Below are 57,671 nucleotides of genomic sequence, written 5' to 3'. Positions count from 1 at the left end.
AATGGCAGATATTACAGAAATGATGAGTAGGGACATAGATTGGGTACCAGGGTTACCCCTTAGAGGGGATACTTATCAAACGAAGTTTTATAAGAAAGATTAACCGATTTGAAATCAGAAAAAAGAAGGGGGACAAAACATGGAATTAATTAAAATAGATGTAAATGCTGGGCAAGAAGCAATTGTAAGCGGAAGAGAGCTACACAAAGTTTTAGAGATAGGAACAGAGTATGCAAAGTGGTTCTCACGGATGGTAGAATACGGATTTGTTGAAGATCAAGACTTTGCGGAAGTTATCGTCAAAAATGACGAAAACTCTCGAGGCGGTAGACCAAGTACGGATCATGCCATCAAGCTTGATATGGCAAAAGAAATTGCTATGATTCAGAGAACAGAAAAAGGCAAGCAAGTAAGACAATATTTCATTGAGTGTGAGAAGAAGTTAAAACTCAATACTGCACAACTTAGTCCACACTTACAAGCGTTCAATCAGCTCTTCCAGGCAATGGCTAACATGGAATTAGGTCAGAAAAAGCTAGAAGGTGAATTGCAAGGCATCAGAGATGCTATTGTCTTAGATCCGGCGGCATGGCGTGTAGAAACCACTAACCTTATTAATAAGATAGCTATGAAGCTAGGTGGTTATGAAAATATCAAGGCAGTTAGAAAAGAAAGCTATGAAATTTTAGATAGTCGTGCAAAGTCAAAGTTAGGCATTAGACAAATTAATATGAAACGCAAGGTGCTTGAAGAAACGGGTAGTCGCTCAAAGGCTGATAAGATTACAAAATTAGATGTGATTGCAGCAGATGTAAGACTAAGAGAAGTGTATATTGCAATCATTAAAGAGATGTCAGTGAAGTATGGGGTGGCGTAATGAGAAAATATGACATTGTATATGTAAGAGATTGGGGACGAGGGATTGGTAGTATGCAGAACTTTGGAAGACCAGCAGTGGTCCTTCAAAACGATAAAGGTAATACCTTTTCTAACACAACTATCGTAGCTTTTATTACGAGTAAGCTTAAACGCCTGGATATTCCAACACATGTAGTATTGGAAGGCTATAACTTATGGAAGCCAAGTATGCTACTACTTGAGCAGATTGCTACTGTACCTAAAGAGTTGATTGACAAGAAGCTAGACCACTTAAGAGAAGAAGATATCAAACGTGTTAATGAAGCCTTAGATGTAAGTTTAGATAGGGGGAATACAGGTGGATATTTCAGTTGCAAGAAGTAGAAAGTCAACACAGTGGAAACCTAAACAGGTAACATGGGAAGAACTTATTGCAAAACTTAGTAAACCTATTGTTACAGAAGAAACATATACGGAATACATGAAAATGCCAAAAAACAAGCAAGATGCTATTAAAGATAGAGGTGGTTTTGTAGGAGGCAAGTTGAAGGATGGTAGTCGCAGGAAAGGACATGTTCAGCACAGGCAACTTCTGTGCTTGGACATGGACTATGGTACAGCAGACTTTTGGGAAGAATTCAAACTACTTTTTAATTACACCTGCTGCATCCATACCACACATAAACACAGCATAGAGACACCAAGGTATAGACTCATCTTTCCTCTTGTAAGACCCGTTACAGAAGAGGAATATGAAGCAGTCGCAAGAAAGCTTGCAGAAGAGATAGGCATAGACCTTTTTGATGACACTACCTATGAACCTACAAGGCTTATGTATTGGCCTACGGTGAGTAAGGAAGGCGCATTCTTTTGTAAGCACATGAGTGGTGAGTCTATTGATCCAGATAAGCTCCTTGCAACCTATGAGAATTGGAAAGATTGTAGCCAGTGGCCCAAGTCATCCCGTGTAAAGAAGCTCATTAAGCATGACTTAAAGATCTTAGGTGACCCAACACAGAAAGAAGGAATTATTGGTGACTTCTGTAAAACCTATACCATTAGTGAAGCAATTGATAAGTTTCTAAGTCATGTGTATGAACCATGCACAGAGCTTGGACCTAATCGCTATACCTATATAGGTGGTTCAACATCAGGTGGAGCCATTGTTTATAATGATGCCTATCTCTATTCCTATCACTCAACGGATCCAGCACAAGGTGGAAGTCATAATAGTTTTGATCTTGTACGTATTCATCTCTTTGGGGAAATGGATGAAGGAAGTGTAGCAAAAACACCACCTTCTATGAAAGAGATGTTAGCTTTTGCAAGTAATGATGACAAAGTCAAACAAGAACTTGTAGAGGCGTTTGGTGATGAGCAAGAAGGTGTTGAAAGTGCTATCTACTACAATGCTAAAGGGGTTAAATGCCTAGACATTCGTCTCTTTGCAAAGTTTGTAAGGGAGCACAGCCACTATATGATTGTAAGGAAGCAGGGGCAAGATAGTGAATTCTTATATTGGTATGAGAATGGTGTTTATAAATGGGTAGGTAGCAATGAGTTTAAAGGTAAAATTAAACAACTGCTCCCGGATGAGTTCTGTACACCAAGAATATGGGAAGAAGTTTATAAACACTTATTAACTGATACAACCAGTATTCGATTTGAAGACTTAGATCAGAATGAAGATTATATCAACTTCAAAAATGGATTATACAACATTAACACAAAACAGCTTGAACCTCATAGGAGTGATATCTTATCAACCATACAACTACAGATTGATTACAATCCTGAAGCCAAGGAACCCAGAACATGGATAAGCTTTATCAACTCGCTAAGTAATGAGGATCCGGAGCTGGTAGCTATTCTACAAGAGTGGGTTGGTCTAGTTATTTCTAATGTAGACGGAACGAAAGCTAAAAAATGTCTTGTGCTTGTAAGTGAAATAGGGAATACAGGTAAAACTCAGTTTAACAAGCTTCTAGTTAAGATCCTAGGAAGTGATAAAGTATGTAGCACACCTATTCAGAAAATGGATAAGACATTTGGGCTTGGAAGTTTATATGGCTCAAAAGCAATTATCATTGATGATCAAACTGATGCAGTGATTGAAGATATCACTAATTTCAAACAGGTAACAGGATCAGGGCCGGTAAGTTGTGAAATGAAGGGAAAACAAGCTTTTACGTATAACTTCAGAGGGACGCTTACCTTTACCTGTAATGATCTCCCTTACTTCAAAGGGGATAAAGGAGATCACGTCTTTGAACGCTTTCTTATCATACCGTGTAGGCAGGTTATCCCTAAAGAAAAGCGTAATAAACACATTCAAGAGGCATTTGAAAAGGAGATAGAAGGGATTATCTTATGGGCTTTAGAGGGCCTCACTAGATTGAAAGCAAATGACTTAACATTCACACCAAGCATAGTTTGTGAGGAAGCAGTTCAGGAATATAGAAGTAAAAGCGATAGCTTGTATTGGTTCATCAAGGAGCATTACCTCGTAACAACTGATCAAGCAGACCGTGTCTTAAAGTCTAAGTTAGATAAAGAGTATGAGACGTGGTGTAATGCCAATGACATAAATCCTATCAAGAAGAAAAATATTGCAGATAGAGCTAAGAAGCAAGGTATCTACACGAAAAGAAGTAATGGCACGTACTATACAAACCTTAAGCCTTTGTGAATCAATGGATTGGACAGGTTTTGGATTGGAATGGACAAAAATATAAGAGTCCAAACAGTCCATAGATAATTAAAAAATAGTCCACTTTAAGCCTTTGAGTATAAAGGGTTTTAATAAAATATGGACGTAATGGACAGGTTAAACTTCTTTATATATAGGAGTAATTTTTAGTTTTAAAATAAAAAAGAAAATTTTTCTTTTTATATAAAAGAATATATCTTATATATTTATATACTTATAAGTCCATAGCTTATAGCTTATGGATCAAGGGCTAGAGTAGTGGATGAAAAATGGAGGAGTTGTGGACAATGTTAGAAAAGCAGATAGAGGAGTACCTCACCAAGAAAGTTAGAAGTCTTGGGGGAATGAGTATTAAGCTCACATCCCTAATAGGTATTCCAGATAGATTAGTACTTTTACCATATGGTAGATGTGTCTTTGTGGAGCTTAAAGCGCCTGGAGAGAGTCCAAGGAAGATACAGCTTAAACGTATGCAACAACTAAGGGGACTTGGGTTTAAGGTATATGTAGCAGATAGCTATGAAAGAGTAGATGAGGTGATAGGTAATGCACTTCAAACCACATAGTTACCAGGAGTATGCCATTGATAAGATTATAGAACTACCAGCAGTGGGACTCTTTATGGATATGGGAATGGGTAAGACCGTGTCAACTCTGACAGCAGTATTAGAGCTACTCTTTGATTACTTCGAGGTGAGTAAAGTCTTAGTCATAGCACCCCTGAGAGTAGCCGATACCACTTGGACGGATGAAGTAGATAAGTGGGAGCATCTAAGTGAGTTGAAAGTAGCTAAGGTGCTAGGAACACAAGATGAGAGAATAAAAGCATTGGGTGCTAAAGCAGATATCTACGTAATCAATCGGGAGAATGTATCCTGGCTGGTTGAAAGATACAAAGCACGTTGGCCCTTCGACATGGTAGTGGTAGACGAGCTAAGTAGCTTCAAGTCACCCAAGTCGAAACGATTTAAAGATCTCAAGAAGGTATTACCCTACATCAAACGTATTGTAGGACTTACTGGAACCCCAGCACCTAATAGTTTATTGGATTTATGGCCACAGCTCTATTTACTGGATCGAGGTGAAAGGCTAGGTAAAACTTTGACCAGCTACAGGGAGAAGTACTTCTTGCCAGATAAACGTAATCAGCACATCGTGTATACCTACAAGCTAAAACCTTTTGCAGATGAGGATATCCATAAGCAGATAGGTGATATCTGTATTAGCTTATCAGCCGATGATTACTTGGAACTACCTGAGCGCATAGACAATATTATTAAGGTCAAGTTACCTGAAAAGGTAATGAAGCAATATAAAGAGTTTGAAAAAGAACAACTCTTAGAGCTACAAGGTACAGACATTACTGCTGCAACAGCGGGTGTTGTAGTCGGTAAGCTCCTACAAATGGCAAACGGTCAGATTTATGACGATGAGGGAGAAGTACACAAGATTCATGAAGCAAAGTTAGAAGCACTAAGTGAGTTAGTTGATACAGGTCAACCCTTACTGGTGTTTTACAACTTCAAACATGACTACGAGTGCCTAATGAGCGCATTTAAAAATCCACGAACACTTAAAACAAGCCAAGATATCAAAGACTGGAACGAAGGGAAAATACAGCTACTACTTGCACATCCAGCAAGTGTTGGTCATGGTCTTAATCTTCAAGCAGGTGGTAACATTATCATTTGGTATGGACTTACTTGGAGTCTGGAACTCTACCAACAAGCTAATGCAAGACTGTATAGACAGGGGCAAAAAAACAACGTAATTATTCATCACTTGGTAGCGGAAGGTACAGTGGATGAGCATGTGATGGAAGTATTACAAACAAAAGATAAAGGGCAACAGGGGTTATTACAAGCAGTTAAAGCGATGATTTGAAAGGGGAATAGCAATGAAAAATTGTTTTGCAATAAAGAGAGGTAAGTGTACAGCACTAAAATATAAAGTGTGCGAGGGGTGTAGTTTTTATAAGACAAAGGCACAGCTCAAGAAAGAACAGGAGAAAACAAGAAGGCGTATTGCTCAATTAGATAATCATACACAGGCTTATATTACAGACAAATATGATTGCAAGTAATTAGGGGGTGAAGCAATGACTAAACAAGAACTATCACAGCTTTATTATCTTAACCGAGAAATTGAAGAATTACAAAATCGTATAGCAGAACTAGAAGCAAAAGCTTTATCCATGGCAAAGCCAATCACAGGTATGCCTAGCGTACCAGGTGTTGTGGATAAACTAGGCAAATATGTAGCAGAGATATCAGATCTAAAAAGTTTACTTGACCTCAACATCAAGAAATGCTTCTATGAGCTGAACCGGTTAAATAGATACATCCAAGGCATAGAAGATAGTGAGATACGAATGATTCTATCGCTTAGGTATATCAATGGCCTAAGTTGGCAGCAAGTAGCTTTTAGTATCGGGAAAAAAGATGAGCAATATCCAAGAAGAAAACACAACCAATTTTTAAAAATGACGAATATGACGAACTGAAAAGCATATAATTATAGTGTACAAGTGTATCCAAAAGCCTGTGAAGATTAATCCATAAGCTTTTTTAAAAAATTAATTTAAGAAATGACGAATATGACGAACGTAAAAACATATAATTATAGTGTACAAGTGCACCCAAAAGCCCAAGGAATAAAATCCAGGGCTTTTTTAATGTCCATTTTTAGGAGGTGGTCTAGTGCCAAGTAAACCTTTAAAACCATGTAAGCATCTTTATTGTCCAGAGCTTACTGCAGATAGATTTTGTCAAAGACACAGGCACCAACATGAACGCACATCAGCAGCACAACGTGGCTATAACAGAAGGTGGGTCAAAGCGAGAAAGCTGTTCCTACAAGAGCACCCATTGTGTATAAGGTGTCAAGAGCAAGGGAAGTTGACTCAGGCTACAGTAGTTGACCATATCACACCGCATCGAGGAGACAACAAGCTGTTTTGGGATAAGAGTAACTGGCAGCCACTGTGCAAGAGGTGTCATGACAAGAAGACCATGACTGAGGATAGGCATCAAGAGTATAAATATTAAAAACAGCATGGGGTAGGGCCATCAAAATCTCTACAACTCTTGATGCTCAAGACCGCCGCCCCCCTTCGTGTGGATTTTCGCATAATTAAAAGGGTGGGGTACTAAAAAATCGCATAATAAAAGTCGCAAATCAAGCAACTACAAGGCATTGTGGTTGCTTTTTTAATGCGTAAAAGTTTAAGAAGGGAGGAAGATGTAGATGACAGAAGAACAGAAGAAAAAAATAAAAGAGCTGAGGCTAGAAGGCTTGGGATATAAGGCAATAGCTAACATTCTTGGACTTTCAAGAGATGCTGTAAGAGGGTTTTGTAAGCGCTATGAACTTACAGGTAATGCAACTGTTGTTGCACTCAATATGCAGGTAAAAAAGCAAAAAAATGTAGTATGTTTACATTGTGAGAAGCCACTCAAGCATAAGGCAAAGGGGCGGACGCGTAAATTCTGCTCTGCCCCCTGCAGAAGAAAGTGGTGGGTAGAGCACCAAGAAATGCGTAATAAAAATGAGAAGGCCATTTACAAGTATACATGTTCGTATTGCGGCAAGGAGTTTAGTGTGTATGGCAATAAGAACAGAAAATATTGCAGCCATAGCTGTTATATCAAACATAGATTTTGGGAGGATTGAAAGTGGAGTTTAAAAAATTAGAAGTAGATGTACTCATACCGGCAACATACAACCCAAGGAAAGATCTAAAGCCCGGGGATAAGGAATATGAAAAGATAAAAAACAGTATCAATGAGTTTGGGTATGTTGAACCTATCATTGTGAATAAAGATATGACCATCATTGGTGGGCACCAGCGCTTAAAGGTTTTAAAACACTTAGGCTACACAGAAGTAGACTGTGTGGTTGTAGAAGTTGATAAGACCAAAGAGAAAGCATTAAACGTAGCACTTAACAAAGTAACTGGTTCATGGAACGAAGCATTACTAGCAGAGCTGATTAAAGATTTGCAAGAAGTAGACTTTGACGTGGCCCTTACAGGTTTTGAACCACCAGAGATTGATGAGCTCTTTAGTAAATTAAATGAAGGAGAAGTTCAGGAAGACAACTTTGATGTGGAGGATGCGCTTACAGAAAATCCTATTACTAAACAAGGTGATGTGTGGTTACTAGGAAGACATCGCTTAATCTGTGGAGATAGTACAGAGGCTTCTGTTTATGAACTACTCATGGATGGCCAAAAGGCAAATCTTATAGTAACGGATCCACCGTACGGAGTCGCATATGAGGGAAAAGCAGGTAACATAAAAAATGATGCACTAGCAGATGCAGAATTTGAGGAGTTTTTGTTGAAGGCATTTAAGAACATGGAGGCAAACTTATCTGATGATGGTTCAATCTATGTTTTTCATGCGGATACGAAAGGGCATATCTTTAGAAAAGCTTTCTTAGATGCCGGCTTTTATTTATCAGGTGTTTGCCAGTGGGTCAAGCAATCATTAGTACTTGGAAGAAGCCCGTACCAGTGGAAGCATGAGCCTGTGCTTTATGGATGGAAGAAGTCAGGTAAGCATAGATGGTACGCTGGGCGTAAAGAAACAACTGTGTGGAACTTTGATCGACCAACGAAAAGTGAACTTCATCCAACAACAAAGCCAATAGCACTTGTTGCTTACCCTATACAAAATAGTAGTATGAGCAATTGTATTGTACTGGACCCATTTGGTGGTAGCGGCTCCACACTCATTGCTTGTGAACAGACAGGGCGTATTTGCCACACCATTGAACTGGATGAAAAATACGCTGATGTTATCGTTAAACGATTTAAAGACCAAGCTGGCTCAGATGGAGAGGTGTACTTGTTAAGAGATGGGCAAAAGCTTACTTATGAAGAGGCGGTGAAAGCTCATGACCAAGCAACAGGCGCTTAAGTTTTTAAAAGCTAACCGGCATACACTTTCCAAGCAGCAATACAAGACAATTAAAGGCCAAATGATTTGTGGAGATGTGACAGGAGCACTTAAGGGATTAGCAAAAGTCCTTTCGAGATAGCTCCTTTCTTTGTGTAGTAAGCACAATTAATTCCTGTATTTCTTGTGTAGTCAGCGTCTACAACTAAAAGCACAGCTACGGTAACATGTGTACTACCCGGAAGGGAATACACAAATGAAAGGGAAGCACAAATGAGAACACAAAGATTTGGAATTGAAATCGAAATGACAGGTCTTACAAGAGCTGAGGCAGCAGAGGTTGTTGCTAAAGAGTTATGGACTGAAAGTTTAGTCCATATGGGAGGAAGCTACGACGCCTACCACATACTAGATCCAGAAGGTCGAACATGGAAGATTGTTTCAGACTCAAGCATTGAAGCACAAAAGATGTATGATAAGACAAGACTTTTCGCAAATACAGAGTACAGAGTTGAACTCGTAAGCCCAATACTAACCTACAAAGATATCGAACCTTTGCAAGAAATTATAAGAGAGCTTAGAGAGGCAGGAGCCATAACAAATAGCACTTGCGGCATACACATTCACATTGATGCAGCACCTCATACACCAAACACCTTAAAGAACCTAGTTAACTTGGTTGCAAGCAAAGAGGATTTACTTTACAAAGCATTACAAATTGACTACGACAGAATAAAGTATTGCAAAAAGCTAAATGAACAACTCATTCAAACCATTAACAAAAAGAAACCCAAAACACTGGATGAGCTAGCAAACATTTGGTACCAAGGCTATGGAGCACAGGATCGAACAAGGCATTACCACCAAAGTAGATACCATGGACTTAACCTACACAGCATGTTTACCAAAGGCACAATCGAATTTAGACTTTTCAATAGCACCACACACGCAGGCAAGATTAAAGCTTACATCCAATTTTGTTTAGCACTTAGCCATCAAGCCTTAATCCAAAAGAAAGCTAGTGCGAGAAGAACCTACACTGATAACGAGAAGTACACCTTCAGATGCTGGATGCTAAGACTTGGCTTAAACGGTGACGAGTTTAAAACTTGCAGATACCATTTCCTGGGAAATTTATCTGGTAACAGCGCATGGAGAAATGCAGCGTGAAATAGTGAAGAATAGGGAGGGCCAAGTGCCTTCCCATAATACAAAGGAGTACATGAAATGAATAAGAAACTTTATGCTGCCTACGGTAGCAATATGAATTTAGAGCAGATGAGCTTTAGATGCCCAGCAGCTAAAGTGGTAGGCACAGGTATTGTAAAAGACTATAGACTTACCTTTAGGGGCAATAGCCGTGGAGTAGCCAATATTGAACATTGCCCCGACAGAATCGTTCCAGTAGTGCTATGGGAAATTACAGAGGCTTGTGAAGAAGCGCTTGATGTATATGAGGGCTATCCAAACTTATATGGGAAACAGATTGTAGAAGTACAAGCTGATGGTAGGGTAGAAGAAGCTATGGTATATGTTATGGCAAAAAGGTACAGAAGCATGCCAGCACTTCCTACAAGTTATTACCTTGGGACCATAGCTAGGGGCTATGCAAACAACGGGATTGACCTAGAGATCTTAAAGACGGCGCACCTTGAATGCATTAAGGAGTTGAAGTGATGGAGAAGTTTTTTACCCAAAGCACATGTGATAGATGTGGGGGTGCACTTAATGGCGGAAGAATTATGAGTATGTTTAATACCGACTGCATTTGCTTAAAGTGCAAAGATAAGGAACAACTAGAACCAGAATATAATAAGGCACTAGAGGCAGATAGGGGGGAAATTCAAAAAGGTAACTATAATTACAAAGGTATAAGAGGTAAATAAAGTGCTTAGTGATAAAGTTGTAGAACAGATATTACTCATTAGAGATACAGGTCAGTACAACATGTTTGATATCCCTAATATTCAAGTAGAAGCCTATGTTAGAGGTTATCACGAACTGACTATATTTTTAGAAGATAATCTAAAGGAGTACACAGAGTTTATTATGACAGGAAAAAGATAAATAAACCAAGAGCTTACAGAAATATAGGCTCTTTTATCATGGGAGGAGGTGAACCTATGGCTACACCAGGAAGAAAGCCAAAACCAACAGCACTTAAAGTATTAGAAGGTAATCCAGGAAAACGTGCACTCAATGATGCAGAACCTAAACCAGAAAAGAAGGCACCCAAATGTCCAACATGGTTGGATAAAGAAGCGAAGAAAGAATGGAAGCGAATTGCAACGGAACTAGAGGCATTAGGTATTTTAACAGAAGTAGATATGGCAGCCTTTGCTGGGTACTGCCAAGCCTATGCAAGGTGGAAAGAAGCAGAAGAGTTCATCGCCAAACATGGAACAATTATTAAAAGTCCAAGCGGCTACTGGCAACAGGTGCCTCAAGTTAACATTGCTCAGTCTTATTTGAAGATCATGAATAAATTTTGTGAGCAGTTTGGTCTTACACCTTCTTCACGAAGTAGAATATCCGTAGAAAGTAGCTCATCAGAAGTTGATCCAATGGAGATGATGCTGATGTCAGGAGGTAAGAAGTGATGTACGATGAAGCAAAAGCACAGCATGCGGTTAATTTTATTAACTGCCTTAAACATACAAAGGGTCAATGGCGAGGTGTAAACTTTGATCTTTTAGATTGGCAAGATAAAATCATACGTGATATCTTTGGGACAGTAAAAGATAATGGCTATAGGCAATATAACACAGCATATATTGAAATTCCTAAGAAACAAGGCAAAAGTGAGCTTGCAGCAGCAGTGGCATTATTACTTACTTGTGGGGATAATGAATGGGGAGCTGAGGTTTATGGTGCAGCAGCAGACAGACAGCAAGCGTCCATTGTATTTGACGTAGCTGTAGAAATGGTAGAGCAGTGCCCAGCGCTTAAGAAGCGAATTAAACCTATTATGTCAGTTAAACGGTTAGTTTATAAACCTACAGGTAGTTTTTATCAAGTGTTATCAGCGGAAGCTTTCACGAAACATGGTCTTAACGTACATGGGGTTATATTTGATGAGCTACATGCCCAGCCGAATCGTGAACTCTATGATGTACTTACTAAGGGGTCAGGAGATGCTAGGACTCAACCTCTCTTTTTCCTTATTACTACAGCAGGAAATGATAGAAACTCTATTTGTTATGAAGTACATCAAAAGGCTCAAGACATACTAGATGGAAGGAAGATTGATCCTACATTCTACCCTGTCATTTATGGAATAGATGATAATGATGACTGGACAGATGAGCGCAATTGGTACAAGGCTAACCCCTCACTAGGTCATACAGTTGATATAGAAAAAGTAAGAGCTGCTTTTCAAAGTGCTAAAGAGAACCTGGCAGAAGAAAATATCTTTAGACAACTGAGACTCAATCAATGGGTGAAGCAATCTATAAGATGGATGCAAATGGATAAATGGGATGAGTGTGCTTTTAGTGTATCTCCAAAAGAGCTTATAGGAAGAGAGTGTTTTGGAGGACTTGACTTATCTAGCACAACAGACATCACAGCATTTGTACTAGTATTCCCACCAAGATATGATGACGATAAGTATGTGGTAATGCCATTTTTCTGGATTCCAGAAGATAACCTTGCTTTACGTGTAAGACGCGATCACGTACCTTATGATGCATGGGAAAAACAAGGGTATATTAAAACCACAGAAGGGAACGTTGTACATTACGGTTTTATCGAATCTTTTATTGAAGACCTAGGTGTCAAATATAACATCAAAGAAATAGCTTTTGACCGCTGGGGAGCCATACAGATGACTCAGAACCTAGAAGGCATGGGATTTACAGTGGTACCATTTGGTCAAGGTTATAAGGATATGAGCCCACCCTCTAAAGAGTTGATGAAGCTTACTTTGGAAAAGAAACTAGCCCATGGTGGAAACCCAGTTCTAAGGTGGATGATGGACAATATCTTTATTAAAACCGACCCAGCAGGTAACATCAAACCCGATAAAGAGAAAAGCACAGAGAAGATAGATGGTGCAGTAGCTACTATTATGGCGCTTGATAGAGCAATAAGACATCAGGATGATGGTGGAAGTGTGTATGATAGCCGGGGGATATTGATCTTATAGAAATGATTAAGGAACTATATATAAGAAGAGTAAATGCTAATAAATAGAAAAGTTATGTGTTTTATGCATTTAGCATATTGTTTTTTAAAAAAGTTTATACTATAATGAGTATGCACCGTCGGAAGGCATGGGTAATGCCCGAAACCAAATATTCCATTTGCGGGATTAAGAATGGTATACCATTCTTTTTTTTTATCATGGAGGATTTAGTATGCTTGATTTTGATAAGCCTTTTGATATAGAAAACCAAATTGAATTTATGAAAAAATACGTTGTGTTTTCTAGGAAAGAAAGAATGAGAAGACTGCTAACTTATACTGGATATTTTAGACTTAGCAGATATGGAAAGTATTTGCTATCATATACAAGTGTTTTAAAAACTAAACCTAAGCAGGACTTACTTTTTGCAGTATATGATTTCGACGCTGAATTAAGAAAGTTGCTTTTTTCATACTGTAAAAAAGCTGAGATTCAATTTAAGAGTCACTTATCTAATGCGATTTCTTTGAAAGTAGGTGATTCACTGTTCTATTTAGATTGTACATCTTATACACCTTCTCGTAGTGAAAAAGACAGTACTAAAAGAACTAGTAATGTAAAATACTTTGATAAGTTTATTAAGACTATTAGTGAAAATGAAAAACAATTAAGAAGGAATGTACATAAATACCCAGAGTTAAAAGAGTATAGAACAGGTGGAAAAAGGGCTAAAAAGAAGATACCTTCTTGGGCGGCATTTTCCTATTTTGAATTTGGGACGATAACAAAATTGTACTCATATCTTCGGGGTGATTTAAGAAAAGTAGTTCTTATATATGGATATTCTAAGAAAAACTATGGGAAAGAAGTTACTAAACAAATGGATACATGGCTAGATGCTATAAGAAATCTAAGGAATGTTTGTGCACATCATAACAAGCTAGTAGGAAGAACCTCTTCAGTAGTATTGATGGATAAAACAGATGATTCAGCTATTCTTGTAAGTAATACTGATTTGTTTTCTAGAATATATGCCATGAAAAAAGTATTAAAAGCTGAAGATGGGGAACAATTAAAAAAAGATCTAAGGAAGATTGTTAATAAGGCAAAGTTTGATATATATATATTTAATATTCTTCCTAGGGATTGGGAAGAATTATATGATAGAATAAATTTTTTATAATAGCATAAGATATATAAGACCATAGGAAGGCAAGGGTAGTGCCTGAAACCAAATATTCCATTTGTGGGAAGAGTACGACTAAAAGTCTTACTCTTTTATTCTATAAATAATGCATCTACAGTTGAGTAGGTGCTTTTTTTATACCCATTTTTAGGAGGATAATTATGGAGATGTCAGTTCTATCAAAGTTATTTAAATCAAGAGATAAACCAACCAATTCACTTAGTGGTGCTTACACTTTTTTCTTTGGAGGTACCACTAGTGGCAAAACAGTTAATGAAAGAACAGCGATGCAAACCACTGCTGTTTATGCTTGTGTTAGAATTTTAGCTGAGGCCATCGCTTCTCTACCATTACACACTTATCGGAGTACATCCAATGGTAAAGAGAAAGCAAAGGACCATTATTTATACTATCTGCTGCATAATGAACCCAATTCAGAGATGACTTCCTTTGTCTTTAGAGAGACATTGATGAGTCATCTTTTATTATGGGGAAATGCATATGCCCAGATTATTCGTGATGGAACAGGTAAGGTTATGGCTCTTTATCCACTTATGCCAGACAAAATGACTGTAGACAGAACTAGTAAAGGTGAAATTTACTATTTATATAACAAAGAAGGGCAAGATTATCCCTTAAGAAAAGAAGAGGTACTTCATATTCCAGGATTAGGATTTGATGGATTGATCGGTTATTCACCCATAGCAATGGCTAAAAATGCTATCGGAATGGCCATCGCCACAGAGGAATACGGGGCCTCTTTTTTTGCTAACGGGGCAAACCCAGGAGGTGTACTTGAACACCCTGGGATTGTAAAAGATCCAGCACGTATTCGTGAAAGTTGGAATGCTGTATATGGTGGAAGTAACAAAGCACATAAGGTAGCAGTATTGGAAGAAGGTATGTCTTTTAAAACAATTACTATACCACCAGATCAAGCACAGTTCTTAGAAACACGTAAATTCCAAATCAATGAGATAGCACGTATCTTTAGAATCCCACCTCACATGATAGGAGACTTGGAACGGGCTACCTTTTCAAATATAGAGAATCAATCCTTAGAGTTTGTAAAGTACACCTTGGACCCTTGGGTAGTTAGGTTAGAGATGAGTATGCAACGTGCCTTACTACTAGAAAGCGAGAAGAAGGATTACTTCATCAAACTCAATGTAGATGGATTACTTAGAGGAGATTATGCCTCTAGAATGCAAGGTTACGCTACAGGTATTCAAAATGGCTTCTTAAGTCCTAATGATGTGAGAAGGTTAGAAGACATGAATACCATCGAGCATGGTGATATCTATGCCATGAATGGTAACATGCTCAAGCTTGAAGATGTAGGTGCTTATGCAAAAACATTAGATAAAAAGGAAGGTGAAAACAATGAGGAAGTTCTGGAATTGGGTAAAGAATGAGGAAGGTAGAACACTTTACTTTGATGGCTATATTGCTCAGGATAGCTGGTTTGATGATGAGATTTCACCTAAGCAATTTAAAGCAGAGCTTACAGCCTCAAAAGGTGATGTAGCTGTATGGATTAATAGTCCAGGTGGCGATGTGTTCGCTGCCAGCCAAATCTACAATATGCTTAAAGAGTATCCAGGCAAAGTCACAGTTAAGATAGATGGAATAGCTGCAAGTGCTGCTTCCGTTATTGCAATGGCAGGAGATGAAGTATACATGTCACCTACGGGGATGCTGATGATTCACAACCCATCAACAGCAATCTTTGGTGAAGCTTCTGATTTAGAATCTGGAATTGCCATGTTAAATGAAGTCAAAGAAGGCATTATCAATGCTTATGAGCATAAGACAAGATTAAGTCGGGTGAAGCTTGCACACATGATGGATGCAGAGACTTGGTTCAGTGCCAAGAAGGCTGTGGAACTGGGATTTGCAGACAAAGTATTATATGAACCAGAGCAAGAGCAGTCAGATGAAGGGTTCATTTTTGATAAGGTAACAGTCACCAATGCGCTGAGGAATAAACTACCCCGTGCAAAGAAGGAGCCACCTGAAGATAAAGGTATACCTTATGATCAGTTAGTAAAACGATTAGAACTATTAAAACATTAATTGGAGGTATTTGTATATGAGTAAAGCATTAGAATTAAGAGAAAAAAGAGCCAACCTATGGGAGAGTACCAAAGCTTTCTTAGATAGTAGAAGAAATGATAAGGGATTACTTTCCGCAGAAGATACACAGACCTATGAACGTATGGAAGAAGATGTTATTAATCTCGGTAAAGAGATTGACCGATTAGAGCGCCAAGCAGCACTTGATTTAGAGCTGTCCAAGCCACTTAATGCACCACTCACAAATAAACCTTCTCAGTATCAAGGTGATGTTAAGACCGGGCGTGCAACTGATGAATATCGTAATGCCTTTTGGAATGCTATGAGAAATAAAAATAGTTTTGATCTACAAAATGCTTTACAGATCGGGACAGATAGTGAAGGTGGTTACTTAGCACCAGATGAGTTTGAACGTACACTTATTGAAAGTTTACAAGAAGAAAATATCTTTAGAAGTTTAGCAAAAATTATTAACACCTCTTCAGGAGATAAAAAGATCCCAGTATCTGCTACAAAAGGTACAGCATCTTGGGTAGATGAAGAAGGATTAATTCCTGAAAGTGATGATAGCTTTGGACTTACTTCTATTGGAGCATACAAATTAGCAACTATGATTAAGGTTTCAGAAGAACTTCTTAATGATAGTTTTTTTAATATACAAGACTATATTGCTAAAGAGTTTGCAAGAAGAATAGGTGCTAAAGAAGAGGAGGCTTTTTTCATTGGAGATGGAACAGGTAAACCGACAGGTATTTTCCATACAACTGGAGGAGCAGAAGTGGGAGTAACGAGTACAAGTACAACAGCTATTACATTAGATGAAGTAATGGATTTATTTTATTCGCTTAAATCCCCCTACCGTAAAAAAGCTGTCTTTGTGATGAATGATTCGACTGTAAAAGCTATTCGTAAGTTAAAAGACAGTACAGGTCAATACTTATGGCAACCATCCGTTACGGCAGGAGAGCCAGATAGAATCCTAAATAGACCTGTTAAAACTTCTGCTTATGTTCCAGCTATTACTACAGGTAATAAGGTTATAGCCTTTGGAGATTTCAATTACTACTGGATTGCAGATCGCCAAGGACGTAGCTTCCAAAGACTCAATGAGCTTTATGCAGCTACAGGACAAGTCGGATTTAAAGCTACTCAAAGGGTAGATGGTAAACTCATTTTACCTGAAGCCATTAAAGTATTACAGATGAAATAATGGGGAGGTGATGAGCTGATGGTCATTACTTTAAAAGAAGTTAAAACTTACCTTCGAGTAGATGGTGATGAAGAGGATATGCTCATCACCTCTTTTATCATAGCAGCAGAAGAAATGTGTGAAGGGATACTTAGATATGCGCTAGATGAATTAACCTTGGTCCCCGAAACAGTTAAACAAGCCATTTTCTATATAGTAGGGCAGCTTTACGAGAATAGGGAGCAAGTTCCAATAGATGAGATTTTAGAAGTTGTAAAGTGTTTACTCTTTAACTACCGAAAGGAAAGTTGGTGAGAGGATGATCGGTGAGTTAAAGCACAGAATCAAGTTAGAACAGCTGCTTGTTGAAAAAGATAGCCTAGAACAAGAGATCGAAACTTGGCAACTAGCCTATGAGGTATGGGCAGATATTAAACCACTTTCAGGCAAGGAGTACTTTAAAGCAAGACAAACAAAAAGTGATATTATGGTTCAGGTCACTATTAGGTACAGGCCACAGATTTATAATCATATGAGAATGCTATTTAATAATCAAATCTATGAGATTGTATCGGTTATTAATGTTAACCAGGAGAATAGATATTTACAATTACTTTGTAAAGAAGGTGTAGAGCTTGTTTGATTTAGATATAGAAATAGCCAAAACACTTGCACAATATACTCAAGAAATTCAGGAAGCCTTAGAAGAAGCAACAGATAAAATTACCCTTGAAACAGTAAAATACTTGAAAGCTACAAGTCCAACTCGTACACATAAGTACAGTAAAGCTTGGATCAGAAAGAAAACAGACAACGGGTATATCATTCATAATAAAAGATACTACCTGACACACCTTCTAGAACATGGTCATGCTAAACGTGGTGGTGGAAGAGTATTAGGTATCAAACATATAGAACCGGCAGAACAAAAGGCAATCGATGCATTTGAACAGGAATTAAGGAGGGCTATTGATGACATTAGATAAGGTATGTAAGATGTTAAAGCAAATAGAATTACCATTAGCTTATAATCATTTTAAAAGTGAACAAAAGCCACCCTACCTTGTGTACATGATAAGTGAAACAGAAAGTTTTGCAGCAGATAATAAGGTTTACCATAAAGAAGATCGATTTGCTATAGAACTGTATACGGCTAAAAAAGATGCACTACTAGAGACTAGATTAGAAGTCCTATTAGAAGATCATGAAGTATATTATGAAAAGTATGAGGCTTATATTGATACAGAAAAGATGTATCAAATTAGATATGAAATTTAAGGAGGGATAACAATGAGTAATAAGATAAAATATGGACTTAAGAATGTTCATTATGCAAGTATTACTGAGACGAATACAGAAGGTGTCATTGATGTTACTTTTGGAACACCTACACCTGTTCCAGGTGCAGTTAACCTAGTATTATCTCCAGTAGGAGAAAGTACGCCTTTCTATGCGGATAACACAGAGTATTTTACGACTATTGCTAACAATGGTTATGATGGGACATTAGAGATGGCACTTATCCCAGATACTTTTAAAGTAGAAATTTTAAAAGAAGTACTTGATAGTAAGAAGGTTCAGTTTGAAGAAAATGATAAACAACCAGCGCCATTTGCTTTACTCTTTGAGTTTGAAGGTGATGTCAAAGCTATACGTCATGTTATGTATTACTGTAAAGCAGCTAGGCCTAATATCGAGAGTTTAACAAAAGGCCAAACCATTGAACCTAAGTCAGAAACCCTCAACTTGACCTGTAGAAGTATTCCGGGAACAACCATTATCAAGGCTAAAACTACTAGTGAAACAGACACAGCAACTTATGATAACTGGTATAAAACAGTATATGAAAAAACAGAAGAAATTGGATAATTATCTATAAAATATAAATGCATAATATTTACATTTTATAGCACAAGTGTTATACTATTTAAGTAACAACAATTTAATATGAGTAAACTCATTTATCAAGAGTTAGGGTAGAGATTTAGCTCTATGACCCTATACCAACCTGCATACTGCAAGGTGGTCCTGCTAAAATATCGATAAGGAGGTGATGCAATCATTGTCTAGTATCTTCTTATTCTGTATAAGAGGATTTTTTTGTTTTATAAAATTATATTGAGGAGTGATTGCATGAATACTTTAGGAATGTTAAGAGGTTATATGGCAAAAAATATGGACGCCACTAGATTTATTGATGAGGTTACAAAAACATTATCAAAAGAATTTAATGAATTAGTACGTGTAAAGATGATCAAACCAGGAGTATATAGAATAGAATTAAAGGACTATAAGATTACTATGAGTGAAGACCTCATCAATAAGTTAAAGAGCCCTTATAGAGTAGATAGATATATACTTTTAAAGTTCGAAGAACAGGGATTTAAATTTGATAGGAATAGAAGTCAATACATTATGTATTGTTTTGGAAACTATATTGGAGCTACAATAAGCTCTAAGTAGTTTCACAAGGGGGTGCTAGAATTATAGACATTCTAGGACCTCTTTTTATTTATAAAATCTATTTTAGGAGAAACGTATATGGAAAAGACCTTTTGACCGAGCTCATTAAGTTAGAAAAAGTTTATAAAGAAGGAGAATTACAGTTAGAAAACTTAGACTTTGAAGTATTCTATAATATGCTTTGGGTTATGGCTAAAACAGCCAATTATGAAATTAAGCCTCCTTTAGAATGGTTAGATGAATTTGAAGAATTACCTATTCTAGAAATTCTACCAGAAGTGATGGAGCTGTTAACAGGTCTAATGAAAACAACTAAAAAAAAGTAGAAAATACAACTAAGGATATAGTGGGTGAAGTAACAACAGAGATGATAATGGTCTATGCTATAAAAAGAGGGCTACTTCTAACAGATTTTAATGTGATGAGTATAGGAATGATTTTAGACTACATAGATCATTATGATAGGCTACATGGCATAAAGGAAGAAGATGGAAAACAAGCTAATCAACTAGATTTTAATGCATTCTAACGCCTAACAAGGTAGTTCGGCCACATATTTTCCTATATCCTAAAATGAGCACTTACTTAAGTAGTAGGTGCTTTTCTTATGCTCAAATTGAAGGAGGTGATGAGAGATGGCAAGTAAAATTAAAGGTATTGTAATTGAAATTGGTGGGAATGTAAAACCACTTGAAAGAGCATTAAATGATGTCAATAAAACAAGCCGAAACCTACAGTCAGAGCTTAGAGAAATTGAGAGTCTATTAAAACTAGATCCGGGGAATACAGAGCTACTCAGTCAAAAGATGAAACTTTTAGCTTCGCAGACAGAAAACACATCTGACAAATTGAAACAATTAGAAGATGCACAGGACCAGGTTAATAAACAGTTTGCTTCAGGTAAAATTAATGCTTCTCAATATAGAGCCTTTAACCGTGAGATTGAAAAAACAGCTATTGAACTAAGGAAGTTAGAGGAAACAGCTGAAGAAACACAGGAAGAAATTAATGATTTAGGTGTTGAAGCAGATCAATCCGAAGGTAAACTAAAGAAATTAGGGGCATCTGCTGGAAGTGTTGCTAAAAGTATTGGCAGCATGGCTGTTAAAGGAACAGCTACTGCTTTAGTAGGTATAAGTAGTGCAGTGGTAGGTATTGGTGTTATGGCTACAAAAGGAGCAGATGAAGCTAAACGTGCTCTCAACAGTTTACAAGTTCAAACTGGTGCAACTGCTGAAGAAATGAAAGGTCTAGAAGAAGGTTTGATGAACCTTTATGCGGATAATATGGGGGAAGACTTTCAGGACATTGCCGATAGTATGGCCCTCATTGTTCAGCAAACCAATATGACAGGTAAAGAACTAGAACTTGCGACGTCTCATGCTCTTCTTTTAAGAGATAGCTTTAATTTTGATGTATCAGAAAGTACACGAGCTGTGAATCAGATGATGAAGTCATTTGGAGTAACGGCAGAAGAAGCTTATACACTTATTGCCCAAGGTGCTCAAAAGGGACTGAATGCTAATGATGACTTGCTAGATACAATTAATGAATATAGTGTACATTTCCAGCAGTTAGGACTTGATGCTGAAGATATGTTTAACATGCTAGAAAATGGTTCAGAAACTGGAGCTTTTAGCATTGATAAATTAGGGGATGCTATTAAAGAGTTTGGTATAAGAGTAAAAGATAACAGTGATGGTACATTAGGAGCTTTTACAGAACTGGGACTTAATGCTACAGAGCTTACAAAGCACTTTAATGAAGGTGGAAGTGCAGCAGAAAGAGCATTTAAGCAAGTGGTTACTGCTCTTGAATCTTGTGATGATCAGGTATTACAAAATCAAGTAGGTGTGGCCCTGTTTGGTACTATGTGGGAGGATTTAGGTGTTGAAGCAATCGGAGCCTTAAGCTCTATAGAAGGGGAGTTTAGTCAGACAGCCAACACTTTACAAGAGATTAACAAGATTAAGTACAATGATTTAGGTAGTGCTATTCAAGGTATAGGAAGATTGCTTCAAATAAACTTACTTATTCCATTAGGAAATGACATTCTCCCAGTACTTAATGAATTTGCCAATGCTTTAAAGGTAGATTTTAATGATGAAGGCTTACAAAATTTTACTCAGTCATTAGATAAGTTTTTAAAGGATATGACACTAAAGCTTGCTAATAGTTTGCCTCAGGTAGTCACAATCATTAATAATGTTTTAAGTGGCCTACTTACTTCCTTAACGAAAGTAATACCAACAGCGTTACCTATTTTAATGGAAGGTGTTTATACCTTAATCAGTTCATTAATGACGATTATCCAAGAGAATATCCCAATGATTGCAGAAGTAGCAGGACAACTTATTACGAGTCTTGCTACTTTTATTTGTGAGTCATTACCTCAGTTAGCGACAGCAATGATTCAAATTGTAAGTACGCTGGCAACTACTCTAGCAGAGGAGCTACCAATACTTATACCAATTATGGTAGAGGGCATTCTTGGATTAGTCATGGGTATACTAGACAATCTTGATCAATTTATTGAAGCTGCTGTAGCTATTATTCTGGCATTAGTAGAAGGTGTATTAAACGCCTTACCTAAGTTGCTAGAACAGGCACCTATTATTGTAAGTAAATTAGCAGATGGATTGATTACAGCTATTCCTCTATTAGTAGATACAGCAGCACAGCTTATTGTAGGATTGATTACTTTCTTAATGAATAATTACCCCATTGTGATTCAATCAGCCATTGAAATAGTTGGTGCACTTGCAGGAGGGTTAATCCAAGCTATACCTCAGCTTCATCAGTCTGTTTTGGAGCTTATTGCAGCAATTAGGAATACTATCCTTAATACCAACTGGTTAGAAGTAGGAGGTAATCTTGTATCCGGTATTGCCAAAGGAATTCGTAATGGTGTAGGCATGGTAGTTAGTGCTGCAAAAAATATGGCTAAGAGTGTATGGAAGAGTATTACAAGTGTGTTTGATATGCATTCTCCGTCAAGGTTAGCCATTAGAGTGTTTCAGAAGGACTTTGTTGAAAATGGTATAGGTCAAGGGATTTTAAAAGGGATACCACAGGTGGTTAGAGATACTAAAAAGATGGGGCAAAGTATTACGCAAGCTATGGAGGTTGCACCACATTTAGAGATTTCTAATGAGCTCAGTCAGTTAGCCAGCCAATCCATAACAAATCATACACTTTCTACAACGTCTAACCAATTTACAGATGGAGATATTGTCATCCAAAACATGAACATTAATTCTCAAGAAAATGCCCAATACTTTGCAGAGTATCTTTATAGTTTAAAGAAAAATAGAAATCGAAGGATAGGAGTGATCACATGATAGAACTTTACAGAAAAACAGATTTACAAGTTCCATATGCTAAAGTTCCTATTAATCAAGGCCATATACAGGGTGAAAGAAATGGTTACTATACACTTTCATTCTCTGTACTAAAGAGTTACTTAAAAAGTAGGACAATAACTATTGATCACAATACTATCTTTAAAGTAGGTAATTTATACTATGGACAAGTAAGTGCAGGAAGTAAGGATCATCAAAAGATTGTCTCAGAGTTTACAGCTGAGCTTCTTCAAACACAGGTACTGATGTTCAAGTACCTAAAAGAACTTAAACTTCAAGATACAACACTAGAACATGTTTTAAGAACTCTTTTAGAAGGGACTATTTTCACAGTAGGAGTATGTGAGGATATAGGCCCTTTTAATTTTGAGATTAAAAATACCAATGCCCAAAATGCACTTACTAAGTTAATAGAACAAACAGGAACAGAGATAAAGTATGAAGGATTAAAGATGAGCATCAAGAAAAACCAGTGGGGACAGTCAGCTACAGTATTAACAAAAGGATTTGACTTTACTATGTTAAATGAAGACACAGATACTTCAGATGTTATTACAAAGCTTTATTTTCAGAATAGCAAAGGTGATTTATCTGGAACGATAACAAGTAAAAAGGCTAGCGACTATAATTTTATTAGAGAAGCCTATAAAGAATTTCAAGCAGAAACATTAGAGGATCTAACGGTTTTAGCAACAGATTACCTTCAAACAGTAGATAGCCCAAGAGTAAGTTTAAGTATTAGTATACCTAAAAGTAAAAATCTTGATTTACAACTATGTCAATTAGTCAGGATTCATAACACTGTACTAAATAAGCAACTGGATTATAAAGTGGTGACGTATACTAAGAGTCTAACAACTGGAGAAGATACTTATCAACTAGGAGAACGTAAAAGAGACTTTGCTGATATACAAGAGGTTATTACACAAGAAGTACAGAATGTTGCACCTGATATTATTGTAGAAGTAATAGAAAAAGAAGTCATTAGTGCTAAAACAGCCCATATTCTAAATGCATGGATAAGAGATCTTAATGTTGAATACTTAGAAACAAACTTTGATGCATTAGATATTAGAAAGCCAGCGCCATTAGAAAATATAAGAAATTGTATTCGAATACAGAATGAATGTATCGATTACGTAACTCAGGAACTAAGTCCTACTGAAGTAATAGATTACAAAAATAAAGATGGACAGCAAATTTACTACACAGCTATAAAGGAAAATCCTCAAGCTTATCAATTTTTTACACTTACTACACCTAAAAGTATTTATCCTGACTTAACTGACATACAAGTAGATGAATTTAAAGTCAAAGTGAGAAAGGTGCTAAATGAACAAGTTAAAGCTTCTTTTAAGTTTGATAGTACACTAGGGAATACGCTTTATCCTTCTATGGTATGGGGGGCTGGAACAGATGTCTCTGGTTCTACTCAAAATGGCAAAGGGTTTATTTATAAGGATTTAGATGGATTAGTTCTTAAGTATATTACAAGTATAGGTAAAAGTCATGAAATTAAGCTAGGTGAAAAAGGCATAGAAGGTTTACCTACTTTTGATTTTGGAAACATAGAATTACCAGCGGTGCCTGTTACTGGTATGGACTTCTTTAGTAATGGGTTTGTTGTTTATTACGGAAATCTACAGAAAGAATTTATATGGGTTAAGGATAGTGTAGGTAGGATTTTAAGTCTAACCGATAAAAATACAAATCAATCTATCAGTATTGGCTGGTACAATACTGAGGTTCCAGGAGAGATATAAAGATGCCAAATATAGATTTTCAAAATGGATTATTATGTGGACTATTTATAAATGGGTTATCCCTTGGAGGAAGCTCTGATGGCGAAGGGCTCCCAGATGGTAAGATTTTAACAGTAGTGAATTGTGACTACTATCGTGGAGACTGGGGGCATTGTGTAGCTTATCTTAATACGCATACTTTTGAAAGCGTGCTTAGTAGCGGTGTCTATTATGTACCTGACTCAGGTATTGTGGTTATAGGATCTTTTCAATTACAAGACTGGGATGATTGGTCAGATACACGACCTGAGGCTATATTGAAAATAACTGCAGATGGTGCAGTGATTTACGAAGGGGATATTTATGAATACTTTAAGGTGAGTCATTCTCAAACATTAGAAATTTCAAAAGCCTTTAGTTATAAAAGCTCTTTTTCAATAGAAGCCAAACGAACTAATCTAACAGACTCCATGGCACTAGAACTTTATCAGACATGTATTATTGGATTAAATGAAGGGGTGAAATAATGAAAGGGTTACTAGAAAATATTCAGATGATGTTTGCTACAGTGGGTTGTTTTTTAGGATGGTTCCTGGGAGGGGTGGATGGCTTTATGTATGCTTTAATTACCTTTATTGTATTAGACTACTTAACAGGATTAATGGTAGCAGTTCTAGAACAAAGACTTTCGAGTGAAGTAGGATTTAAGGGAATTTTTAAAAAGATACTCATCTTCATCTTAGTAGGCGCAGGACATATGATCGACTATCAAGTCATAGGCAATGGGAGTGCAATTCGCACGGCTGTTGTCTTTTTTTATATTGCTAATGAAGGGATTAGTATTATAGAAAATGCGGCAATTATAGGTGTTCCTATTCCACAGAAACTTCGAGATGTGTTAGAACAACTTAGAAATGAAGGTGATTCAGGTGGAAACGACCAGTAATATAGAAAAATATTTACAGTACTTACTATCAAATGAGGGTGAATTGCCTAAGCCAAGTAGTCGAGTAGATGAGTATTTACATTACTTAGCTTTAGGTGGTAATAAAGATGAATTACCTCTACCACAGTCACGACTCGATCTATACTTGTACTATTTATGTGAAAAAGGCTTAGGGGCGGAAGGTAACACACAAGTTGGGCCTATAGGCATAACTGTTAGTGAGATTAAGACTAAATTTCATTGGGAACCACCTGTACACTACTATTTGACTTCTATTATAGAAAAGAAAATTCCAAAAGTAGAAGGGATAATCCTTTCTACTATAATACAAAAAGAGAAGGAAGGGATTTAAAATGGCCTACCAATATGTATCTATGATTATTACGAGTACAGAAGCTTCCTATGCAATTGATCAGTTTGTAGAAAAAATAAAAGAAATAGTTCCTAATCTTACTGCTGAAGGCCCCTTTTACTATCAAGACGAACCTGAAACTTATCCTGAAGCAAAAACTTACATCCTCACCCACTCAGCAGATACTTCTTTTAAATTGGTTCTTTATAACTCATCTAGTACTGATACAGCAGGTAAGCCTTCATCAGGAACAGGATATTATAATAAAATAGCCGCAAGAGTCATAGCTGGAGAGGTATGTACTTCACTAGGTGAAATACATGTAGGAACAGATTTAAAAACAACATCATCAGTAGGTGCAACGAATAACATTATTTATATTACACTCTTAGCAGGAGTTGATTATTTATTATGGTATATAAGTTCAACTCCTCCATCTATTAATGTTCCATTGTATGTAGGTTATATACCTCTTTATGATGTAGATGGAAGTATTTATGCTTTATCCTATCCAGGCCTATATGGCTATTACAAAGGAAATTCTTCTGGAAGTTATTTTAATACCTTTAAGGATACCTTGTTAACATCCGGTGGTATATCACCAGGTAAGGCCGCTTATGGACTAAGTATAAAAAGACTCAATAGATATGTTTATCCTCAGATGGATATTACTCAAAATGGAACTCCAGAAAATTATAAGCCTACACTAACAAAAAATGTACAAATGTATATTGAGACGATATATGGTTCAAGTAGTAGTATGGCTAGTACTGATACAAACAGAGTAATCAGTACACATCTCAGAGGCAGAGAATGTATTTTAGCCATGGCTAAAGAACAGTCACCTACTTATCCGGAAGGTGGAATACTTACATTAGACGGAAAAGATTATTACATTTGTGATACTAGAAGCGTAGATTCATCTAAGGGTTTCTGTACCTATATATTATTTGAACTTTAAAGGGGGATAGAAATTATGCAAATCATAAAAAAATACTTAACGATCAACTCTTATTCAAGACCGGGAAACAAACTAAAATGTGTTAAGGGAATAGTCATTCATTGGGTAGGTAATGCTGCTTCTACAGCAGAAGCTAATCGTAATTATTTTGAAGGATTAAAATCAGGACAGAAAATGAGTAATGGGAGGTATAGATATGCCAGTTCACACTATATTGTGGGGCTGGAAGGAGAAATTATTTCATGTGTTCCAGAAGATGAGATAGCTTACCATGCAAGTCAAGTGAATGAAGATCATATAGGAATAGAGGTTTGTCATCCAGATTGGAATGGTAAGTTTAGCCCTGTAACATATCAAGCACTTATCACACTTATTATTGATATTTGTAATAGGTACAATCTTAATCCACTTAGAGATGTGATCAGACATTATGATGTAACAGGCAAGGATTGTCCCAGGTACTATGTCAAAAATATAGAGGCTTGGGAGCAGCTTAAGCAAGATGCAAATAAGAAACTTGTAAGTACTATTAAGATTATACTTAATAACGTTGAAAAGGAAGTAGAGACAGTCAATATAGATGGTTTTAACTTTGTAAAGCTTCGTGATCTAGCAGATGACAAGATTGAAGTAGGTTATGATAAGCAGGAGAAACTTCCTATTATAAAGGTGAAGTAGGACCTTGCTTTATAGGCCTAAAAGAGTGATGTATAGTAGTGACCATTTGATAGAAAGGAGCTAATTAAATGAAGGTAACAATCATTCAACCTAAAACTGAAAATAGTTTACTTAAAAAGAGAGTATGTGCCTATGCAAGAGTATCTTCATTAAGTAATAGCCAAGGTGAGTCGCTAGAAAATCAAATAACTTATTTTAAGAGTAAAATTAAATCAAATCCTGAATATGAGTTTGTAGATGTATTTGTAGATCATGGCATAACAGGAACTAAAGAAGATAGACCGGCTTTCCAAGAAATGCTAAAGCAATGCCAAGAAGGAAAGATAGACCTTATCTTAGTTAAATCAGTATCACGCTTTGCTAGAAACACACTTATTGTTTTAGAGCAGGTCAGAAAGTTAAAATCTATTGGTGTAGAAGTATATTTTGAAAATGAGAATATTTGGACTTTATCAAAGGATGGTGAGCTGATGCTTACTGTCCTTTCTGCATTTGCAGAAGAAGAAAGTAGAAGTGTCAGTGAAAATGTAAAATGGAGTATCCGCAAGAGATTTGAAAAAGGAGAAGGGATACTTAATACAAAACGTTTTTTGGGATATGACAAAGATATGTATGGTGATTTGATTATTAATGAAAAAGAAGCAGAAATCGTAAGAAGGATTTTTGAGGAGTACCTGAATGGTAAAGGGAGCCATGCTATAGCAAAATTATTGAATGCAGAAGGAGTACCAACAGTAGCAGGTGGAAAGTGGCATGACACGACAATCCTAGGCATATTAAAAAATGAAAAATATAAAGGAGATGCTTTGTTGCAAAAGACTTATACCCCTGACTATAGAACTAAAAAAAAGAAAAGAAATAACGGAAATGTAAATACCTATCTTGTTAGGGAAAGTCATTCACCTATCATATCGGATGATAGGTGGGAAGAGGTTCAAAAAGAATTACAAAGGCGAAGAAGGAGCATAGACTTAAAGAAAAATAAATATGCGCTATCAGGAAAACTTATATGTAGTAAATGTGGCAGTAAACTAAAGCGCAGAACATGGAACAGCGGTAAACCTTCTCAAAAGATAGTATGGCAATGTAGCACGTATATAAAAGAAGGAAAAAATGTCTGTGAAGGAACAGTTATAGATGATGCGCTTATAACAGCACTTAATATAGAAGAAGAAACAGTTATAAAGGAGTGGGTAGTGAATGGCGAGAAGCGTTACCTGTATACCAGCAAGGCAGACGATAGCAACTGAAGGGAATACAATAGAGATTCCTAAAAAAAGAGTAGCTGCATATTGTAGGGTATCAACAGATGAAGATGGACAGCTGTCAAGTTATCAAAATCAAGTACAATTCTATACGGAACATATCAAGAGCAATAGGGCCTATGAATTTGCAGGAGTTTATGCCGATGAAGGTATATCGGGAACAAATACTAAAAAGCGTGAGCAATTCAACAAGATGATACAAGATTGCAAGAATGGGAAAATCGACTTAATTATCACTAAGTCAATAAGCCGGTTTGCTAGGAACACCTTGGACTGTCTCCAATATGTAAGAGAGCTTAAAGAGATAGAAGTTGAGATATTCTTTGAAAAAGAACATATTTTTACACTTGATTCTAAGGGGGAAGTCCTATTAACAATTCTTAGTTCATTAGCACAAGATGAAAGTCGCTCGATTTCAGAAAATACAACATGGGGAGTTCGAAGAAGATTTGAACAAGGTAGAGTAACTGTTAATGAAAAGAAGTTTTTAGGCTATGACAAAGATGAAGAAGGAAACCTCATTATCAATAAGCAACAAGCAAAAATAGTGAGACGTATCTATACAGAGTATCTTAATGGGAAAGGGCCAACGCGTATAGCAAAGGAACTTGAACGTGATAGGGTAAAAGGAGTTACAGGAACCACTAAATGGTATGCAAGTACTATAGACAAAATACTTAGAAATGAGAAGTACAAAGGGGATGCACTGTTACAGAAAACTTATACAGTGGACTTTCTAACTAAAAAAAGAGTCAAGAATGATGAAGGAAAAGTCACTCAATACTATGTGCAAGAAAGTCATCCAGCTATTATAGAACATGAAATGTGGGAAGCAGTGCAGCTAGAAATTGAAAGAAGGAAGCAGTATGTAGAAAAACATAAGCTACAGAAGTATGATTACGGGTTAGAGGATACAGCTTTTGCAGGTCGTATTATATGTGGAGAGTGTGGAAGAGGCTATTATCGAAAAACATGGCATTCTAATAGCAAGCCTATAAAACTATGGCAGTGTGGGGCAAAGTATCAAGAAAAAGGAAAGATAGGGTGCACTAATAGTCATATTTATGCACAAAAGCTAAATGAAGTATTTATAAATGCCTTTAATGCACTGGTAGAGAATAAAGAAACTTGCTTAATGAAGTGGAAAGAAGAACTACAAGAAGTAGATGTACTCAAAGCATATAGGCTAAAGCAATTTATAGAATTAATAGCAGAAGCAGATAGGATTGAAGAGGTAGATAAAGAATTGGTGTTTAAAGTGCTGGATAAGGTAATGGTTATCGATAAAGGAAAGGTCATAGTAAATTTTTTGGATGGAACAGAATTAGAGTGTGCGATGGAGAGCTGATTAGGGGAGTTCCTTGGTTAGCTCTTTTTATATTTGCTACAATTTGTGGTATACTAAGGTCACTATAAATTGTACATAAGAGGATGAACGGTTATGGAAAGACTAAGAGGTGTAGTAGAACGAATTACCTATGCTAATGAAGAAACTGGATATAGTGTTATTAAGATAAAATGTAAGGGATACATGGACCTTGTAACTGTTGTAGGAAGCATGGCAACTGTTAATGTGGGTTCAGTTATTACTATAAAAGGGTTCTGGTCTAGTAACCCCAAATATGGAAGACAGTTTGATGCTAAGGAGTGGGAGGAAGCCCTACCAGCCAGTATATATGGTATTGAGAAGTATTTAGGTAGTGGTTTAATCAAAGGCATTGGTCCGGTTTATGCTAAGAAGATTGTACAGCTCTTTGGAGAGCAGACACTGGATATTATTGAAGAAGCGCCAGATCGTATTATCGAAGTACCGGGGATAGGTAAGAAGCGAGTAGAAAAGATTAAAAAGGCATGGCAAGATCAAAAAGAGATCAAGAATATTATGATCTTCTTACAGTCCAATGGTGTATCCACATCTTTCGGGAGTAGGATCTATAAGTTCTATGGAGATAAGAGTATAGAGGTCGTAAAGGAAAATCCATATAAGCTGGCAGATGACATCTATGGTATTGGATTTAAAACAGCAGATGGGCTTGCGGCTAAACTAGGTATAGAGAAAGACTCCTTCAAACGCTGTCGTGCAGGTATCTTCTATACTTTAAGTGAGCTCTCAGAAGAGGGGCATTGTTATGCAACATATGAACAACTTGTTACTAAGTGTGTTGAAATATTAGAAGTAGAAGAACCCAAGATTGTTATGAGCATCGATCACCTGGTAATTGAGAAGGAACTCATTAAAGAAGAACCTGATGTTGTGTATCTACCACCATTCTATTTTAGTGAAGCAGGTGTAGCGAAGCGCCTCAAGGAGATTATGTTTGGTGGGCGTGAAAAACAGGTGGTAGATAGTGAACAGGTTATTTCATTATTAGAGGGTAAAGAAAACATGACCTATGATGACATTCAACGTAATGCGATTAGGCAAGCTTCAAAATCTAAAGTGATGGTACTAACAGGTGGTCCAGGTACAGGAAAGACAACAACAACGCATGGAATCATCACACTCTTCAAGGAGTCAGGGATGGAGGTTGTACTTGCAGCACCTACAGGTAGAGCAGCTAAAAGGATGAGTGAAGCAACAGGAATGGAAGCCAAGACGATCCATAGACTACTAGAGTGTAAACCACCTGAAGGATATAAGAAGAATGAAGAAAATCCTATTGAGGGTGATGTACTGATTCTTGATGAGGCCTCTATGATTGATATTATCTTAATGTACAATCTCTTAAAGGCTATTCCTAATCATATGATTCTTGTCATTGTAGGGGATATTGATCAGTTACCTTCTGTTGGAGCTGGTAATGTACTTAGGGATATCATTGCATCAGGTGTTGTGCCTACTATTAAGTTGGAACGTATCTTTAGGCAAGCAATGGGAAGCAGGATCATAACTAATGCCCATAAAATTAATAAAGGAGAAAAACCTGACCTTAGAGGTGGGAAAGACAGTAATTTCTTCTTTATGGAGCAAGAAGACAATGAAGGGGTAATCCATACAATCGTTAACTTATGTACAAAGCGATTACCGACTTATTATAAGGTAGATCCTCTACGGGATATTCAAGTACTGACACCTATGCAACGTACTGAAACAGGTGCAGCTCACCTCAACACAGTTCTTCAAACTGCTTTAAATAAAAATACCCTATGCCTTAAGCGAGGTACGACAGAATATAGATTGCATGATAAGGTTATGCAGGTAAGAAATAACTATGATAAAGAGGTATTCAATGGTGATGTAGGTTTCATAACAGCGATAGATACTGAAGAAAAGACATTAAAGGTGAACTTTGATGATAGAGAAATTGAGTATGAAGTGTTAGAGTTAGATGAGCTTGTACTGGCCTATGCAACGACTATTCATAAAGCGCAGGGAAGCGAATATCCTATAGTGATCATGCCGATCAGCTTTAGTCATTTTATAATGTTGCAGCGTAATCTACTATACACCGGGATTACAAGAGCTAAAAAGGTTGTTGTGCTCGTTGGAAATAGAAATGCAGTCTATGTTTCTGTTAAGAATAATAATGTGAAGGATAGGAACACCAAGCTTTCAGAGAGAATACAGAAAATGATAAGAGAGATGTAATATAGGCATCTAGTAGCTTTGTAATGAAGTTACTAGATGCCTTTTTTATCATAAAAGTGCCATAGAGAAGTGAAAAGTATAAAAAGTATAATATACTTAAATTTAAATATAAGTATAGACAAAAAAATAAATTTGTGTATAATTTATTTTGATAAAAAAGTAGAAATATAGCATATAATTCATAATTTAAGTATAGATAGGAGTAAATGGTGTTTAAATGTGACAAGTGTGGTTGTTGTTGTATGAAAGTAGGTCAATCAGCAGTTTATGCGACATTAGACAGAGGAGATGGAGTTTGTATGTATTTTAATGATGAGCTGAGATTGTGTAATATATATGAAATTAGACCTACAATGTGTAATGTAGATAAAGTATACACAATTCTTTTCAAAAGTAAGATAGAAAAGGAAGAATATTATAAAATGAATCGTAAATATTGTGAACAATTTAAATCAGCACTATAAGGAAATAATCAGGATAGACTTATCATTATTAATTTTTAATATTTTATATGATACAGAAACAAGATTAATGCCTTCAGTATAGTAAGATTACATAAAAATAATATTGGATAGAGTTTGTAAATTAAAAGTAAGGGGGAACGATTATATGTTTAATTTCTTTAAAAGAAAGAAATCAAAAGACACAGAAAGAGATGAACAAGATAAAAGTGTGATAAAAGGAGCAACAGGGATAACGGCTACGCATTCTGCTAAAACATCAATAGATGAAGCATCAAAAACATTTGCTAAACCAGAAAAATATACAGGAAATCGAAATTTATATGATAGTGGGAAAGCAAAACAAGTAGCTAAAATGGAAGCATTTAAAGATGGTACAACAGTAATAGACCCATATACTGGGGATAAGCTTTATCTCCGCAAGTCAGATGCGGTATTAAAAGGTGGAAAAAGTGCCCTGAAAAATGTTGCAGAGAGTGATCATATAACACCAATTGAAAAAATTTTTAAAGATCATAAGAAAAATGCCTGGATAAGCAATGATGATATTAAAGATATTGCAAATAGCAGAGAAAATATAGAGGTAGTATCACGAAAATATAATAATGCTAAACGTAGTCGTACCAATGAGGAACTTGTAACAGATGATAAATACCTCAAAAAAACAGGAGTAACACTTTCAGAAGAAGGAAAAAGAAAAGCCATCCAAACTGGAAAAAAATCACAAGCTACAATAAAAAAACAAGTTAGGCAAACTGCTATTGGGAATATAATTAAGACAGGGCATCAAGCTGGAAGAAACGCAGCTCAAAATACAGGAACAATGGCTGTAACTATCTCAGGAATAAGAAATATAACATCTGTAATAAAGGGAGAAAAAAGTGTAGAAGAGGCACTAGAAGATACAGTTGTCGACACAGGAAAAGCAGCAGCTACCGGTTATCTAATGGGTGGTGGATTAACAACAATCTCTCATAGTTTATCATCTTCTTCATCTCAATTTTTACAGGCACTATCTAAATCAGACGTTCCAGGGAATATCATAACAGCAGTTATGGTTACTGGTGACACATTAAGACGCTATGGCAATGGTGAGATATCGACTCAAGAATGCCTAATTGAGTTAGGAGATAAAGGACTTAATGTTGCTACTGCTGGTTACTCAGCAGCAGTAGGACAAGCATTAATTCCTATTCCAGTTGTAGGGGCAGCAGTAGGAGCTCTGGTAGGTTCAACAATGACAAGTAAGTATTATAATGAGTTGATCATGAAACTTAAAACAAAGCAGCTAGAGCATGAGGAACGTATGAGAATAGCTGCTGAATGTGAGCAAGTTGCAAGGGAGGCACGAGCATATAGAGATGAACTTGAAGGTTATATGGAGAAATATTTTGCTGATTATAAAAATTGTTTTTCAGAATCACTTTCAGAGATTCACAACGCATTTCACGCAGGAGATGCAGATGCTGTTATAGCAGGTACAAATAAGATAACCCGAAAATTAGGTGGAAATATTTATTATGAAACAGTAAAAGAATTTGAAGACTATTTAGCTGATGATTCAGTTGATATATTGTAGAATATTAAGGAGGAATTATTATGCCAGTACCATTTATTCTGGGAGGATTAGCAGCAGCAGCAGGGATAATTGGAGTAGGAGGACATCTAAGTGCAAAAGAAACCAATGAAGAAGCAGAGCGAGTTGCTAATGATGCAAGAAAACTATATGATGATGCAAAGAATTCACTAGAACAAGCACAAAAACGAACAGAAGCATCGCTGCTTGATTTAGGATATGCAAAGAAAGATGTTTTAGAAGGATCAATGAATCAGTTTTTAATAGCTTTTAAACGTGTTAAAAATATAGAAATAAGAAATTCATCTGGGTTAAATGAATTATCCAAATTTATGATAGATGAGCAAGAGAGTTTACAGATAAAAGAGATGTCTGATATCTATCAGTCAACTTTTTCAAGTGGTGCGGCTGGTGCAGCTACTGGTGCAGTTATAGCCCTTGCTGCAAGTGGATCATTACCAGTTGTGACAGGAACGTTAGGAACAGCTGGTGCAGCACTGATGGCAGGAGAAGTAGGTATAGCAACAGGACTTGCAGGTTCAGCTCTATCATTTGGAGCAGCTATGACACCACTAGCGGCAATTGCAGCACCGGTTGTACTATTTACGGGTATTTCTTCAAGTATCAAAGCAGATGAAAATCTTGAAAAAGCACAGACAATGTATGCACAAGCAGATGCTGCAGCCGAAAAAATGAGAGTAGCAGAGTTAATATGTGTAGGAATTTCAGATAAAGCAGAGATGTTTGAAGAATTACTATTTGAACTGAATGAGATGTTTTCTAGGTGCACAATGTTATTGGACAGTGTAACACGTAAGAAAGCAGGAATAATTTCAAAAAGGGCAGACTTCAACAAGTTTAGTGAAGATGAAAAAAAGTTACTTGCCATAACCCGTTCACTTGCTGGAGCAGTAAAGGCAGTAATTGATACTCCTATTTTAGATGAAGATGGAGATATTTCAGAAGCAGCAGAAGAAACTTATCTAACTATATCTGAAGGATTAGAAAAATTTAATACACAGGTACAATATATTGAATCATATAACCTAAAAGCTAAGCCGATACAACAAAAGACAGTTAGAAAGGATAAGCCAAGGAGTTTATATAAATATAGAATATTTGATGCAGTAAGAAACATTTTTGCACCAGTGATAGCATTATTCTTTATGGTGATTGGGTTTGGTATATCCGGTGAGTCATTGTTGGTGGCTAATTTTACATTTACAATAAGTTTATTACTACTTATGAATACTCGAACAGAGTTTAAGATATTTAGATTTGTTAGAAATATAGCCTATCTGGCATTAATAGCTGAGTTTGGTATGGTTCTATATAAATATGCCCCAATTTGGACAAGTAGCAAATACTTTTGGATAGGGGATATCCTAGTACTATTTATAAGTGCATATATGTTAGAAATGAGCTATCCTAAAAACGACAGAAAAGCGAGTAATCTGAGAAAGCTATTTGGAAGAATAATGATGTGTGCTATGTTATTTAGCCTAGGTTTGCCAATATTTAAGATATCATGGGGGTGGATAGGATTATCTTTTAACACATCCATGATTGTATTAGAGATATTATTTGCAATATTTGCATTAGGAAGTATGTATAAAAACGAGCAATTAGATAATTAAGACTACAAAAATTAAATTGTTAGATTATGAAGAGGGTTGTTCTATAAAATTTAAGCATATACCCCCGGGGGTGCAATCACTATTATTTTGTTTTATAGTATTACCCCCTATACCTAATGGCATGTGGAAACAATTGCTTATTTAGTTAAAGAAAACTAGTATTTTCAATGGTTTTATAGACTTAAGATTGGATTAAAAGAATAGGTGGACAAATTCTAATTAAATAATTCCTCAAAGAAGTTGCATCAATACTTGTTGCAACTTCTTTTGTTAATATACCATTTTCGAAGTCAATATCATCAATAGTCAAAGCTCCCATCTCACTCTTTCTAAGTCCACAACCAATAGCTAAATAAAAAGCTGCTTTATGCAATAGATTAGTTTCAGTTGAATAATGTTGTAATAGAGTTTTAATTTCCTTGAGAGATAATAATTCCACATGATTAGTTTTAGGATCTTTTGGAAGTTCTTGTAGAAACTAATATTATAAGTCCAGTAGCATGGCAATTAGATAAGAGGAATATGAATAATGCACCATCTTTAATGAAGAAGATGGATAAGTATGTAGAGGATAGGCTTATTTTTTTATGATAAAATACTGACTTAATTAGAAATATATGATAAATTTAGAGTAAGAAAAAAATAGATGTGTTTGACTGAAATTATTGTTAGTATGCGAGGTGGAAGACAAATGCCATTCGTTAAAATAGATGAAAAAAATATTTATTATGAAGAATACGGCAAACATAATAAGAATACAATAGTTTATTTTCATGGTGGACCTGGTGAGAGCTGTCTTAGTTATACACACCAAGCTAAAGTTCTAGGGGAGAACTATCATGTTATTAGTTTTGACCAATATGGGGTTTTAAGGTCAGATGCTATCCCAGAAAATCAAGTGTTTGGAGTTAAAGACCATGCTCAATTGATTGAAAAAATGAGGAAAAAATTAGGGATTAATTCATGGACAGTGCTAGGACATTCATATGGAGGAATGCTTGCCTCTCACTATGTTCATACGTATTCTAAGCATGTGGATTCTGTAATTTATGACTGTCCTACATGGAATATAGCTCTTACATCTAAAACAGTTGCATCTTTTCTATTACCGTATTTTGAAAAGGTTGGGTGCGAAAAGGGCGTGAATATTTGTAATGACATCCTAAATGAAGAAATTACCAGTAAAGATGCATTTGATAAAGCAATAATGTTATCGAGAATGATGCAAGAAGATGAGGGGATAAGAATATATAGTCATGTAATTGATCCGCATGACTACCAACAATATAACATGAAATATATACCTCAAATCAATACTGATGCCACTAATTTGGGGAAGTTTGTAGTACATACACAAAAACTTATGGAACAGGGAGATTTCTATAAGAACTATCTTCCAAATTTAAAAGATATAAAGGTACCGTCATTATTGTTAGTTGGAAAATATGACTTAACTTGTGGTAAAGACCAACAGGATTACTTTTGTAAGTATTCACACAACGGATATATTGTCGAATTTCAAAATAGTGCACATTTATCATGGATTCAAGAACCCCAAGCCTATACGAAAGCAATTATCGATTTTTTAGATACAAAGATATAATGATTTCTATGTAACTCTATCTCAAATTAAGTATGGTACAAAATGAGCAAACATAATGCGAAATAAGCACCTTAGGATTTATTAGACTCATTGTAAATACAGTCTTGTATGGAACAAATAGTTATTTAACAAGTCAATAAAAATATCTTTTGGACTAGGACTTCGGTTCTAGCCTTCTTTTTTTCATGAAAAAAGAAGTAGACTAGGGAATCTACTTCTTAAGCCAAAGAAGCCTATAAATTTAGGGGAGTTGTAGGGCTCCTTCATAAATATTACCGCAACGGACAAGTAATATTTATGAATATATAATAAATATAAAAAACAAAAAAGTCAATATTTATACAATTATAATAAAAAATCATAGTTAATTTGAGACATTATATGGATATAAGTCTAATAAAGTGATATAATGTTTAATGTTGGGGATTAATCTAGTACCTTTTTTATTTTTGAATAGAATATATTTCATAAAGATTAGCTTTTACTCAGATAATAATTTTTATAGGTAAATATTATAAGATTTAGAAGAGATATTCTCACCAGCGAAGATTATCATATTAACCTTAAGAGGGATATTGATGAAGGATAATATTTCAGTTTATTAAAGGTTTGTTGCAACATAACCACAAGTTAAACAAATAGTTATTTCGAGGTAGGTTTTATGAACCTATCTCTTATTTTTTATCCAAATACTGATTTTGTAAAAAAAATATGATAAAGTTAGAGTGAAAAATATTTTATAGAATAATAGCTTATGGCGGTGAGATAGTAAAAAAGATTATAAAAGAAATAATAAGATTATGTTTAAGAGGTATTTTAGGATGGAATACGTATTCTTTACATAGCCTTAAAGAACGAAGTAAAAAGCAAGAGCCTATAGGTCTGAAAGAAGAAAGATAATGAAAAACGAGAAGTATCATTTTTTAGGTAAGATTGTAGCTTAATATTACTTTTTGTTTAAAGACCGATTAGAAATTTAACGTACTAAAATAGGTTCATATTTGAAAAAGGAGGTACGAGATGGAAAATAGAAAAATAGCAAATAAGTATGTACCAGAAGTAACAAGTAATCTTAGAAAAAACTTTGTAAGAATGCCGGAAGAAATAGCAGAGTGTAGTGGTATTCGTATATTTGGTAAGCGCATAAAGTCATTTATCTTTACAACAGATGTTGCTATCATAAAAAATACAAATGCAGATGCGGTTATTGCAGTTTATCCTTTTACACCACATCCAGCTATTACTCAAGCTATTTTGTCTGTTTCAGATATACCTGTTATATGTGGAGTAGGTGGCGGGCTTACACATGGTATTCGTTCAGCTAATATTGCACTACATGCCGAATTTCAAGGAGCTATAGGTGTGGTATTGAATGCCCCAACTCCTAATGAAACAATTACATACGTAAAGGAACATGTAGATATTCCAGTTATCATAACAGTCGTGAGTGAATTAACAGATATAGGAGAGAAGCTTAAAGCAGGTGCAGATATTATTAATGTAAGTGGAGGAGCAAACACTGTTCGTATAGTAGAAAAAATACGAAGGGAATATCCTGATATTCCTATCATTGCTACAGGTGGTCCGAATAAGGAAAGTATCTTACAAACTATTAGAGCTGGAGCAAATTGTATTACATATACGCCACCTACAAACTGCGAATTATTTAAAGAAAAAATGAAATTATACAGAGAAATTGAAAATAGTAAGTATTATAGGGGGTGTGAAAACAAGAATTAGATAATACCAAGCCTTAGAGCGAGTATGCTTTAGGGCTTTTTGTTATAGGTATCAGGAAATATATTTGATATATTCCCTAAAGAGAGGAAGAAACACAGCTAAAAAATAATTATAGATATTGCAGACTTTATAGTTCATACAGTTCAATAGAATAGTTATTAAAAAAGTAAATACAAATATTATTTTAGAGTAGGTAGAATATCTACTCTTTTTTAGTGACTAAAAGTGCTGTATTTTTCATTTGTTTTTGTAATTTAATCACAATGTTGTCCTACATACATAGTATATAAGTGTAGTATCGTTTTTAAAAAGGAGGTATCTATTAGGGAACGTAATAGTTGCAGAAGATAAATATAAATTTTTAGTACTTATAAAAAGTAGTAAATAGAATTGATTGTAGAAAGGTGGAGAGAATTGTATGAGTATGAATCCCTTTTTAGAGAAGCCCATGAATCTAAACTGTTCATTTAAGGATTGGAAGAGTATTTATCCTAAACCTTATAATAAATATGAGATAGATCCTTATACCAAGACACGTATTATACTTATGAATGGAACAGAATTTGAAGCAAATTGGTTTTCTCATCAATTTTCTAGGCATTGCCCCAATAATGATTTAAGACGTGAAATTGCCCTAACAAGAAGAATAGAGCAGCAACAGCAAAAGGTAATTAGTGTTTTAAAGCCAGCAAATGAAAGTATTCTTGAACATACAATTAGTTATGAGCAGCTAGCTGTTGATTTAACAGCAATATTAGCACAAAGAGAGCCAGATTGTTATGTAAAAGCAGCTCTTGATTTTGCATTATTAGAAGACTTTGATCACCTCTATCGTTACTCTGATTTATTAGAGATGGAATATGGGACAAAATCTGAGTATTTAGTTGGGCATTATACAGAGATTATGCCAGGTAGACCAACCATATCTGAACATCGTTATCCTATAGATAATATTAGAAGATTCGTAAATTTCGATACAGCAGATCCTATTACTAAACTTAATATATCTATTATTACAGCAGCTGAACAACAAACTATGAATTATTATATGAATATAGCAGGTTTTTATTGTTCTGATCTTGGAAGACAGCTTTATCAAGAAATTGGCTTAATTGAAGAACAGCATGTAAGCCAGTACGAGAGCTTAAAAGATACACGATTAACTTGGCTTGAGGACTTATTATTACATGAGTATACAGAGTGTTATTTATATTACTCTTGTTATGAAGATGAAACAGACTGCTACATTAAAAAGATTTGGGAAGAACATTTAGAACAAGAAATTGCTCATCTCCATAAAGCAGTACAACTTCTTGAACGATTTGAAGGAAAGTGTTGGCAAGAAGTTATTCCAAATGGATATTTCCCTAAACTTCTAAGATTAGGACCTAATAAGGAATATATAAGGGATGTCATTAGAAACACCGTGTATCTAACATCGGTAAAAGAGGACTATGCAGAGCCTTGTGAACTTTCTAGTGATGCATCATTCTTTAAATTCCAAGAAGCTTTAAATCATGATGTATGCAGTGTACCTAGCCATAAAACAATTGAAAAGATAATTGATGAGAATGGAGAAGATTATCGTTTTGAAATAGCACCTCATCCAATTAAAGAACTAAGCAATAGAACATGTGATAATGTATGTGTTGGAGTAGTATAAAGAAGTATGTGAATGAATAACAGTTTGCGTTCCAGCCAAATAGCATTCACGCGAATGTTCTGAAGCGCAGCCTTACTTTTTAATTGCCAATAAAGGCTAGGAATATCTTTACAGTTTAATAAAGATATTTCTAGCCTTTAGGTTTATAATATTTTATTGGAGTGGATTTAAATTTTCATTGGCACTCATACTTAAAATCATTTGTACAAGGAGTTCAATTTCATTTTCGATATCTTGAAGGTTGACAGCTTCACAAGGTGCGTGCATATAACGAAGTGGTAAGGAAACAAGTGCTACTGGAACACCTTTACCTGTTAATCTAATTCTGTCGGCATCTGTACCTGTGGATCTTGGAGTGAGTTCATACTGAAGTGGAATATTATGTACTTGAGCAGCTTTCTCTAATAGCTCATTGATTTTCTTACTAATAGGTGCACCTTTAGATAGGATAGGTCCTTTACCAAGAGATACACAGCCACATTCCTTTGGATTCATTTCTGGATGATCTGTTGCGAAAGAAACATCACAAGCAATACCCATAGTTGGATTAATATGACTTGCTGCAAAGTAAGCACCACCCATATTAGTCTCTTCATTTACTGTACTTACAGCATAAACTGCCACATTAGGATTCTGATCCGCAACTCTTCTAAGTACTTCGGCTACAATAAAAGCACCTGTGCGGTTATCTAAACCACGTCCTACCATAACATCATTAAGTAAATACTCATAGTTTGTATCGTAGATTACATAGTCACCCATAGAAACATACTCTTCAATTTCTTCTTTATTACGTGCCCCACAATCGATAAAGAGGTCCTGTACCTCCACCTTATCTTTAGGGCCCCCTTGATGTTCAGGTTTAACACCTACTATACCTTTTATAACGCCTTTTTTACCTAAAATTTTTACAGTCATACCTAGCGCTAGTTTAGGATTGATCCCACCTGCTTTGGTTACATACACATAACCATTTGAATCAATATAGCTTACCATATAAGCAATCTCATCGCAGTGTCCTGCAAGCATTACTTTAAAAGGTTTATCAGGATTAACAGATGCTATGACATTGCCCACTACATCTGTTTCAATTTTGTGAGCAAATGGTTCTACATATTGAATCCAGAGTTTTTGAAGTTCTACCTCATCGCCAGATGGTGAAGGTGTTTCAATTAATTGTTGTAAAAAATGTTTAGATTCTGGTCTCATTTTATCCTCCTAAATATAATAATATCTTTATCATATCATATTTACTTTCTTTGCATAGAGTCTATTAAGAAAAATGAGTATGACAGAAAATACCTTAGACTTCTATAAATAATAAATTTTAAAAGGCTAGATACTAAATATGGAGTATTTTTAAAGGAGGTTTATAAAATGGCGAAAGAAACTGGATTTGCAAGCTTTACAACAGATGCAGCAAAAAATCATATACAAGAGCAGCAAAGACAAGCTGGAGATCCTTTTGCAGGTGTGCAAAGACACAAAGATAAACAAAAAGCTATGAATAAAAATAATTAATCGAGAAGCGAGTGATTGTTTTATGAATAATAATAAAAATAGAATGAAAGATAGAGATAAAAGCAATGCAACAATGCGAAAGATAGACCCTAGTCGTTATGCAGATAAAGGGATTATCAATGGTGAAAAAATTGGTGTACATGATGGTAAACATGAAAAAAGCAATTAAATATTAGTTTTTAAAATGAAGAGGAATAGGATTAAAAGTACCTAGTCCTCTTTATTTCTATACATCAAATACTCATTAAATAATGACCATTTACTTTACTTAGAACAACTTTTAGCAAATAACGCGTATGCAATACCTTTAATTTATGTTATGCTATGCTATAGACAAAAATAGCATTAAGGAGATAGATAATGATTGAATTAGGTAAAATTCAAGTGCTAGAAGTGGTGCGTGAGAGCGACTTCGGTGTATATTTAAACTCAAAAGAAGAAAAAAGTGAAAATGATATTTTACTTCCTAATAAACAATTTCCAGAAGGTACAAAAGTAGGGGATGAACTAGAAGTATTTATCTATAGAGATACAGCAGATAGACTTATTGCCACAACTATTATGCCAAAACTTACACTTGGCAAAGTAGCAGAGCTAGAAGTTGTAGAACTGACACATATTGGGGCGTTCTTAGACTGGGGGCTTCAAAAAGACTTATTCTTACCTTTTAAACAACAAGTTGGTAAGCTTCAAAAAGGTGATAAAGTTATTGTAGGTCTTTATATTGATAAAAGTGACCGTTTATGTGCAACAATGAAAGTATATGATGTACTAAGCTGTAAATCACCTTATAAACAAAACCAAAGTGCTAAAGGACTTATCTATAGTATAAAAAAAGAACTTGGCCTATTAGTTGCTGTAGACTATACTTACCATGGTTTAATTCCTTCAAAAGAAGTATTTGGGCGTTACCAAGTAGGTGATGTAGTAGAGATACGTATTAAAAAGATTAGACCAGATGGTAAATTAGAGCTTAGTATGCGTAAACAAGCTTATCAGCAAATAGAAGATGATGCACAAAAACTTATGCGAATACTAGAAGAAAGAGATGGTATACTTCCTCTTAATGATAAAAGTACTCCAGAACGTATTAAAGCAGAACTCAATATGAGCAAAGCTTCTTTTAAAAGAGCAGTAGGGCGTCTCCTTAAAGAAGGTGCTATTATGTTTGTAGATAATGGTATTAAAAGAAATTGGTAAAATAAATAAAAAGAGTTTCCTATTATATGAATTATGGAAACTCTTTTTGTTTGAAATTTGCATTTTACTGTGGTATAAAAATAATAGATATTATTTCAAGAAAAATTGACATCTATAGGAGTTTATATGAAAAAACATAACACAATGAAAGACATTATTATTATTGGTTTTGCTTTATTTGCCATGTTCTTTGGTTCAGGTAACCTAATTTTTCCACCGTATTTGGGAAGATTAGTAGGAGAGCAATACGTTACAGCTATGATTGGCTTTATGATTATGGGGGTAGGTTTACCACTTTTAGGCGTTATGGCAACGGCTAAAGCCGGAGGAAGTTTTGATGAGATCGGGAATAAAGTAGGAAAGACCTTCTCTATTATTTTAATGACAGCACTTATTTTAGCTATTGGACCTTTTTTAGCTATTCCAAGAACAGCAGCTACAACTTTTGAAATTAGTATTAGACCTTTCTTACCAAGTGTAAGTCCTTTTATCATTATTGCTATCTATTTTGGGATTAACTTATTCTTTGTACTAAGTCCTAACTCTATTGTTGATATTATAGGTAAATTTTTAACACCTGCTTTACTGATTACGCTTTTAATTCTCATTGTAAAGGGAGTACTCGTACCAGTTAGTACACTTACTGACAATACTTTACCTAATACATTTACAGCTTCTCTTATTGAAGGTTATCAAACAATGGATGCACTTGCGGCAGTATGCTTTGGTGGAATTATTGTTACAACTATTAAATCTAAGGGCTATACAAGTACAAATGAAGTGATTAAAATGACACTTAAGTCCTCTTTAATTGCTATTGGAGGGCTTGGTATTATCTATGGTGGTCTTATGTATCTTGGTGCACATACGACAAACCTTGTAGGTGAAATTGAAAAGACAGCACTTGTTATTATGCTTGCTAAACAAATATTAGGAAGTGCAGGAACTGTCTTTCTCGCTGTAGCTGTTGCACTTGCGTGCCTTACAACTTCTATTGGGCTTACAACAACAGGTGCTACGTATTTTTCAAATTTATCTCGTGGTAAACTATCTTATAAAGTAGCTGCTATCCTTATTTCTGTTTTAAGTATGGCGATTGCGCTTCTTGGGGTAGATCATATTGTAGGCCTTACAACACCTATTTTAAAAATTCTTTATCCAATTATTATTGTACTTGTCCTTTTAACACTTATAGGCAAATATGTATCTTCATCATGTGTTTATAAAGTAACCGTCTATGTAACACTTGTAGTAGTACTTATTGATGTACTTGGAAAACTCTTTAATATAACTATTTTACAACGTTTAATGAGTTATTTACCTTTAAGTAGCGTAGATTTTGCATGGCTTACACCGGCACTTCTAGCCTTTGCAGTTTCTAAACTTTTTCTTTGTAAAACAGAAAAAACTGCTTAAAGGTATATTATAAAAACCTAGAAATTATAAATATTTCTAGGTTTTTAGTTTTGAAGGATAAAGTTAGGTATCTTTTGAGAAAATACACTTTATAAACTCATAAATTAGTCTAATTGACCATAAGTATTAAAAGTAATATTCTGGCATTTATGTATTGACATAAGCCAAGTTGTAGATTAGTCTAATAAAGGCTAAATAGAAAAAACTAGAGGGATGATACGATGAACGAACAAGAAATTTTACTTAAACAAACCTTTCATGAAGAATTGTTAGGTTTATATAAACGTATTGTAAAAGAATTAAAATATAAATCACCACGTCTATTAGAAATGATGAACAAATACGGTGGTTATGAAGCTGTTATTAAAATTCTTCCAACAGATGCTCATACATTTGACTTTACTTTACTTTGGGAACAAGAACGTCTAGATTTATCCATTGAAGCTTTAGTCACTAAGGAACGTTATAAAACACTTTTTCCACCAGACGTTATACAGTTTTGTCAAAAACGTCTTGATGAATATAATTATGCACCTAAAAAACTAAAAGAAGAAGATCCTCAGCTAGATGACTTTATTAATGATCTTTTTAATTTTGATACTTTAGTGCAAGCAGAAGAACCTGCACCGAAGGCACCATCTATTCCTAAATCTGATACAGATATTCTAGAAAGAAAAGTGTCACAAGAAGAATGGGAAGAACTTTTTGTAACACCTTCTATCTTTACATCAAAAAATCAAGATATGATCATTAAAATGTATGGATTAGGTGGCAAACATGTTACGCCAGGAGAAATAGGGGCTCAAGAAGGCTATACTACTAAATATCCATTTTATGAAGTTATTATGACACTTGCAAAACGTATTAAATCAGCCCTTAAATTAGAGGTGCCTGTTAATGAGATGGGTAAACCGGTTTGGTGGCAAATTCTATTTATAGGCATATATCATAACAATCAAGATTTTAGTTGGTCTTTAAGAGATGAGCTTATTCAAGCTCTTCATCATCTTATGGAAATTGGAACAATTGAAAAAGTAGAACGTCCTATTAAAGAAGATGAAACTATTCAAGAAGTGGAAAAAGTTATTCCAGTAGCTGAAGCTCAAGTAGAAAATCTACCTAGTACGGTAAGTAAGCCTGAAATCAAAGAAGCACCTATTGCCGAAGACGTTTCTATGGAAGTTTCTAAACCTAAAGTAGAAGAAACTTCTCTAGCTAGTCCTGAACCGGTATTAGAAGAAGTGGCTATAGCTGCAACTGAAACAGCTATACCTGCACCGTTGGAGATAGTAGATCAAGTATTAGATGAAACAGCTATTAAAGAAAATACTACCTGGGCAGCCCTTAAGACAGAATGTTTAGATTACTATGGTCCAGTTTGTGATTTATGTGGTTTTGATTTTGGTTACACTTATGGGGAAGCTTTTGAAAACTTTATTAAAGTTCATGTTATCAAACCTTATTCGGATGAAACCCTTCAGACTTTAGACCCTCATAAAGATCTAGTACCTATTTGCTGTAACTGTGATGCCGTTATTCATAGCAAAATACCAGCTTATAGTATTGATGAAGTAAAAGAAATGCTTGCAAAAGCTCAAAAAGACGTAGATTAATCCTCTACGTCTTTTTGTTTTATAGTTTGATAATCCATGTTATACTTTTTAAAAGGAGAGGATTTTATGAAGAAAACAGCACTTATTACAGGGGCTACAAGTGGGATAGGAAAAGCCTATGCTGTAGCTTATGCTGCACAAGGTTATCAGCTTATTTTAACAGGTAGGAGGCGAGAGCTTTTAGAAAGCTTTGCTCATGATCTTTCTACATATTTTAAAATAAAAGTAACAGTATGCCTTGTAGACTTTACGAATACAAAAGCTTTTAACTCTTTTATAAGTTATATTGAAACTGCCTTGCCTATTCATGTTTTAGTAAACAATGCAGGCTATGGCCTTGAAAAGAGTTTTACAGAAGATACATTTAATATACAATGGGATATGGTCAATGTACATGTTAAAGCAAGTATCCAGCTTGCACACCTCATTTCAGCTAACCTTAAAGCACTAGGACTTACAGGGACAATCATTAATGTTTGCTCATTAGCAAGTATGATTCCTTTACCTACATCTGCTATGTATTGTAGCACTAAGTCCTTTTTAGTTAAATTCTCAGAGTCTCTAGCTTTAGAACTTAAACCTTACGGGATTAAAGTACAAGCCTTATGTCCAGGATTTGTACACACAGATTTCCATGATAAATTAGGTATTGCTAAAGAAAAGTGTCATACAAAAGGCATTGTGACATGGATGGGACCAGAAGAAGTGGTTAAGGATTCGCTTAAAGCACTTAAACACAACTGGCAAGTCATCTGTATTCCAGGAATATGGAATAAAGCTGCTTATCAAGTACTTAAGATAGTTCCACGTAATCTTTATTATAAAGCGATTACAGAGTATGATTCTTGCTTTTCTACAAAGATAAAATAAGTATAATTTCCCTCTTTTAAGCACACTTTATATAAAGATAAGATTGCTTAAAAGGAGAATAAACCATGAAAAAATTACGTTTATTTGTGCTACTTTTAATACTTGTTACCCTAAGTAGCCTTATACCAACTTATGGCCTTGAACCTATTGACCTTCCAGAACCTCCTGCACCTAGTGAACCTGAAAAACCATCCTTTATCGTCTGTATCGATCCTGGGCACCAAGCCAAAGGAGATGGTAAAAGTGAAGCCGTAGCGCCTGGTAGTGGTCAAAGAAAAGCTCGAGTTTCTTCTGGTACAGCAGGCGTGGCTACAAAAAAAGCTGAATATGTAGTAAATCTTGAAGCTTCTATGATTCTTAAACAGCTTCTTGAAGAAAAAGGTTATACCGTTTATATGACACGTGAAAGTCATGATGTTAATATTAGTAATGCTGAACGTGCTGAATTCGCCAATCAAAAAGGTGCTCAAATGACTATACGTATTCATTGTGATAGCATTGGAAACAGCGGTAAAACAGGCGCAACCTTACTTGTTCCTTCCAAGACAAGTAAATATACGAGCGGTATTTACGAAAAGAGTAATGCCTATGCAGAGTGCCTAAAAACTGCGCTCAAAGAAAAGGGTGTTAAAGTAAATGGTATTTTTGAACGAGGAGATATGACTGGTTTTAACTGGTCACGCGTTCCAGTAGTGATCTTTGAAATGGGCTTTATGAGTAATTATAATGAAGACCGTATGCTTTCCGACCCAAGCTACCAACACAAGCTAATGGAAGCTGTTGTAGAAGCATTAGATATGTACCGAGACAATGAGCAATAAAAAGAAGTGCTTGCAAATTATTTTTGCAAGCACTTCTTTTTTTAATAATGTACATCTATCAAATGGAAGGTAATAGATTTATTACTCCATCCTAAATCATAAGGAACAAGAAGCCTATCTGTATTATGGCATGTTACAAGTGGATAACCTTTTGAATCTAATCCTGTTACAGTAGAAACATGCGTGATACGGCCTTTTTTCTCATAAGCTACAATATCGCCAGGACGAAGCTGGTAGGCTGATTGATAAACTTCTTTATAACTTCCCTTAGCGATGTAGGAAGCACGTCCACTACCTACCCAATAATTTTTAAAAGCCTGTGCATTCAGCCATGCCTTAGTTCCATCATTTGTATAATTCCAGGTACCATTCTTTTTAAATCCACCTCCTTCATAAAGAATCTGTGAAGCAAAGTTGGCACAGTCCCCACCTCTTGGGTTACAATTTAAATACTTTTTATTGTATCTAAATAAGTTCTCTCCTTCACCAATACCACACCACATATGAGCATAATCCACAGCCTTCTGTGTACGTTCATCTATTTTATAATCTGGAGCTTTATGATTCAGGATGAACTGCTTCATTTCTTCGGATTTCTCGTTAGTAATATCTAAAGAGTCTGCAAAGGGGTCTGTATACCATTCTTTTACGATTTTATAAGTACCATCTTTCTCTTGAAGATGAATATAGTGAGAAGTACCTAATTTGAAAGAAGTGATTGCTTCAGGGCTATCCGTATAACTATACGTAAATTCTGTAGCCACATTACAAGTCATTCCAAAAAGTCCATTTCCTCTATCACGTACTTTACGCATATGAATCTGGGAATGAATATCGTGGAAAGTAATCCCTTGTTTATCTGCCCAGTTTTTTAAATATTTAGCTTTAATCTCTTCATGTTCAAAGGCATATAACCCTGTTTTAATATGTGTATCATAAAGATCTTTTAAATGTTCTATATCTGTTTTAAGAAGGTCTTGATTACGACTTTCAAGAATCCCTTTTAAAATTTCTAAAAACTTAGCTTGTAATTCTTCCTCTGATAAAGGATGAGGATTATCAGAAGGTGTATTTTGATCCAATACCGTATCTTCTGTCGGTGGCTCTGGCAAAACAGGAAGTTCAATTTCAATAGGTAAATCATCTAGGTAAGTCGTTTCAGTAGCATAAATGCTACTAGATAAGCCTATACTAACAAGTATTGTGGCTATTATAAACTTTTTGCAATAGCTACATTTTTTCAAGGGGATGCTCCTTTCATATCAAAAATCCTTACTTTATAGGTTTTGTAAATTTTTAAAATTTATAGATGGAAAATATGGTAGAAACCTAATAGGAAAATAGAGCTAGAATGACAGTTCTAGCTCTATTTTTACAAATTGCTCTTGTTTAATAACTATCCTTATTTTTTTTTAGATATTATGTTATAATAAAGTACTGAAAAAATTAAGGAGGTCCTTATGGGAGAAAGAAAAGAAATTAAAATTACTACAGTAGAAGCAAAAAGACAGATGGATATTATTGCCCAGCTGTCACAACATATAAAAGACAAAAATCTTAAATTCTGCATCTCTACATTTGGTTGCCAAATGAATGCCCACGATTCTGAAAAAATCCAAGGGATGTTGAAACAAATAGGGTATATTGAAACAGATAAAGAAGCTGAAGCAGATTTAATTCTTTACAATACATGCTGCGTTAGAGAGAATGCTGAAAAGAAAATATTCGGTAAATTAGGCTACTTAAAACTTTTAAAACGTAAAAAACCAGATTTACTAATTGCTCTTTGTGGTTGTATGATGCAACAAGATGTAGTACTTGAAAACTTAAAGAAAAACTATAGACATGTAGATATAATCTTTGGAACTTATAACTTATATAAATTACCAGAGCTCCTTCAAACACGTTTTGAAACAGGTAAAGCTGTTATTGATATTTGGGATTCTCATCAAGATATTGTAGAAGACCTTCCAAGTGAACGTAAATATCCATTTAAATCTTGCGTTAACATTATGTTTGGCTGTAATAACTTCTGCACTTACTGCATCGTGCCTTACGTAAGAGGCCGTGAACGCAGTCGTAAAAAAGAAGATATCTTAAATGAAATTCGCACACTTGTTGCAGATGGTGTTAAAGAAATTATGCTCCTTGGCCAAAATGTTAACTCTTATGGTAAGAACTTAGAAGAGCCTATGACTTTTGCTCAGCTTCTACGTGAGGTAAATGCAATTGAAGGTTTAGAACGTATTCGTTTTATGACTTCACATCCTAAAGATTTAAGTGATGAGCTCATTACAGCTATGGCAGAATGTGAAAAAGTATGTAATAGCCTACATTTACCATTCCAAGCTGGTAGCAGCGAAGTATTAAGACGTATGAATCGTCATTATACAAAAGAAAGCTATTTAGAGCTTGTACGCAAAGTAAAAGAAGCTATGCCAAATATTGCTCTTACAACAGATATTATTGTTGGTTTCCCTGGTGAAACAGATGAAGACTTTGAAGAAACAATGGATGTTGTAAGACAAGTAGGTTTCTCAAGTGCCTTTACTTTCATTTATTCTAAACGTACAGGTACACCAGCTGCTACTATGGAAGACCAAGTGCCAGAAGATGTAACTAAAGAACGCTTCAATAGATTACTTGATCTTGTAAACAGTATGCAAGCTGATTATATGCATACTTTCTTAGAACAAGAAGTAAGTGTTTTATTTGAAGAGGTTAACAAACAAAACCCAGAGCTTTTAAGTGGTCGTACAAGTGAAGGCCTCTTAGTTCATGCTAAAGCAGATCATAGTTTAATCGGACAAACTAGAGCAGTTAAAATAACAGAGAACAAAACCCACTATTTAGTAGGTACTTGTTTATAGAAGGTGGTTAATATGAACGTAACACCTATGATGAGACAGTATTTAGACATCAAGGAAGCCAATCCAGACTGTATTTTATTCTTTAGACTGGGTGACTTTTATGAAATGTTTTTTGAAGATGCTAAAACAGCTTCTCGAGAGCTCGAAATTACTTTGACAGGACGTGATTGTGGCCTGCCTGAACGTGCCCCTATGTGTGGGGTACCGTTCCATGCAGCAGACAACTATGTAGCCCGTCTTGTAGAAAAAGGTTATAAAGTAGCTATATGTGAACAAGTTGAAGACCCTTCAGCTTCTAAAGGGATTGTAAAACGTGATGTAGTACGCATTGTCACACCAGGGACTATTTTAGAAGGTAATACGATTCAAGAAGGTAAAAATAATTATATTGTTTCTATTACAAGCGTAAATGAACAGTATGGGTTAAGCCTTTGCGATGTTACCACAGGTGAATGGCTTGTAACCGAGCTTGCTAATACAGAAGGGGAGCATAAGTTACTTGATGAACTTGCTAAATTCGCACCTGTTGAATGTATGCTAGATGAAGTTACCTTCACAGAAACAAAACTTAAAGATACACTTAAAGACCGTTTTAATGCAGTAGTTGAAATGATTCCAGCTCATGTTCTTGATAGAGATCTAAGTGAAAAATTACTTCTAAGTCATTTCAACATATTAAGTCTTGACGGTATTGGACTTAGTCAACATCCTGCATGTATACTGGCTGCATCTAGTTTATTAAATTACTTAAAAGAAACGCAGAAGAATGAACTTTCTCACTTAAGTCATATAAGCTATTACAATGTGAATGAGTTTATGCTCTTAGATAGTTCGACAAGACGTAATCTGGAACTTACAGAAACGCTCCGTGAGAAAAAACGTAAGGGCTCTCTTTTACATGTACTTGATCATACCCATACAGCTATGGGAGCACGTTATCTTAGAAAGTGTGTAGAGCAGCCCCTTATTCATAAAGATGCTATTAATGACCGTCTTGAAGCAACTTCAGAACTAAAAGACAATGTATTCTTAAGAGAAGAGTTAAAAGATTATTTAAATGCCATCTACGATATTGAAAGACTAGTAGGTAAAATCTCCTATGGTACGTGCAATGCTAAAGACCTCATTGCACTTAAGCAATCTTTAGGTGTATTACCAGATATTTATACAAGTCTTGAAAATGCTTCAAGCCCACTTCTTAAAGGGCTATATGAAAAGTTCGATTTACTTTCAGACTTATTTGAACGTATTGATGTAGCCATTATAGAAGAACCACCTATCTCTTTACGTGAGGGAGGACTTATCAAAACAGGCTATAACAGCGACATTGATGAACTACGTCAAATTAAAACGCATGGTACGAACTGGCTTTGCGAAGTAGAGGCGAAGGAAAAAGAAAAGACAGGTATTAAAAACCTAAAAATTAAATATAACAAAGTCTTTGGCTATTTCCTTGAGGTAACCAACTCTTATAGTAATCTTGTACCAGACTATTTTATTCGCAAGCAAACTCTATCGAACTGTGAGCGTTATATTACAGAGGACTTAAAAACCATAGAAGAGAAAATTCTAGGGGCAGATGAAAAATTACAAGCACTCGAATATACGCTTTTTACTGAGTTACGTGACTTTATTGCATCCCATATGGATAGACTGCTTAGAATGTCAGGTGTTATTGCCTCTTTAGATATGCTATGCTCACTAGCTACAGCGGCTGAGGTTAATAATTATGTTAAACCACTTATCGACGACTCTGATTGTATTGATATTCAAGATGGACGCCATCCAGTAGTGGAAAATATTATTGGTCATCATCAATTTATTGCCAATGATGTTTACCTTGATCAAGCTGATCATCAAATTAACCTTATTACAGGTCCAAATATGGCGGGTAAATCTACCTTTATGCGTCAAACAGCTCTTATTGTACTTATGGCACAGATTGGTTCCTTTGTACCTGCTACATCAGCTCATATTGGTGTAGTAGACCGTATCTTTACAAGAGTAGGGGCATCAGATGACTTAGCTTCTGGGCAAAGTACCTTTATGGTAGAAATGATGGAGGTTTCAAATATCTTACATCATGCTACCCAAAAGAGTCTTTTAATTTTAGATGAAATTGGTCGTGGAACAAGCACTATTGATGGACTTAGTATTGCTTGGGCTATTATTGAGCATATTGCTAATCCGAATAAACTAGGTGCTAAAACCCTTTTTGCTACCCACTATCATGAACTTACTGAATTAGCAGATACCATTCCTTCACTTAAAAACTACTGTATTCAGGTTAAAGAAATGGGGGAAACTATTATTTTCCTCCATAAGATTATTCCTGGTAGCGTAGACCATAGTTATGGTATACAAGTAGCTAACCTTGCTGGTCTTCCAAAAGAGGTTTTAGACCGTGCCCATGAAATTATGGATTCTATCGAACAGGCTTCTTCACGAGACTTACGTGATGTGGTTCAAACTTCTTCTAAAACGGTGCCTCTAATAGAAACAGCTAAGCAAATTGCTGTAGAACCAGTAGTATCTGCTGTGCCTGAGCAACTAGATTTATTTGTTTCTCATACAGAAAGTGAAATTGTTAAAACTTTAGAAAATCTAGATATTATGGACATTACGCCTTTGCAAGCTATGCAGATTCTGTATGATTTAAAAAAGAAAATAAAGGCTTAAGGAAGTGATTGATTGGCACTTATTAAATTATTAGATACTCATACTATTAATAAGATTGCTGCTGGTGAAGTAGTAGAAAGACCAGCATCTGTTGTAAAAGAACTTGTAGAAAATAGTATCGATGCCAAAGCTTCTTCTATTACTGTAGAAATTAAAAATGGAGGCATTGACCTCATTCGTATTACAGACAATGGCAAAGGTATTCCAAAAGATGAAGTAGAGATCGCCTTCTTAAGACATGCTACAAGTAAGATTCAGACAGCTGAAGATTTATCTCATGTCTTATCCTTAGGCTTTCGTGGTGAGGCCCTTGCAAGTATAGGGGCTGTCTCAAAAGTAGAACTTCTTACAAAGACACCTCATGACTTAACAGGTAAAAGGGTAGAAGTAGAAGCCGGTAAAATCATCAGCAGTGAAGAGATTGCCTGCCCAGCTGGAACCACCTTTATTATGAGACAGCTTTTTTACAATGTACCTGCTAGAAGGGCCTTTTTAAAGACTGTTTCAACAGAAGCTAGTAAAATTGCTGATGTAGTATATAAACTTGCCTTAGCACATCCTGAAATTGCTATTAAATATATTCAAAATAATAAGCTTATCTTTCAAACTAATGGAGGATATGATCTTCAAAGATGTGTCTTTAGCCTCTATGGCAAAGAAACAGCTAAGGATACAATTCCTTTTCATTATGAAAAAGATGGCATAGAACTTTCTGGCTTATGTGGATTAGCGACGCTTGCACGCGCTAATCGTAATTATGAGTTTTTCTTCATTAATGGCCGTTATATTAAAAGTCCATTGCTTCAAAAAGCCGTAGAAGAAGCTTACAAAACACTTATTACTATTGGCAAGTTTCCTTTTATTATACTGCACCTTAATCTAGCACCTGAGGAAGTAGATGTAAACGTGCACCCAACGAAATTAGAAGTACGTTTTAAAGAGAGTGACCGTATTTATAATGCTGTGTATGAAGGCGTACATCATCATTTATCAGCTGAGAATCTTATTCCTAAACTCACTAGTCTTACACCATTAAAAGTGCCTAGACAAGAACCTACACCTGTACCAACACAGGTACGTGTAGAAAGTTTCTTTGATAAGCCTCAGTTTAATAAATCTTATGATATTGGTAAACTGACTAGCTCACCTTTAAAACGTCAGGAAGACTTCAAAGTGGCTCAAACAGTTTATAAACCATTATTCGAAAATACATCTAAGACCTCTTCCTCATTAAGTGAAGAGGCATCAGCTTTGCCAAGTGTACCTGCAGAAATACCTAGTACTCATGCGAAAGAAAGTCAAGCTTTATATGTAGAAGCGCCATCTTCTCATATAAAGATAATAGATACAGTAGCTGAAACATCTATGGTATCCCCTCTGATACATGATATGAATCAAGAAACGGCACAAGTCAATGCGCCTTATAAGCCTGTGGAAGGTTTAGATTACAAGATTATTGGCCAACTTTTTAATACCTACTGGATCCTTGAATATAACGATCAAGTGATGATTATGGATCAACATTCAGCCCATGAGCGTGTCATGTATGAGCAGTATATGAAAGACTTTACTACAAGTCATGTATCTACTCAAATACTCCTTGTACCAGAAACTATGAATCTTCCTAAGGGAGAGCTACTCTTTATAGAACAAAACCTAGAATTACTTAATAAGCTAGGTTTTGGTATTGAGCTTTTTGGGGAAGAATCTATTATGATTCGTGAAGTGCCATATCTTTTCAATCAACCTATGAGTCTAGCAGCTTTTAAAGATATGCTAGATAGTATTGATCTTAAAAAGGTAACCAATCTCTACGAAATGAAAGAGGCTCATATTATTCAGCTTGCTTGTAAGAGTGCCATTAAAGCTTATGACCAGTTAACCTTTTCTGAATGCAAGGCATTAATTGAGTCTCTTTTGACCCTTGATAATCCTTATACATGTCCTCATGGCAGGCCTACCCTTGTTAAGCTCAGCAAGACAGATATTGAAAAAATCTTTAAACGTATACAGTAAGGTGAAATAATGAAAAAAAAACTTATTTTAATTGCAGGACCTACTGCATCAGGCAAAACGAAGTCTAGTGTACTACTCGCCCAACAAATAGGCGGTGAAATTATTTCCTGTGACTCTATGCAGGTTTACAGACGTATGGATATTGGTACAGCTAAAGTGCGTCCTGAAGAAATGGAAGGCATTCCACATTATATGATTGATGTATTAGAACCTACTGAGGGTTGTAATATTTCATGGTTTAAAGAGCAAGTTACACGTCATATTGAAGAGATTTCAATCCGTGGTAAAGTACCTATTCTGGTAGGAGGTACAGGTTTTTACTTAAATGCTATCTTATTTGATACACAGTTTGAGGAAACGGATACAGACCTTTCTTATCGTCAATCTCTTGAAAAAGAAGTGCGTATAAATGGAGCTGATTCACTCCATAAACGTCTTCAAGAAGTAGACCCTGTATCAGCTGAAGCTATTCATGCCAATAATGTAAAACGTGTTATTCGCGCTTTAGAATATTTTCATCAAACAGGTGTCCCTATTTCAAAGCATAATGAGAAAGAACGCAAAAAAAGAGAAGCTCTAACTTCTCCTTATGACTACACCTTCTTTGCACTAGATATGGATCGTGAAGTTCTTTATGATCGTATTAATAGGCGTATTGATAGGATGATGGATGAAGGGCTACTAGAAGAAGTGAAAGTACTTTATGATGAAGGATTTTCAGAAGATTTAACAAGTATTAAAGCTATTGGCTATAAGGAGTTCTATCCTTACTTTAGAGGAGAACTTACCCTTGATGCCTGTATTGATAAACTTAAACAAAATACACGCCATTATGCTAAAAGACAGCTTACATGGCTTAGACATCAAGCGAAACCTATCTTTATCCCTGTAGATCAATATGATTTTGATGCACAAAAAATAGTAGATGTTATGAAATCTAAAATACAAAGCTAAGTCAAAAAACTATATAAAATTTGGAAATAGATGTATAATAAAGAAGTATTCAGTTTATACTATCCGTAATGGAACTAGAAAATTTACGCAATATATAGACAAGTTTAGTATTATCCTATACAATTAATCTATTAAATCCTTAGGAGGGGTATATTATATGAGTAAAGCAATTAATCTTCAAGATTTACTTTTAAATCAGTTAAGAAGAGACCGTGTGTCTGTTACAGTATTCTTAACAAACGGTTTCCAAATTAAAGGTACAGTTAGAGGGTTTGATAATTTCGTTGTACTTTTAGAAAGTGAAGGCAAACAACATATGATCTATAAACACGCTATTTCAACTGTTTGTCCGTCAAAAACTATTAACCTGAATATTGCATCAGCAACAGAGTAATAGTCAAATATTGATATGCAAGGGATTTAACAAAATATAAAACCCTCGTCATATGTATAGCACGAAAATAATGACAACACATGTTTTCTTTAAATTTATAAGAATCATGTGTTGTGAACTGCTACCCGTCAAGTAGACAACTAAAAAAATAAAAACTTGGGCATGGTATGATAAAGTAGACACAAAGTTAAGATAAAATAGTGAAAGGTGGTCTACTTATGAGAAGAAGTTAT

At 35.4% G+C, this 57,671-nt stretch carries 61 protein-coding genes (1 of these 61 running past the window's edge); 58 read left to right on the top strand and 3 right to left on the bottom strand.

Annotated elements, in window-relative coordinates; all coding sequences use genetic code 11:
- From H8718_RS11645 to H8718_RS11435, 43 genes are all read left to right on the top strand, one after another.
- Positions 1 to 103, top strand: the final stretch of a protein-coding gene (locus H8718_RS11645; protein WP_249333040.1) for a DNA polymerase. 1,829 nt of this gene lie to the left of the window's left edge; 103 of the gene's 1,932 nt are visible here — the last part of the coding sequence; the start codon falls outside the window, past its left edge; it ends in the stop codon at positions 101 to 103.
- A 36-nt stretch (positions 104 to 139) separates the two neighbouring features.
- Positions 140 to 877: an antA/AntB antirepressor family protein gene (locus tag H8718_RS11640; protein WP_249333039.1), complete on the top strand. Its 738-nt coding sequence runs from the start codon at positions 140 to 142 to the stop codon at positions 875 to 877.
- A complete protein-coding gene (locus H8718_RS11635; protein WP_249333038.1) occupies positions 877 to 1,242 on the top strand; it encodes a type II toxin-antitoxin system PemK/MazF family toxin in 366 nt (121 codons plus the stop codon). The genes H8718_RS11640 and H8718_RS11635 overlap by 1 nt, the downstream gene beginning before the upstream one ends.
- A complete protein-coding gene (locus tag H8718_RS20835) occupies positions 1,217 to 3,547 on the top strand; it encodes a DNA primase family protein (protein ID WP_249333037.1) in 2,331 nt (776 codons plus the stop codon). Before H8718_RS11635 ends, H8718_RS20835 begins: the two co-directional genes overlap by 26 nt.
- Before the next feature lie 308 nt (positions 3,548 to 3,855).
- Positions 3,856 to 4,134 carry a VRR-NUC domain-containing protein gene (locus H8718_RS11625; RefSeq protein WP_249333036.1) on the top strand — a complete coding sequence of 93 codons (279 nt, stop codon included), beginning with the start codon at positions 3,856 to 3,858 and terminating at the stop codon, positions 4,132 to 4,134.
- Complete coding sequence (locus tag H8718_RS11620; RefSeq protein WP_249333035.1) at positions 4,115 to 5,452, top strand: SNF2-related protein; 1,338 nt, start codon at positions 4,115 to 4,117, stop codon at positions 5,450 to 5,452. Before H8718_RS11625 ends, H8718_RS11620 begins: the two co-directional genes overlap by 20 nt.
- A gap of 13 nt (positions 5,453 to 5,465) precedes the next feature.
- Positions 5,466 to 5,651 carry a hypothetical protein gene (locus H8718_RS11615; protein ID WP_249333034.1) on the top strand — a complete coding sequence of 62 codons (186 nt, stop codon included), beginning with the start codon at positions 5,466 to 5,468 and terminating at the stop codon, positions 5,649 to 5,651.
- A gap of 15 nt (positions 5,652 to 5,666) precedes the next feature.
- Positions 5,667 to 6,071, top strand: a complete 405-nt coding sequence (locus H8718_RS11610; protein ID WP_249333033.1) for a hypothetical protein — start codon at positions 5,667 to 5,669, stop codon at positions 6,069 to 6,071.
- Positions 6,072 to 6,267: 196 nt separating this feature from the next.
- Complete coding sequence (locus tag H8718_RS11605) at positions 6,268 to 6,615, top strand: HNH endonuclease signature motif containing protein (RefSeq protein ID WP_249333032.1); 348 nt, start codon at positions 6,268 to 6,270, stop codon at positions 6,613 to 6,615.
- Between the two features lie 199 nt (positions 6,616 to 6,814).
- On the top strand, positions 6,815 to 7,240 hold the full coding sequence (locus tag H8718_RS11600) for a helix-turn-helix domain-containing protein (RefSeq protein WP_249333031.1): 426 nt from the start codon (positions 6,815 to 6,817) through the stop codon (positions 7,238 to 7,240).
- A 2-nt stretch (positions 7,241 to 7,242) separates the two neighbouring features.
- Positions 7,243 to 8,490 (top strand): site-specific DNA-methyltransferase, encoded by a 1,248-nt coding sequence (locus H8718_RS11595; RefSeq protein ID WP_249333030.1) that lies wholly within the window; start codon positions 7,243 to 7,245, stop codon positions 8,488 to 8,490.
- Positions 8,468 to 8,611 (top strand): hypothetical protein, encoded by a 144-nt coding sequence (locus tag H8718_RS11590; protein WP_249333029.1) that lies wholly within the window; start codon positions 8,468 to 8,470, stop codon positions 8,609 to 8,611. Before H8718_RS11595 ends, H8718_RS11590 begins: the two co-directional genes overlap by 23 nt.
- Before the next feature lie 131 nt (positions 8,612 to 8,742).
- Positions 8,743 to 9,639, top strand: a complete 897-nt coding sequence (locus H8718_RS11585; protein WP_249333028.1) for an amidoligase family protein — start codon at positions 8,743 to 8,745, stop codon at positions 9,637 to 9,639.
- Positions 9,640 to 9,696: 57 nt separating this feature from the next.
- Positions 9,697 to 10,146, top strand: coding sequence for a gamma-glutamylcyclotransferase family protein (locus H8718_RS11580; protein ID WP_249333027.1), 450 nt, complete (start codon positions 9,697 to 9,699; stop codon positions 10,144 to 10,146).
- Positions 10,146 to 10,355, top strand: a complete 210-nt coding sequence (locus tag H8718_RS11575; RefSeq protein WP_249333026.1) for a gamma-glutamylcyclotransferase — start codon at positions 10,146 to 10,148, stop codon at positions 10,353 to 10,355. Before H8718_RS11580 ends, H8718_RS11575 begins: the two co-directional genes overlap by 1 nt.
- A 1-nt stretch (position 10,356) precedes the next feature.
- Complete coding sequence (locus H8718_RS11570; RefSeq protein WP_249333025.1) at positions 10,357 to 10,536, top strand: DUF5049 domain-containing protein; 180 nt, start codon at positions 10,357 to 10,359, stop codon at positions 10,534 to 10,536.
- A 56-nt stretch (positions 10,537 to 10,592) separates the two neighbouring features.
- The gene (locus H8718_RS11565; protein WP_249333024.1) at positions 10,593 to 11,069 is read left to right on the top strand and encodes a phage terminase small subunit P27 family; all 477 of its coding nucleotides are present in this window, start codon (positions 10,593 to 10,595) and stop codon (positions 11,067 to 11,069) included.
- Positions 11,069 to 12,616, top strand: a complete 1,548-nt coding sequence (locus H8718_RS11560) for a terminase large subunit (protein WP_249333023.1) — start codon at positions 11,069 to 11,071, stop codon at positions 12,614 to 12,616. The genes H8718_RS11565 and H8718_RS11560 overlap by 1 nt, the downstream gene beginning before the upstream one ends.
- Positions 12,617 to 12,827: 211 nt before the next feature.
- Positions 12,828 to 13,778, top strand: a complete 951-nt coding sequence (locus H8718_RS11555) for an Abi family protein (protein ID WP_249333022.1) — start codon at positions 12,828 to 12,830, stop codon at positions 13,776 to 13,778.
- Positions 13,779 to 13,948: 170 nt separating this feature from the next.
- Positions 13,949 to 15,196, top strand: a complete 1,248-nt coding sequence (locus H8718_RS11550) for a phage portal protein (protein ID WP_249333072.1) — start codon at positions 13,949 to 13,951, stop codon at positions 15,194 to 15,196.
- Positions 15,165 to 15,857, top strand: coding sequence for a head maturation protease, ClpP-related (locus tag H8718_RS11545; RefSeq protein ID WP_249333021.1), 693 nt, complete (start codon positions 15,165 to 15,167; stop codon positions 15,855 to 15,857). Before H8718_RS11550 ends, H8718_RS11545 begins: the two co-directional genes overlap by 32 nt.
- 16 nt (positions 15,858 to 15,873) lie before the next feature.
- Entirely contained in the window at positions 15,874 to 17,067 is a 1,194-nt protein-coding gene (locus tag H8718_RS11540) for a phage major capsid protein (protein WP_249333020.1), read from the top strand.
- An 18-nt stretch (positions 17,068 to 17,085) separates the two neighbouring features.
- Positions 17,086 to 17,361 (top strand): head-tail connector protein, encoded by a 276-nt coding sequence (locus H8718_RS11535; RefSeq protein ID WP_249333019.1) that lies wholly within the window; start codon positions 17,086 to 17,088, stop codon positions 17,359 to 17,361.
- A 4-nt stretch (positions 17,362 to 17,365) separates the two neighbouring features.
- Positions 17,366 to 17,689 carry a phage head closure protein gene (locus H8718_RS11530; protein ID WP_249333018.1) on the top strand — a complete coding sequence of 108 codons (324 nt, stop codon included), beginning with the start codon at positions 17,366 to 17,368 and terminating at the stop codon, positions 17,687 to 17,689.
- Positions 17,682 to 18,032, top strand: a complete 351-nt coding sequence (locus H8718_RS11525) for an HK97 gp10 family phage protein (protein ID WP_249333017.1) — start codon at positions 17,682 to 17,684, stop codon at positions 18,030 to 18,032. The genes H8718_RS11530 and H8718_RS11525 overlap by 8 nt, the downstream gene beginning before the upstream one ends.
- On the top strand, positions 18,019 to 18,324 hold the full coding sequence (locus tag H8718_RS11520) for a hypothetical protein (protein WP_249333016.1): 306 nt from the start codon (positions 18,019 to 18,021) through the stop codon (positions 18,322 to 18,324). The genes H8718_RS11525 and H8718_RS11520 overlap by 14 nt, the downstream gene beginning before the upstream one ends.
- 12 nt (positions 18,325 to 18,336) lie before the next feature.
- A complete protein-coding gene (locus H8718_RS11515) occupies positions 18,337 to 18,915 on the top strand; it encodes a major tail protein (RefSeq protein ID WP_249333015.1) in 579 nt (192 codons plus the stop codon).
- Between the two features lie 264 nt (positions 18,916 to 19,179).
- Positions 19,180 to 19,509 (top strand): hypothetical protein, encoded by a 330-nt coding sequence (locus H8718_RS11510; protein WP_249333014.1) that lies wholly within the window; start codon positions 19,180 to 19,182, stop codon positions 19,507 to 19,509.
- A 92-nt stretch (positions 19,510 to 19,601) separates the two neighbouring features.
- Entirely contained in the window at positions 19,602 to 19,835 is a 234-nt protein-coding gene (locus H8718_RS11505; RefSeq protein ID WP_249333013.1) for a hypothetical protein, read from the top strand.
- A 20-nt stretch (positions 19,836 to 19,855) separates the two neighbouring features.
- The gene (locus tag H8718_RS11500; RefSeq protein ID WP_249333012.1) at positions 19,856 to 20,038 is read left to right on the top strand and encodes a hypothetical protein; all 183 of its coding nucleotides are present in this window, start codon (positions 19,856 to 19,858) and stop codon (positions 20,036 to 20,038) included.
- Between the two features lie 106 nt (positions 20,039 to 20,144).
- A complete protein-coding gene (locus H8718_RS11495; protein ID WP_249333011.1) occupies positions 20,145 to 22,850 on the top strand; it encodes a phage tail tape measure protein in 2,706 nt (901 codons plus the stop codon).
- Complete coding sequence (locus tag H8718_RS11490; RefSeq protein ID WP_249333010.1) at positions 22,847 to 24,634, top strand: phage tail protein; 1,788 nt, start codon at positions 22,847 to 22,849, stop codon at positions 24,632 to 24,634. The genes H8718_RS11495 and H8718_RS11490 overlap by 4 nt, the downstream gene beginning before the upstream one ends.
- Before the next feature lie 2 nt (positions 24,635 to 24,636).
- Positions 24,637 to 25,140 carry a hypothetical protein gene (locus H8718_RS11485; protein WP_249333009.1) on the top strand — a complete coding sequence of 168 codons (504 nt, stop codon included), beginning with the start codon at positions 24,637 to 24,639 and terminating at the stop codon, positions 25,138 to 25,140.
- Positions 25,140 to 25,559 carry a phage holin family protein gene (locus H8718_RS11480; protein WP_249333008.1) on the top strand — a complete coding sequence of 140 codons (420 nt, stop codon included), beginning with the start codon at positions 25,140 to 25,142 and terminating at the stop codon, positions 25,557 to 25,559. The genes H8718_RS11485 and H8718_RS11480 overlap by 1 nt, the downstream gene beginning before the upstream one ends.
- Positions 25,543 to 25,911, top strand: coding sequence for a hypothetical protein (locus H8718_RS11475; RefSeq protein WP_249333007.1), 369 nt, complete (start codon positions 25,543 to 25,545; stop codon positions 25,909 to 25,911). The genes H8718_RS11480 and H8718_RS11475 overlap by 17 nt, the downstream gene beginning before the upstream one ends.
- 1 nt (position 25,912) lies before the next feature.
- Positions 25,913 to 26,872: a hypothetical protein gene (locus H8718_RS11470; protein ID WP_249333006.1), complete on the top strand. Its 960-nt coding sequence runs from the start codon at positions 25,913 to 25,915 to the stop codon at positions 26,870 to 26,872.
- A gap of 15 nt (positions 26,873 to 26,887) precedes the next feature.
- The gene (locus H8718_RS11465) at positions 26,888 to 27,550 is read left to right on the top strand and encodes a peptidoglycan recognition protein family protein (RefSeq protein WP_249333005.1); all 663 of its coding nucleotides are present in this window, start codon (positions 26,888 to 26,890) and stop codon (positions 27,548 to 27,550) included.
- A 68-nt stretch (positions 27,551 to 27,618) separates the two neighbouring features.
- Positions 27,619 to 28,800 carry a recombinase family protein gene (locus tag H8718_RS11460; RefSeq protein ID WP_330597670.1) on the top strand — a complete coding sequence of 394 codons (1,182 nt, stop codon included), beginning with the start codon at positions 27,619 to 27,621 and terminating at the stop codon, positions 28,798 to 28,800.
- Complete coding sequence (locus H8718_RS11455) at positions 28,751 to 30,163, top strand: recombinase family protein (RefSeq protein ID WP_330597669.1); 1,413 nt, start codon at positions 28,751 to 28,753, stop codon at positions 30,161 to 30,163. The genes H8718_RS11460 and H8718_RS11455 overlap by 50 nt, the downstream gene beginning before the upstream one ends.
- A 93-nt stretch (positions 30,164 to 30,256) precedes the next feature.
- The gene (gene recD2, locus H8718_RS11450) at positions 30,257 to 32,404 is read left to right on the top strand and encodes an SF1B family DNA helicase RecD2 (protein ID WP_249333004.1); all 2,148 of its coding nucleotides are present in this window, start codon (positions 30,257 to 30,259) and stop codon (positions 32,402 to 32,404) included.
- Between the two features lie 209 nt (positions 32,405 to 32,613).
- A complete protein-coding gene (locus tag H8718_RS11445) occupies positions 32,614 to 32,868 on the top strand; it encodes a CxxCxxCC domain-containing protein (RefSeq protein WP_249333003.1) in 255 nt (84 codons plus the stop codon).
- Between the two features lie 145 nt (positions 32,869 to 33,013).
- Entirely contained in the window at positions 33,014 to 34,444 is a 1,431-nt protein-coding gene (locus tag H8718_RS11440) for a hypothetical protein (protein ID WP_249333002.1), read from the top strand.
- A gap of 20 nt (positions 34,445 to 34,464) precedes the next feature.
- A complete protein-coding gene (locus H8718_RS11435; RefSeq protein WP_249333001.1) occupies positions 34,465 to 36,078 on the top strand; it encodes a hypothetical protein in 1,614 nt (537 codons plus the stop codon).
- 181 nt (positions 36,079 to 36,259) lie between these two features.
- Here the strand turns inward: H8718_RS11435 and H8718_RS20595 are convergent, their stop codons facing one another.
- Positions 36,260 to 36,517, bottom strand: coding sequence for a tyrosine-type recombinase/integrase (locus tag H8718_RS20595; RefSeq protein WP_330597668.1), 258 nt, complete (start codon positions 36,515 to 36,517; stop codon positions 36,260 to 36,262).
- A gap of 252 nt (positions 36,518 to 36,769) precedes the next feature.
- On the opposite strand from H8718_RS20595, the gene H8718_RS11425 reads away from it, so the two are divergent.
- The 3 genes from H8718_RS11425 (at position 36,770) to H8718_RS11415 (ending at position 41,084) form a co-directional block, all read left to right on the top strand.
- On the top strand, positions 36,770 to 37,681 hold the full coding sequence (locus H8718_RS11425) for an alpha/beta fold hydrolase (protein WP_249332999.1): 912 nt from the start codon (positions 36,770 to 36,772) through the stop codon (positions 37,679 to 37,681).
- 1,020 nt (positions 37,682 to 38,701) lie between these two features.
- Entirely contained in the window at positions 38,702 to 39,421 is a 720-nt protein-coding gene (locus H8718_RS11420; protein ID WP_249332998.1) for a beta/alpha barrel domain-containing protein, read from the top strand.
- 418 nt (positions 39,422 to 39,839) lie between these two features.
- Positions 39,840 to 41,084: a hypothetical protein gene (locus tag H8718_RS11415; RefSeq protein ID WP_330597666.1), complete on the top strand. Its 1,245-nt coding sequence runs from the start codon at positions 39,840 to 39,842 to the stop codon at positions 41,082 to 41,084.
- A 153-nt stretch (positions 41,085 to 41,237) separates the two neighbouring features.
- On the opposite strand, the gene H8718_RS11410 is transcribed toward H8718_RS11415, so the two are convergent.
- Positions 41,238 to 42,293: a M20/M25/M40 family metallo-hydrolase gene (locus tag H8718_RS11410; protein ID WP_249332997.1), complete on the bottom strand. Its 1,056-nt coding sequence runs from the start codon at positions 42,291 to 42,293 to the stop codon at positions 41,238 to 41,240.
- A 168-nt stretch (positions 42,294 to 42,461) separates the two neighbouring features.
- Between H8718_RS11410 and H8718_RS11405 the strand changes: the two genes are divergently transcribed.
- From H8718_RS11405 to H8718_RS11375, 7 genes are all read left to right on the top strand, one after another.
- Complete coding sequence (locus H8718_RS11405; protein WP_249332996.1) at positions 42,462 to 42,605, top strand: hypothetical protein; 144 nt, start codon at positions 42,462 to 42,464, stop codon at positions 42,603 to 42,605.
- A gap of 22 nt (positions 42,606 to 42,627) precedes the next feature.
- The gene (locus H8718_RS11400; protein WP_249332995.1) at positions 42,628 to 42,774 is read left to right on the top strand and encodes a hypothetical protein; all 147 of its coding nucleotides are present in this window, start codon (positions 42,628 to 42,630) and stop codon (positions 42,772 to 42,774) included.
- A gap of 191 nt (positions 42,775 to 42,965) precedes the next feature.
- Complete coding sequence (locus H8718_RS11395) at positions 42,966 to 43,805, top strand: CvfB family protein (RefSeq protein ID WP_249332994.1); 840 nt, start codon at positions 42,966 to 42,968, stop codon at positions 43,803 to 43,805.
- Positions 43,806 to 43,931: 126 nt separating this feature from the next.
- On the top strand, positions 43,932 to 45,221 hold the full coding sequence (gene brnQ / locus H8718_RS11390) for a branched-chain amino acid transport system II carrier protein (RefSeq protein WP_249332993.1): 1,290 nt from the start codon (positions 43,932 to 43,934) through the stop codon (positions 45,219 to 45,221).
- A gap of 221 nt (positions 45,222 to 45,442) precedes the next feature.
- Positions 45,443 to 46,834, top strand: coding sequence for an HNH endonuclease (locus tag H8718_RS11385; protein WP_249332992.1), 1,392 nt, complete (start codon positions 45,443 to 45,445; stop codon positions 46,832 to 46,834).
- Between the two features lie 66 nt (positions 46,835 to 46,900).
- Entirely contained in the window at positions 46,901 to 47,704 is an 804-nt protein-coding gene (locus tag H8718_RS11380; protein WP_249332991.1) for an SDR family NAD(P)-dependent oxidoreductase, read from the top strand.
- Between the two features lie 65 nt (positions 47,705 to 47,769).
- Complete coding sequence (locus H8718_RS11375) at positions 47,770 to 48,525, top strand: N-acetylmuramoyl-L-alanine amidase (RefSeq protein ID WP_249332990.1); 756 nt, start codon at positions 47,770 to 47,772, stop codon at positions 48,523 to 48,525.
- Positions 48,526 to 48,566: 41 nt separating this feature from the next.
- Here the strand turns inward: H8718_RS11375 and H8718_RS11370 are convergent, their stop codons facing one another.
- Positions 48,567 to 49,769: an amidase domain-containing protein gene (locus H8718_RS11370; protein ID WP_249332989.1), complete on the bottom strand. Its 1,203-nt coding sequence runs from the start codon at positions 49,767 to 49,769 to the stop codon at positions 48,567 to 48,569.
- Positions 49,770 to 49,985: 216 nt separating this feature from the next.
- Between H8718_RS11370 and miaB the strand changes: the two genes are divergently transcribed.
- From miaB to hfq, 5 genes are all read left to right on the top strand, one after another.
- On the top strand, positions 49,986 to 51,395 hold the full coding sequence (miaB, locus tag H8718_RS11365; protein WP_330597663.1) for a tRNA (N6-isopentenyl adenosine(37)-C2)-methylthiotransferase MiaB: 1,410 nt from the start codon (positions 49,986 to 49,988) through the stop codon (positions 51,393 to 51,395).
- Between the two features lie 12 nt (positions 51,396 to 51,407).
- Positions 51,408 to 54,074 (top strand): DNA mismatch repair protein MutS, encoded by a 2,667-nt coding sequence (gene mutS, locus H8718_RS11360; RefSeq protein WP_249332988.1) that lies wholly within the window; start codon positions 51,408 to 51,410, stop codon positions 54,072 to 54,074.
- Between the two features lie 12 nt (positions 54,075 to 54,086).
- A complete protein-coding gene (gene mutL / locus H8718_RS11355; protein WP_249332987.1) occupies positions 54,087 to 56,090 on the top strand; it encodes a DNA mismatch repair endonuclease MutL in 2,004 nt (667 codons plus the stop codon).
- Positions 56,091 to 56,099: 9 nt separating this feature from the next.
- Positions 56,100 to 57,044 carry a tRNA (adenosine(37)-N6)-dimethylallyltransferase MiaA gene (miaA, locus tag H8718_RS11350; protein WP_249332986.1) on the top strand — a complete coding sequence of 315 codons (945 nt, stop codon included), beginning with the start codon at positions 56,100 to 56,102 and terminating at the stop codon, positions 57,042 to 57,044.
- A gap of 157 nt (positions 57,045 to 57,201) precedes the next feature.
- Positions 57,202 to 57,438, top strand: coding sequence for an RNA chaperone Hfq (hfq, locus tag H8718_RS11345; protein ID WP_249332985.1), 237 nt, complete (start codon positions 57,202 to 57,204; stop codon positions 57,436 to 57,438).
- The last annotated feature ends 233 nt before the right edge of the window (positions 57,439 to 57,671 follow it).

The organism is Zhenhengia yiwuensis (genome assembly GCF_014384995.1).
In the GTDB taxonomy this organism is placed as follows: Bacteria; Bacillota; Clostridia; order Lachnospirales; family Cellulosilyticaceae; genus Zhenhengia; species Zhenhengia yiwuensis.
This window is presented reverse-complemented; position numbering and strand designations above follow the sequence as displayed.

What these genes read in the sequence shown, in the direction of transcription:
- H8718_RS11640 (WP_249333039.1), top strand. Translation starts at nt 140, where the DNA reads ATGGAATTAATTAAAATAGATGTAAATGCTGGGCAAGAAGCAATTGTA.
- H8718_RS11635 (WP_249333038.1), top strand. Translation starts at nt 877, where the DNA reads ATGAGAAAATATGACATTGTATATGTAAGAGATTGGGGACGAGGGATT.
- H8718_RS11625 (WP_249333036.1), top strand. Translation starts at nt 3,856, where the DNA reads ATGTTAGAAAAGCAGATAGAGGAGTACCTCACCAAGAAAGTTAGAAGT.
- H8718_RS11620 (WP_249333035.1), top strand. Translation starts at nt 4,115, where the DNA reads ATGCACTTCAAACCACATAGTTACCAGGAGTATGCCATTGATAAGATT.
- H8718_RS11615 (WP_249333034.1), top strand. Translation starts at nt 5,466, where the DNA reads ATGAAAAATTGTTTTGCAATAAAGAGAGGTAAGTGTACAGCACTAAAA.
- H8718_RS11610 (WP_249333033.1), top strand. Translation starts at nt 5,667, where the DNA reads ATGACTAAACAAGAACTATCACAGCTTTATTATCTTAACCGAGAAATT.
- H8718_RS11600 (WP_249333031.1), top strand. Translation starts at nt 6,815, where the DNA reads ATGACAGAAGAACAGAAGAAAAAAATAAAAGAGCTGAGGCTAGAAGGC.
- H8718_RS11590 (WP_249333029.1), top strand. Translation starts at nt 8,468, where the DNA reads ATGACCAAGCAACAGGCGCTTAAGTTTTTAAAAGCTAACCGGCATACA.
- H8718_RS11585 (WP_249333028.1), top strand. Translation starts at nt 8,743, where the DNA reads ATGAGAACACAAAGATTTGGAATTGAAATCGAAATGACAGGTCTTACA.
- H8718_RS11580 (WP_249333027.1), top strand. Translation starts at nt 9,697, where the DNA reads ATGAATAAGAAACTTTATGCTGCCTACGGTAGCAATATGAATTTAGAG.
- H8718_RS11575 (WP_249333026.1), top strand. Translation starts at nt 10,146, where the DNA reads ATGGAGAAGTTTTTTACCCAAAGCACATGTGATAGATGTGGGGGTGCA.
- H8718_RS11565 (WP_249333024.1), top strand. Translation starts at nt 10,593, where the DNA reads ATGGCTACACCAGGAAGAAAGCCAAAACCAACAGCACTTAAAGTATTA.
- H8718_RS11560 (WP_249333023.1), top strand. Translation starts at nt 11,069, where the DNA reads ATGTACGATGAAGCAAAAGCACAGCATGCGGTTAATTTTATTAACTGC.
- H8718_RS11555 (WP_249333022.1), top strand. Translation starts at nt 12,828, where the DNA reads ATGCTTGATTTTGATAAGCCTTTTGATATAGAAAACCAAATTGAATTT.
- H8718_RS11550 (WP_249333072.1), top strand. Translation starts at nt 13,949, where the DNA reads ATGTCAGTTCTATCAAAGTTATTTAAATCAAGAGATAAACCAACCAAT.
- H8718_RS11545 (WP_249333021.1), top strand. Translation starts at nt 15,165, where the DNA reads ATGAGGAAGTTCTGGAATTGGGTAAAGAATGAGGAAGGTAGAACACTT.
- H8718_RS11540 (WP_249333020.1), top strand. Translation starts at nt 15,874, where the DNA reads ATGAGTAAAGCATTAGAATTAAGAGAAAAAAGAGCCAACCTATGGGAG.
- H8718_RS11535 (WP_249333019.1), top strand. Translation starts at nt 17,086, where the DNA reads ATGGTCATTACTTTAAAAGAAGTTAAAACTTACCTTCGAGTAGATGGT.
- H8718_RS11530 (WP_249333018.1), top strand. Translation starts at nt 17,366, where the DNA reads ATGATCGGTGAGTTAAAGCACAGAATCAAGTTAGAACAGCTGCTTGTT.
- H8718_RS11520 (WP_249333016.1), top strand. Translation starts at nt 18,019, where the DNA reads ATGACATTAGATAAGGTATGTAAGATGTTAAAGCAAATAGAATTACCA.
- H8718_RS11515 (WP_249333015.1), top strand. Translation starts at nt 18,337, where the DNA reads ATGAGTAATAAGATAAAATATGGACTTAAGAATGTTCATTATGCAAGT.
- H8718_RS11510 (WP_249333014.1), top strand. Translation starts at nt 19,180, where the DNA reads ATGAATACTTTAGGAATGTTAAGAGGTTATATGGCAAAAAATATGGAC.
- H8718_RS11495 (WP_249333011.1), top strand. Translation starts at nt 20,145, where the DNA reads ATGGCAAGTAAAATTAAAGGTATTGTAATTGAAATTGGTGGGAATGTA.
- H8718_RS11490 (WP_249333010.1), top strand. Translation starts at nt 22,847, where the DNA reads ATGATAGAACTTTACAGAAAAACAGATTTACAAGTTCCATATGCTAAA.
- H8718_RS11485 (WP_249333009.1), top strand. Translation starts at nt 24,637, where the DNA reads ATGCCAAATATAGATTTTCAAAATGGATTATTATGTGGACTATTTATA.
- H8718_RS11480 (WP_249333008.1), top strand. Translation starts at nt 25,140, where the DNA reads ATGAAAGGGTTACTAGAAAATATTCAGATGATGTTTGCTACAGTGGGT.
- H8718_RS11470 (WP_249333006.1), top strand. Translation starts at nt 25,913, where the DNA reads ATGGCCTACCAATATGTATCTATGATTATTACGAGTACAGAAGCTTCC.
- H8718_RS11465 (WP_249333005.1), top strand. Translation starts at nt 26,888, where the DNA reads ATGCAAATCATAAAAAAATACTTAACGATCAACTCTTATTCAAGACCG.
- H8718_RS11460 (WP_330597670.1), top strand. Translation starts at nt 27,619, where the DNA reads ATGAAGGTAACAATCATTCAACCTAAAACTGAAAATAGTTTACTTAAA.
- H8718_RS11455 (WP_330597669.1), top strand. Translation starts at nt 28,751, where the DNA reads ATGGCGAGAAGCGTTACCTGTATACCAGCAAGGCAGACGATAGCAACT.
- recD2 (WP_249333004.1), top strand. Translation starts at nt 30,257, where the DNA reads ATGGAAAGACTAAGAGGTGTAGTAGAACGAATTACCTATGCTAATGAA.
- H8718_RS11440 (WP_249333002.1), top strand. Translation starts at nt 33,014, where the DNA reads ATGTTTAATTTCTTTAAAAGAAAGAAATCAAAAGACACAGAAAGAGAT.
- H8718_RS11435 (WP_249333001.1), top strand. Translation starts at nt 34,465, where the DNA reads ATGCCAGTACCATTTATTCTGGGAGGATTAGCAGCAGCAGCAGGGATA.
- H8718_RS11425 (WP_249332999.1), top strand. Translation starts at nt 36,770, where the DNA reads ATGCCATTCGTTAAAATAGATGAAAAAAATATTTATTATGAAGAATAC.
- H8718_RS11420 (WP_249332998.1), top strand. Translation starts at nt 38,702, where the DNA reads ATGGAAAATAGAAAAATAGCAAATAAGTATGTACCAGAAGTAACAAGT.
- H8718_RS11415 (WP_330597666.1), top strand. Translation starts at nt 39,840, where the DNA reads ATGAGTATGAATCCCTTTTTAGAGAAGCCCATGAATCTAAACTGTTCA.
- H8718_RS11410 (WP_249332997.1), bottom strand. Translation starts at nt 42,293, where the DNA reads ATGAGACCAGAATCTAAACATTTTTTACAACAATTAATTGAAACACCT.
- H8718_RS11405 (WP_249332996.1), top strand. Translation starts at nt 42,462, where the DNA reads ATGGCGAAAGAAACTGGATTTGCAAGCTTTACAACAGATGCAGCAAAA.
- H8718_RS11400 (WP_249332995.1), top strand. Translation starts at nt 42,628, where the DNA reads ATGAATAATAATAAAAATAGAATGAAAGATAGAGATAAAAGCAATGCA.
- H8718_RS11395 (WP_249332994.1), top strand. Translation starts at nt 42,966, where the DNA reads ATGATTGAATTAGGTAAAATTCAAGTGCTAGAAGTGGTGCGTGAGAGC.
- brnQ (WP_249332993.1), top strand. Translation starts at nt 43,932, where the DNA reads ATGAAAAAACATAACACAATGAAAGACATTATTATTATTGGTTTTGCT.
- H8718_RS11385 (WP_249332992.1), top strand. Translation starts at nt 45,443, where the DNA reads ATGAACGAACAAGAAATTTTACTTAAACAAACCTTTCATGAAGAATTG.
- H8718_RS11380 (WP_249332991.1), top strand. Translation starts at nt 46,901, where the DNA reads ATGAAGAAAACAGCACTTATTACAGGGGCTACAAGTGGGATAGGAAAA.
- H8718_RS11375 (WP_249332990.1), top strand. Translation starts at nt 47,770, where the DNA reads ATGAAAAAATTACGTTTATTTGTGCTACTTTTAATACTTGTTACCCTA.
- miaB (WP_330597663.1), top strand. Translation starts at nt 49,986, where the DNA reads ATGGGAGAAAGAAAAGAAATTAAAATTACTACAGTAGAAGCAAAAAGA.
- mutS (WP_249332988.1), top strand. Translation starts at nt 51,408, where the DNA reads ATGAACGTAACACCTATGATGAGACAGTATTTAGACATCAAGGAAGCC.
- miaA (WP_249332986.1), top strand. Translation starts at nt 56,100, where the DNA reads ATGAAAAAAAAACTTATTTTAATTGCAGGACCTACTGCATCAGGCAAA.
- hfq (WP_249332985.1), top strand. Translation starts at nt 57,202, where the DNA reads ATGAGTAAAGCAATTAATCTTCAAGATTTACTTTTAAATCAGTTAAGA.